The organism is Tenacibaculum amylolyticum, assembly GCF_964511145.1.
Lineage (GTDB): Bacteria > Bacteroidota > Bacteroidia > Flavobacteriales > Flavobacteriaceae > Polaribacter > Polaribacter amylolyticum.
Genome location: NZ_CAZEFZ010000007.1, coordinates 41,629 through 84,582, shown reverse-complemented (window position 1 = coordinate 84,582; position 42,954 = coordinate 41,629). Strand labels below are relative to the sequence as shown.

The 42,954-nt window shown below is 29.5% G+C and carries 34 protein-coding genes (1 of these 34 only partly in view); 18 read left to right on the top strand and 16 right to left on the bottom strand.

Annotated features, from left to right (window positions below):
- The first annotated feature begins 153 nt into the window (after positions 1 to 153).
- The 11 genes from udk (at position 154) to ACKTTC_RS03775 (ending at position 15,136) form a co-directional block, all read left to right on the top strand.
- Positions 154 to 759, top strand: coding sequence for a uridine kinase (gene udk / locus ACKTTC_RS03825; protein WP_408038446.1), 606 nt, complete (start codon positions 154 to 156; stop codon positions 757 to 759).
- Between the two features lie 2 nt (positions 760 to 761).
- A complete protein-coding gene (locus ACKTTC_RS03820; protein WP_408038445.1) occupies positions 762 to 1,079 on the top strand; it encodes an FtsB family cell division protein in 318 nt (105 codons plus the stop codon).
- Entirely contained in the window at positions 1,079 to 2,425 is a 1,347-nt protein-coding gene (locus ACKTTC_RS03815; RefSeq protein ID WP_408038443.1) for a methylmalonyl-CoA mutase subunit beta, read from the top strand. The genes ACKTTC_RS03820 and ACKTTC_RS03815 overlap by 1 nt, the downstream gene beginning before the upstream one ends.
- A complete protein-coding gene (locus tag ACKTTC_RS03810) occupies positions 2,418 to 3,086 on the top strand; it encodes a hypothetical protein (protein ID WP_408038441.1) in 669 nt (222 codons plus the stop codon). Before ACKTTC_RS03815 ends, ACKTTC_RS03810 begins: the two co-directional genes overlap by 8 nt.
- The gene (gene scpA, locus ACKTTC_RS03805; protein ID WP_408038439.1) at positions 3,079 to 5,142 is read left to right on the top strand and encodes a methylmalonyl-CoA mutase; all 2,064 of its coding nucleotides are present in this window, start codon (positions 3,079 to 3,081) and stop codon (positions 5,140 to 5,142) included. Before ACKTTC_RS03810 ends, scpA begins: the two co-directional genes overlap by 8 nt.
- A gap of 2 nt (positions 5,143 to 5,144) precedes the next feature.
- Positions 5,145 to 6,023, top strand: coding sequence for a phosphatidylserine decarboxylase (locus tag ACKTTC_RS03800; RefSeq protein ID WP_408038437.1), 879 nt, complete (start codon positions 5,145 to 5,147; stop codon positions 6,021 to 6,023).
- A 212-nt stretch (positions 6,024 to 6,235) separates the two neighbouring features.
- Positions 6,236 to 9,385 carry a cytochrome c biogenesis protein CcsA gene (ccsA, locus tag ACKTTC_RS03795; RefSeq protein WP_408038435.1) on the top strand — a complete coding sequence of 1,050 codons (3,150 nt, stop codon included), beginning with the start codon at positions 6,236 to 6,238 and terminating at the stop codon, positions 9,383 to 9,385.
- Positions 9,386 to 9,435: 50 nt separating this feature from the next.
- Positions 9,436 to 9,951: a tetratricopeptide repeat protein gene (locus tag ACKTTC_RS03790; protein ID WP_408038433.1), complete on the top strand. Its 516-nt coding sequence runs from the start codon at positions 9,436 to 9,438 to the stop codon at positions 9,949 to 9,951.
- 56 nt (positions 9,952 to 10,007) lie between these two features.
- On the top strand, positions 10,008 to 11,909 hold the full coding sequence (locus ACKTTC_RS03785; protein ID WP_408038431.1) for a polysaccharide biosynthesis protein: 1,902 nt from the start codon (positions 10,008 to 10,010) through the stop codon (positions 11,907 to 11,909).
- A gap of 28 nt (positions 11,910 to 11,937) precedes the next feature.
- Positions 11,938 to 12,711 (top strand): polysaccharide biosynthesis/export family protein, encoded by a 774-nt coding sequence (locus ACKTTC_RS03780; RefSeq protein ID WP_408038429.1) that lies wholly within the window; start codon positions 11,938 to 11,940, stop codon positions 12,709 to 12,711.
- A 7-nt stretch (positions 12,712 to 12,718) separates the two neighbouring features.
- On the top strand, positions 12,719 to 15,136 hold the full coding sequence (locus tag ACKTTC_RS03775) for a GumC family protein (protein ID WP_408038427.1): 2,418 nt from the start codon (positions 12,719 to 12,721) through the stop codon (positions 15,134 to 15,136).
- A gap of 45 nt (positions 15,137 to 15,181) precedes the next feature.
- Here the strand turns inward: ACKTTC_RS03775 and ACKTTC_RS03770 are convergent, their stop codons facing one another.
- Positions 15,182 to 15,919 (bottom strand): tyrosine-protein phosphatase, encoded by a 738-nt coding sequence (locus ACKTTC_RS03770; RefSeq protein ID WP_408038425.1) that lies wholly within the window; start codon positions 15,917 to 15,919, stop codon positions 15,182 to 15,184.
- Positions 15,920 to 16,063: 144 nt separating this feature from the next.
- Between ACKTTC_RS03770 and ACKTTC_RS03765 the strand changes: the two genes are divergently transcribed.
- On the top strand, positions 16,064 to 16,915 hold the full coding sequence (locus ACKTTC_RS03765; protein ID WP_408038423.1) for an N-acetylglucosamine kinase: 852 nt from the start codon (positions 16,064 to 16,066) through the stop codon (positions 16,913 to 16,915).
- On the opposite strand, the gene ACKTTC_RS03760 is transcribed toward ACKTTC_RS03765, so the two are convergent.
- Both ACKTTC_RS03760 and gldJ read right to left on the bottom strand, forming a co-directional pair.
- Complete coding sequence (locus ACKTTC_RS03760) at positions 16,908 to 18,167, bottom strand: UDP-N-acetylmuramoyl-tripeptide--D-alanyl-D-alanine ligase (RefSeq protein ID WP_408038421.1); 1,260 nt, start codon at positions 18,165 to 18,167, stop codon at positions 16,908 to 16,910. The genes ACKTTC_RS03765 and ACKTTC_RS03760 overlap by 8 nt on opposite strands.
- Positions 18,168 to 18,232: 65 nt before the next feature.
- Positions 18,233 to 19,939, bottom strand: a complete 1,707-nt coding sequence (gene gldJ / locus ACKTTC_RS03755; RefSeq protein WP_408038419.1) for a gliding motility lipoprotein GldJ — start codon at positions 19,937 to 19,939, stop codon at positions 18,233 to 18,235.
- A 186-nt stretch (positions 19,940 to 20,125) separates the two neighbouring features.
- Here gldJ and porU point away from each other — a divergent pair, with 186 nt between their 5' ends.
- The 6 genes from porU (at position 20,126) to ACKTTC_RS03725 (ending at position 30,114) form a co-directional block, all read left to right on the top strand.
- Complete coding sequence (gene porU / locus ACKTTC_RS03750) at positions 20,126 to 23,515, top strand: type IX secretion system sortase PorU (protein ID WP_408038417.1); 3,390 nt, start codon at positions 20,126 to 20,128, stop codon at positions 23,513 to 23,515.
- 39 nt (positions 23,516 to 23,554) lie between these two features.
- The gene (porV, locus tag ACKTTC_RS03745; protein ID WP_408038415.1) at positions 23,555 to 24,643 is read left to right on the top strand and encodes a type IX secretion system outer membrane channel protein PorV; all 1,089 of its coding nucleotides are present in this window, start codon (positions 23,555 to 23,557) and stop codon (positions 24,641 to 24,643) included.
- A gap of 75 nt (positions 24,644 to 24,718) precedes the next feature.
- Entirely contained in the window at positions 24,719 to 25,201 is a 483-nt protein-coding gene (cdd, locus tag ACKTTC_RS03740; RefSeq protein WP_408038413.1) for a cytidine deaminase, read from the top strand.
- A gap of 225 nt (positions 25,202 to 25,426) precedes the next feature.
- Positions 25,427 to 26,488, top strand: a complete 1,062-nt coding sequence (locus ACKTTC_RS03735; RefSeq protein ID WP_408038411.1) for a 3-oxoacyl-ACP synthase III family protein — start codon at positions 25,427 to 25,429, stop codon at positions 26,486 to 26,488.
- 168 nt (positions 26,489 to 26,656) lie between these two features.
- A complete protein-coding gene (guaA, locus tag ACKTTC_RS03730) occupies positions 26,657 to 28,192 on the top strand; it encodes a glutamine-hydrolyzing GMP synthase (RefSeq protein ID WP_408038409.1) in 1,536 nt (511 codons plus the stop codon).
- 29 nt (positions 28,193 to 28,221) lie between these two features.
- Positions 28,222 to 30,114, top strand: coding sequence for an amino acid ABC transporter substrate-binding protein (locus ACKTTC_RS03725; protein ID WP_408038407.1), 1,893 nt, complete (start codon positions 28,222 to 28,224; stop codon positions 30,112 to 30,114).
- 41 nt (positions 30,115 to 30,155) lie between these two features.
- Here the strand turns inward: ACKTTC_RS03725 and rfbB are convergent, their stop codons facing one another.
- The 13 genes in view from rfbB to ACKTTC_RS03660 are tightly spaced (at most 27 nt apart) and all read right to left on the bottom strand, a layout consistent with a single transcriptional unit that may run on beyond the window.
- The gene (rfbB, locus tag ACKTTC_RS03720; RefSeq protein ID WP_408038405.1) at positions 30,156 to 31,217 is read right to left on the bottom strand and encodes a dTDP-glucose 4,6-dehydratase; all 1,062 of its coding nucleotides are present in this window, start codon (positions 31,215 to 31,217) and stop codon (positions 30,156 to 30,158) included.
- Between the two features lie 9 nt (positions 31,218 to 31,226).
- Positions 31,227 to 32,102 carry a glucose-1-phosphate thymidylyltransferase RfbA gene (rfbA, locus tag ACKTTC_RS03715; protein WP_408038403.1) on the bottom strand — a complete coding sequence of 292 codons (876 nt, stop codon included), beginning with the start codon at positions 32,100 to 32,102 and terminating at the stop codon, positions 31,227 to 31,229.
- A gap of 4 nt (positions 32,103 to 32,106) precedes the next feature.
- Positions 32,107 to 33,864 carry an asparagine synthase (glutamine-hydrolyzing) gene (asnB, locus tag ACKTTC_RS03710; protein ID WP_408038401.1) on the bottom strand — a complete coding sequence of 586 codons (1,758 nt, stop codon included), beginning with the start codon at positions 33,862 to 33,864 and terminating at the stop codon, positions 32,107 to 32,109.
- 3 nt (positions 33,865 to 33,867) lie between these two features.
- Positions 33,868 to 34,434 carry a sugar transferase gene (locus ACKTTC_RS03705; RefSeq protein WP_408038400.1) on the bottom strand — a complete coding sequence of 189 codons (567 nt, stop codon included), beginning with the start codon at positions 34,432 to 34,434 and terminating at the stop codon, positions 33,868 to 33,870.
- A 9-nt stretch (positions 34,435 to 34,443) separates the two neighbouring features.
- Positions 34,444 to 35,253, bottom strand: a complete 810-nt coding sequence (locus ACKTTC_RS03700) for an aldolase/citrate lyase family protein (protein WP_408038398.1) — start codon at positions 35,251 to 35,253, stop codon at positions 34,444 to 34,446.
- Positions 35,250 to 36,521, bottom strand: a complete 1,272-nt coding sequence (gene murJ, locus ACKTTC_RS03695; RefSeq protein WP_408038396.1) for a murein biosynthesis integral membrane protein MurJ — start codon at positions 36,519 to 36,521, stop codon at positions 35,250 to 35,252. Before murJ ends, ACKTTC_RS03700 begins: the two co-directional genes overlap by 4 nt.
- On the bottom strand, positions 36,499 to 37,479 hold the full coding sequence (locus tag ACKTTC_RS03690; RefSeq protein WP_408038394.1) for a hypothetical protein: 981 nt from the start codon (positions 37,477 to 37,479) through the stop codon (positions 36,499 to 36,501). The genes murJ and ACKTTC_RS03690 overlap by 23 nt, the downstream gene beginning before the upstream one ends.
- The gene (locus tag ACKTTC_RS03685; protein WP_408038392.1) at positions 37,476 to 38,708 is read right to left on the bottom strand and encodes a CDP-glycerol glycerophosphotransferase family protein; all 1,233 of its coding nucleotides are present in this window, start codon (positions 38,706 to 38,708) and stop codon (positions 37,476 to 37,478) included. Before ACKTTC_RS03685 ends, ACKTTC_RS03690 begins: the two co-directional genes overlap by 4 nt.
- A gap of 27 nt (positions 38,709 to 38,735) precedes the next feature.
- Positions 38,736 to 39,899 carry a glycosyltransferase gene (locus ACKTTC_RS03680; protein ID WP_408038391.1) on the bottom strand — a complete coding sequence of 388 codons (1,164 nt, stop codon included), beginning with the start codon at positions 39,897 to 39,899 and terminating at the stop codon, positions 38,736 to 38,738.
- 12 nt (positions 39,900 to 39,911) lie between these two features.
- Positions 39,912 to 40,673, bottom strand: a complete 762-nt coding sequence (locus ACKTTC_RS03675) for an oxidoreductase (protein WP_408038390.1) — start codon at positions 40,671 to 40,673, stop codon at positions 39,912 to 39,914.
- Positions 40,664 to 41,566 (bottom strand): Gfo/Idh/MocA family protein, encoded by a 903-nt coding sequence (locus tag ACKTTC_RS03670; protein WP_408038388.1) that lies wholly within the window; start codon positions 41,564 to 41,566, stop codon positions 40,664 to 40,666. The genes ACKTTC_RS03675 and ACKTTC_RS03670 overlap by 10 nt, the downstream gene beginning before the upstream one ends.
- Positions 41,563 to 42,294 carry an acylneuraminate cytidylyltransferase family protein gene (locus ACKTTC_RS03665; RefSeq protein ID WP_408038386.1) on the bottom strand — a complete coding sequence of 244 codons (732 nt, stop codon included), beginning with the start codon at positions 42,292 to 42,294 and terminating at the stop codon, positions 41,563 to 41,565. Before ACKTTC_RS03665 ends, ACKTTC_RS03670 begins: the two co-directional genes overlap by 4 nt.
- Positions 42,295 to 42,298: 4 nt before the next feature.
- A protein-coding gene (locus ACKTTC_RS03660; RefSeq protein WP_408038384.1) for a nucleotidyltransferase family protein crosses the window boundary here: on the bottom strand, positions 42,299 to 42,954 show its 3' portion. It continues 394 nt past the right edge of the window; the window shows 656 of its 1,050 coding nt (coding positions 395-1,050); the start codon falls outside the window, past its right edge; the stop codon is at positions 42,299 to 42,301.

Below are 42,954 nucleotides of genomic sequence, written 5' to 3'. Positions count from 1 at the left end.
CAGCTGGCTAGAGCAGCTGATTTGTAATCAGCAGGTCGTGGGTTCGAGTCCCTCTATCGGCTCAAAAAAAATAAAAAAGACATCCTTAGTGATGTCTTTTTTTATACCCTATTTTTCCTAAATTTGCGCTCATAAACATCTACAATGAAAAACATTTTTATCATAGGTATCGCAGGAGGAACTGGAAGCGGAAAAACTACAGTAGTAAATCAAATTATTAACGAACTTCCACCAGATGAAGTTTGCGTAATATCACAAGACTCTTATTACAAAGCCACAGACGATCTTACCTATGATCAACGAACCAAAATTAATTTCGACCATCCTCGTGCTATCGACTTTGAATTATTGGTTTCACATTTAAAAGAATTAAAAGACAATAAAATAATTGAACAGCCTGTATACTCTTTTGTTACTCACAATCGCACTAAAGACACTATAAAAACTCACCCAAGAAAAGTAGTTATTGTAGAAGGAATTCTTATATTTAACAATAAGGAATTACGAGATCTATGCGACATTAAAGTTTTTGTACATGCAGATGCAGATGAGCGTTTAATTAGAAGAGTACGTAGAGATATTTCTGAAAGAGGTAGAGATATCAACGAGGTTTTAACACGTTATCAAGACACCTTAAAACCAATGCATCAAGAATTTATTGAACCGACTAAAAACTTCGCAGATATTATTATTCCAAACGATCGTTACAATACAGTAGCCATAGATATTGTTAGAACAGTAATTAGTGAACGCTTATAAGAATGAGTTTAAAATCGATAAAAAACAAAACTGCATTTAAAATTGTAACAAATATTTATTTAGTTATACTTACTGTATTTGTTATTTGGATGCTTTTTTTTGACGAGAACTCCTATTTAAATCATCGAGAATTTGATCAAGAGATAAAAGAACTAGAAACTTGGATTGAATACCATAAAGAAAAAATTGCTGAGGATAAAAAAACAATAGAAAACCTTAAAGATTCTTTGGAACTAGAACGTTTTGCCAGAGAAAAATATTTAATGAAAAAGAAAAACGAAGATATTTACATCATAGAATTTGATACCATAGACAACTAATGGACACGTATTTATTTGAAGAATTTGAAGGAGTTTCAGCAAAAGCATGGAAACAAAAAATACAAGCAGATTTAAAAGGGCTTGACTATAACGATACACTACTTTGGCATTCTATCGAAGGACTTACCGTAAGACCTTTTTACACCAAAGAAGATCAAACAAATCAGCAAATTCCACTTTCAGAGGACAATTTTAATATTTGCCAATCTGTTTTTGTAGACAATGAAGATGTAGCCAACAAACTTGCAGTTAATTCTTTACAAAGAGGCGCTAACGCTATAGAGTTTGTCGCGAATAAAACCTTCGACTTTAAAAAATTACTAGAAAATATAGACAGCGTTAACACACCTATCTATTTTAAATTAAATTTTCTAGATGTAGAATTCACTAAGCAACTTTCCAATTTTACTCAATCAGAAAAAAGTTATTTTAATATTGATATTATTGGAAATCTAGCTAAAACAGGAAATTGGTTTTCTAATCTTAATGAAGATCATGAAAAACTAGCACAAATTTCTTCTCTTAATAACTGCATCGCAGTTAACGCATCATTATATCAAAATGCAGGTGCTAATTGTACGCAACAACTTGCATATGCTTTAGCTCACGCAAATGAATACTTAAATCATTTCGGAAGTAGTATTGCTTCTAAAATCTATTTCAATTTTTCTGTAGGAAGTAATTATTTTTTCGAAATAGCTAAACTAAGAGCGTTCAGGATTTTATGGGAAGCATTACTAAAAGAGTATGGTCTTTTTGAAATCCAAGCAAATATTTTCACACAACCATCATTAAGAAACAAAACATTGTACGACTACAATGTTAATATGCTCCGTACCACTTCTGAATGCATGAGCGCTATTTTAGGAGGTACAAATACAATAGCAAACATCTCTTACGACGAATTATTCCATAAATCTAACGAGTTTGGAGAACGAATTTCTAGAAACCAGTTATTAGTCATTAAAGAAGAAAGCGGTTTTGAAAACGCACAAAACTTTGCAGACGGAAGTTATTATATCGAAACTCTTACAGAACAATTTGCAGAAAAAGCTTTAGATATTTTTAAACAAATAGAACAAGGAGGAGGATTCTTAAAACAACTAAAAGAAGGAATCATTCAACGAAAAATTTCCGAAGCAGCTCAAAAAGAACAAGAGCTTTTTGATACTGGAGAACTTGTATTATTGGGAACGAATAAAATTCAAAACCCAAATGATAAAATGAAGAACGACTTGGAATTATTTCCTTTTGTTAAAAAACGTTCAGAAAAAACATTAATCCAGCCTATAATAGCAAAAAGATTAGCGGAACAACTTGAACAAGAACGATTAGAAAATGAATAAAAGTCTAATTTACATATTATGCTTCATTTTTTATAAAAATGTTACTGCCCAAACAAATACTCATCAGTCAGAATATATTAATGATGTAATAGAAAGTATGGTTTCACATTTTGAAGACACTCTATGTGAATATTACAATATTGATAAAGAAAGCTCACATATTGCTATAGCTAAGTTTGTAGAAGATTCTAGCAAATCTTTTAAAAGATTTGATGGCTTTGACAAACTAATAAATAAAAAAAGTAAAGCATTGTTGGCTAATTCTAAAAAAGAGTTGGATCAATATGTTTGGATAACTCACAAAAAAAGAAGGCACAGAGCAACACCTTACCTTAAAAGTTACTCAGAACTAGAACCTCTAGCTCTAAAGGAATTAGACTCTAACACTGTTAGGTATTTAAAATACCTTGAAACAAAAGATAAATTTATAACTATAAATTATTTCGATAAATTTTCTAAAAACATTATTAGAAACGTTTATAATCAGGATATTGAGGATTTAATTTTAACTTTTAGAGAAACTCCCGATAGCGGTCCTTCACTAGTAGCTACAGCTCTAAAAAATTTAACACCATTAGATTTTCAAAACAAGGCCATAAAAACCTTTATTGCTTTTGAACTATATTATAGTCTCTTAAATCTGCAATCAACTTATGAGTAGAAAAGACATTTCAAATATCAAATTAGATAATAAACTAACATCAAAAACTAACCATTTTAAACATGAAGATTTTGTTGCTGGTTTAGCTCCAAACTTACGTGGACCTTACTCTACCATGTATGTAAGAAGACCTTGGACGATTCGCCAGTATGCTGGTTTCTCTACCGCAGAAGAAAGTAACGCCTTTTACAGACGTAATTTAGCTGCAGGTCAAAAAGGACTTTCTGTTGCTTTTGACTTAGCTACTCACCGTGGATACGATTCCGATCATGAAAGAGTTCAAGGAGATGTTGGTAAAGCAGGAGTAGCTATCGATTCTGTAGAAGACATGAAAGTCTTATTCGATCAAATTCCTTTAGATAAAATGTCTGTTTCTATGACGATGAACGGTGCTGTTTTACCTGTATTGGCATTTTATATCATTGCAGCCGAAGAACAAGGTGTAGCTCCAGCATTATTATCTGGAACAATACAGAATGATATTTTAAAGGAGTTTATGGTACGTAACACATACATTTACCCTCCTACTCCTTCTATGAAAATAATTGCTGATATTTTTGAATATACCAGCAATAACATGCCTAAATTTAACTCTATTTCCATTTCTGGTTATCATATGCAAGAAGCTGGTGCTACACCAGAAATTGAATTAGCATACACATTAGCAGATGGTTTAGAATATATAAAAACTGGATTAGCCGCGGGCATGGACATCGATTCTTTTGCCCCTAGACTTTCCTTTTTCTGGGCAATTGGTATGAATCATTTTACCGAAATAGCAAAAATGCGTGCGGGTAGAATGTTATGGGCCAAACTCGTAAAGCAATTTAATCCTAAAAATACGAAATCGTTAGCGTTAAGAACTCACTGCCAAACAAGTGGGTGGAGTTTAACTGAGCAAGATCCTTTTAATAATGTAGCTAGAACTGCTATTGAAGCTATGGCAGCAGCATTTGGAGGTACACAAAGTTTACATACTAACGCATTAGACGAAGCCATTGCACTACCTACAGATTTCTCTGCTCGCATCGCGAGGAATACGCAAATTTATTTACAGCAAGAAACAAACATTACAAGAACAGTAGATCCTTGGGCTGGTAGCTACCATCTAGAACAATTAACTGAAGAAATAACCAACAAAGCTTGGAAATTAATACAAGAAGTTGAAGAATTAGGTGGAATGACCAAAGCCATTGAAAAAGGAATTCCTAAAATGCGTATTGAAGAAGCTGCAGCAATTAAACAAGCTCGTATTGATAGTGGTCAGGATGTAATTGTTGGTGTTAATAAATACCAACTAAAACAAGAAGATCCATTACATATTCTTGAAGTAGACAACGAAGCAGTTCGAAAATCTCAAATTGAACGCTTAAATGATTTAAAAGCGAAAAGAAATAAGGAAGCTGTAGAAAAATCTTTAGCAGATTTAACGACATGCGCTAAAACAGGTAAAGGAAATTTACTAGATTTAGCAGTAAAAGCTGCCAGAAATAGAGCTACACTTGGAGAAATCTCCGATGCTCTAGAATCAATTTTTGGTAGACACAAAGCAGTACATAAAACCATATCTGGCGTGTATAGTAAAGAAATAAAAGACGACTCATTATTTAAAAAAGCTAGTGAATTAGCTGACACATTTGCTTCTTTAGAAGGAAGAAGACCTCGTATTATGATCGCTAAACTAGGTCAAGACGGACATGATAGAGGTGCAAAAGTAGTTGCAACTGGTTATGCCGATTTAGGTTTTGATGTAGATATAGGTCCGTTATTTCAAACACCAAAAGAAGCTACCAAACAAGCTATAGAAAATGACGTTCATATTTTAGGAATCTCTTCTTTAGCAGCTGGACACAAAACATTGGTTCCGCAAGTAATTGGAGAGTTAAAAGCATACGGACGTGAAGATATCATGGTAATTGTAGGTGGTGTAATCCCTGCACAAGATTATCAATTCTTATTTGATGCAGGTGCTGTAGGAGTTTTTGGCCCAGGAACCAAAATAGCACAAGCAGCCATAGACATGTTAGAGATTTTAATAGATAGCACTGAAGAATAGCCATGCAAATAAAATTCATCGATAGAAAATCAGGAGAAGTACAAATTGAAACACCTCCAGGAGAAGGTTTCTTGAAATTACTATACAATAATCCATTTGGAAAAATGGCTTTATTACCGTTAGTAAAACGTAAATTTTTATCAGCATGGTACGGTAGAAGAATGGATAAACCCTCTTCTACAAAAAAAATTAAACAATTTGTTTCTGATTTGCAAATTGACATGTCTGAAGCCCAAAAGTCTATTGATGAGTTTTCATCTTTCAACGATTTCTTCTATCGTAAATTAAAACCATCAGCAAGACCTATCGAAAATGACTTCGTATCTCCTGGTGATGGAAAATTATTAGCTTTTGAAAATATTGCTGACATCCATAACTTCTTTGTAAAAGGAAGAAAATTCACATTAACTGAATTTCTAAACAACGAAGCTTTAGCTAAAGAGTATGAAAATGCCTCTTTACTTATTTTACGATTAGCACCAAATGATTATCATCGATATCATTTCCCTTACGATGGTATTCCTACTGAAATGTCAAAAATTAAAGGAGATTATCTATCTGTATCTCCTTATGCATTAGCCTCAAATTTCACCAAAGTTTTTTGTGAAAATAAAAGAGAGTATTGCATTTTAAAAACTCAAAATAAAGGAAATGTTATTTTAGCTCCAGTCGGCGCTACCATGGTAGGCGGCATTATTGAAACTTATAATGCAGAAAATGAAATTAAAAAAGGAGATGAAATGGGGTATTTTGCATTTGGAGGTTCTACAATTGTTATTTTAATTGACAAAGAACAAATACAAATAGATCAAGATATTCTTGAAAACACTAAAAACAAAATTGAAACTTTTGTAAAAATGGGAGAGAAAATTGGAAGATAACTCTTAGGTTACTTTCAAATTGTAACAATCTATTTCTGATTATAACATCTTATTTTCACCACCACAAAGATTAAATTTCGAAAAACAAAATTTATTCAATAAAAACCCTATTTCCTTCTACCAATAACAAACTCTAAAAATCAATAGAATTCACAAGTTATTTACTATAACTTTCCGTAAATTTGCAAAGTTTTTATCTACGCATTTTTACAATGAAAAAAATCTTAAATATATTATACTCTACACGCTTAATGGCAGTTTTGTTTTTTGTGTTTGCCATAGCAATGGGAGTTGCCACTTTTATAGAAAATGACTTTGGAACACAAACTGCAAAAAAACTTGTATATAATGCATGGTGGTTTGAGCTAATTATGGTGTTATTCGTAATCAACTTCTTTGGAAACATCTTTCGATATAAATTATTAAGAAAAGAGAAATGGACAGTTTTAATGTTTCACGTTGCTTTTCTTTTTATCATTATTGGTGCGGGAATCACAAGATATATTGGTTATGAAGGGATGATGATTATTGATGAAGGTGAAACAACAAATACCTTTTTATCAGACACTAATTATTTAAACGCAGTAATAGACGATAATGCTTCCCAAAAAACATACAATCATAAACTATTATTCTCTGCTTGGGGAAAGAATTCTTCTAGTTTTTCGTTTAAATTTCAACCTAACAAAAACGTTACCGCTAAAACTATTGACTTTAAATTAGTTGATTATATTCCTTGGTCTGAGAAAAAATTAGTTTTAGATGAAAATGGAACTGAACATTTATTCTTTGTAGAAAGCTCAAGTGGAAGTAGACATGAACACTATATAAAGAAAGGAACTATACAAAACATTCATAATATTTTAGTTGGTTTTGATGCTCCTAATAAAAACGCTAATCTTAACTTCTTCTATGAAGATGGAAATTTAAAAATGACTTCAAAAGCAGATGGAAATTGGTTACGAATGGCCGATCAAAAGCAAGGAAAAGTTGTAAAAGATAGTATTCAGAACTTCCAATTTTTAACCTTACACAATATTGAAGGATTACAATTTGTAATTCCTCGTCCTGCAGAAAAAGGCGAAGTAAGAACAGTAAGAGGTAAAAAAGACAAGAAAAAATTTGACACTGCAATTTTTGATATTTCTTCTGGAGACGAGACTAAACGAGTTGAATTTATTGGAGGACAGTTTAATACCAATGGTCAAAAAGAATTCTCTATAAATGGACTAAACTTTAGAGGTTGGTATGGAGCAAAATTGTTGCAAACTCCTTTTGAAGTTAAACTAAATGATTTTCAATTAGAAAAATACCCTGGTTCAGAAAGTGCTGCTTCTTATGCAAGTGAAGTAACTGTTATTAGTCCAAAAGAAACTTTTGATTATAGAATATTTATGAATCATATTTTAGATTATAAAGGTTATAAATTCTTTCAGGCTAGTTATAAAAATGCAGGACAACCTATAGAACAAACACATCTATCGGTTAATCATGATTTCTGGGGTACATTTGTTACTTATATTGGATACTCTCTGTTATATATTGGATTAATCTCTATGTTATTTGCAAAGCACACTCGTTTTGACGATTTAAAAAAGTCGTTGGTTAAAATAAGAAAGAAAAAGGCTGCTCTATCTATTTCTTTATTCCTAGTATCTATATTGAGTTATGGACAACACAACAACCATAATAATGTAAATAAAATCACAAATCGTCAAATAGATAGTATTCTAAAAGCGAATTTAGTAGACAAAGAACAAGCAGCTAATTTTAGTCGATTAGTAATTCAAGATGCTGGTGGACGTATGAAACCTGCACATACCTTTGCTTCTGAATTAGTTCGTAAAGTAGCACAAACGAACAAGTTTAAAGAAATGACTCCTAGTCAAATTCTACTATCTATTACAGAAAATCCAAGATTGTGGTTTGAGGTTCCTGTAATATACTTAGAAGAAGGAAACAAAAAAATTAGAGAAATATTAGAACTTCCAGATACTACACAATATGCTCGATTGTCAGATTTTATAACTCCTACAGGAGCATACAAAATAAAAGAAGCAGTTTCGGAAGCTCAACAAACTAGGATTCAAGATAAATTCCAAAAAGATTTAATTAAAATTGATAGACGTATTGGTTTATTATATGGTGCTATTGGAGGTGGAATTTTAAAAATTTATCCAATTCCTGCTAACGAAGAAAACAAATGGGTTTCACAACCAGAAACATTGAATGCTGGTTTCAAAGGAACAGATTCTGTTTTTGTAAGACAATCTTTACCTGTATATCTTCAGCTATTACAAGAAGCTAAGAAAACTTCTGATTACACAGAAGCAAACCAAATACTAGAAGGAATTAAGAAATTTCAGAGAAAGTATGGAAGTGAAGTTATTCCTTCTGAAGATAAAATTAATTTAGAAATTGCATACAACAAGATTAATATTTTTAATCAGTTATTCAGATACTATGGATTATTTGGAGCATTATTAATTCTTTTTGTTGTACTTAAAATTTTCAGTCAGCGTAAATTCATAAATTACATAGTAAAAGGACTTTTAGCTATTATTATATTATTATTTGTCTTTCATACTTTAGGATTACTATCCCGCTGGTATATTAGTGGAAATGCTCCTTGGAGTAATGCTTATGAAAGTATTATTTATGTTGCTTGGGCTACCATGTTATTTGGATTATTCCTAGGTAGGAAATCTGCATTAACTATTGGTGCTGCAACTTTTACTGCATGTGTTATCTTAATGATTGCTCGTGGAAATTGGTTAGACCCTGAAATTGCAAACTTACAACCTGTATTGAATTCGTGGTGGTTATTAGTTCATGTATCAATTATTGTAGCTAGTTATGGCCCATTTTCGTTAAGCATGATGTTAGGGGTTGTTTCTTTATTTTTAATAATCTTTACTAATAAAAATAATAAGAAAAAAGTTGAAGCAAACATAAAAGAACTAACTATTATTAATGAAATGTCTTTAGCTGTAGGACTTGTTATGCTTACTATTGGTAACTTCTTAGGAGGGATGTGGGCTAATGAAAGTTGGGGACGTTATTGGGGATGGGATCCAAAAGAAACTTGGGCTTTAATCTCTATAATGATTTATGCCTTTGTTTTGCATATGCGTTTAATCCCTGGCTTAAGAGGTAAGTACACCTTTAATTTATGGTCTATAATTGCCTATGCTTCAATTATGATGACTTATTTTGGAGTTAATTTTTACTTATCAGGATTACACTCATATGCGAGTGGTGATCAAGCAATCACACCAAGTTCAGTTTATTACTCTGTCATTTTCCTTAGTATAATTGGTATTTTTGCTTGGTTTAAAAACAAAAAATTTTACCGTAAGTAAAATTCATTATTCATTTAAAAACGTACATTTGCCAACTAAATTTAGAAAAAATGTTTAATAAAAATATAAAATTAATCTTAGCTGTTTTAATCACTATTTGGTCTGTTTATGAATTTTCTCAAGGTCATATTGGTAACGGAATTGCTATTTTATTACTTGCTGGTATCTTCATTTTATTTTATTTTAAAAATGAATTTATTCTATTAGCATTTTTACAATTAAGAAAACAAAACTTTGAAGGAGCTCAAAAATGGCTCTCATATATTAAGAGTCCAGAAACTGCTTTAACTCTAAAACAACAAGGTTATTACAACTACCTTCATGGGATAATGTTATCGCAAACAAATATTACTCAAGCTGAAAAGTTTTTAAAAAAAGCAGTGAAACTAGGTTTATCTATGGACCATGATTTAGCTATGGCCAAATTACAACTGGCTGGTATTGCTATGACTAAAAGAAGAAAAAGAGAAGCTACTACTTTAATGAACGAAGCTAAGAAATTAGACAAACATGGTATGCTTAAAGAGCAGATCCAAATGTTAAAACAGCAAATGAAGAAGATTTAGTCTTTATTTGGCATTAAACAATTAGTTGTATCTTTACCCCGTTTGATTATAGACAAATGATAAGGAATATTCTTCTTAAAGCTTTAAATAAACACGCATCGCATTGGGTTGTTTTAATAATCGATGTAATACTAGTAAGTTTATCTTTTATTTTAGCTTACACTGTTCGTTTCAACGCTTCTTTAAATTTTAGCACAATACATTTTGCATACCAATTACCTTTTGTAGCTTTAATTTCATTGGTTTCTTTTTGGTTAGTAGGATCCAATAGAGGGATTATTAGACATACAGGAACAAGAGATGCATTTAATGTTTTTATAGGTGTCACACTCTCTTCAATGATAATTATCTTTATTGTTGCTATTAATAATGTTTTTAATTTTTTCCCTTCTTTTACTATACCAAAAACAATAATATTTATCCATTATTTCATTACTGTATTCGTTTTGGTAGTTAGTAGATTTATATTTAAAGCATTTTATGAAGTAATTTCTTCAGAATTAAAAGATATTACTAACGTAATGATTTATGGGGCTGGAGACTCTGGCTTAATAACATATGGAGCATTAAATAGAGACACCCGAAATAACTATGAAGTGATCGGTTTTATTGATGATGATAAAAATAAAGTAGGAAAGAAAATTGACCGTGTAAAAATCTATAATAGATCTGAAGTTAATAAAAACTTTATTGAGAGGAAAGAAATTGATGAAATCATTTTTTCTATTCAAAACATTAAATCCGAAAGATTACTCTATTTAACAGATCGAACACTAGAACTAGGTGTAAAACCCAAAATTGTACCACCTTTTTCCAAATGGATTGGAGGGGATTTTGAAGCTAATCAAATTAAACAAGTAAAAATAGAAGATTTACTAGACCGCAAGCCAATCTCCATAAATAATCCTATTGTAAAAAGGGATGTTAACGACAAAATTGTTTTAGTAACAGGCGCTGCAGGATCAATTGGTAGTGAAATCTCACGTCAGATAAGTAACTACAATCATAAACATTTAATTCTGGTTGATCAAGCTGAGTCTCCATTATATGAACTTCAGCAAGAATTAATTCGAAAAGATATTAAAAACGTTTCTTGTATTGTTGCAGACGTTAGAGATTATACTAGAATGGAATCTATATTCCAAGAGCTTTCTCCTAATAAAGTATACCATGCTGCTGCATACAAACATGTTCCTTTAATGGAAGAAAGTCCTTATGAAGCTATAAAGATTAATGTTGCTGGAACAAAAAACATTGCAGATTTAGCTGTAAAGTATAATGTTGAACGTTTTGTAATGGTATCAACTGATAAAGCTGTAAATCCAACAAATGTAATGGGAGCGACTAAACGTGTTGCTGAAATGTATATTAGTTGTTTAAGTAAATCTACCAGTACAACAAAATTTACAACAACACGTTTTGGTAATGTCTTAGGCTCAAATGGTTCTGTAATTCCATTATTCAAGAAGCAAATTGAAGCTGGTGGTCCTTTGACAGTGACGCATAAGGAAATAACTAGGTATTTTATGACTATTCCAGAAGCTTGTCAATTAGTTTTAGAAGCAGGTACAATGGGAGAAGGAGGGGAAATATACATATTTGATATGGGTAAATCAGTAAAAATATATGATATAGCCAAACGAATGATTCATCTATCTGGTTTAAAATACCCAGACGACATCAATATTCATATTACTGGCTTAAGACCAGGTGAAAAGTTATACGAAGAATTGCTAGCTAATGGTGAAAATACTACACCTACATATCATGAAAAAATAATGATTGCTAAAAATCAAAAAATTAAAGCTGACGAAATTAAAACGAAAATTGAGTTTTTATGTATTGAAAACAATAAAAATAACAACTCTCTTTCCGTTAAACTTATTAAAGGAATTGTTCCTGAGTATATATCTAATAATTCAATTTATGAGGAATTAGATGTAAAAACTTTAAATTAATTTATTACTTTCGCGAAAAATTTAAACCATGCAAAAAGCTAAAAAAATTGTTCTGTTAACATTGCTTTTAGTTCAATTAACTTCATGTGTATCAAAAAAAGAAATCACATATTTCCAAAATGATACAATAGAACAAGCTAAAGTCTCAAACTCTTATAAAACTATTTTTAAACCTGATGATTTATTACAAATAACTGTTTCTGCAATTGACTTTGAAACTGTTAAGCCTTTTAATCTTCCTGCTGTTAGTTTTGCAACTACAACAGACAGAGCAATTGGAACGCCTCAACAGCAGACCTATTTAATTAATAATGATGGGTATATAGACTTTCCTGTAATTGGAAAAATAAAACTAGGAGGATTGACTAGAGAACAAGCTATAAAACTTTTGAAAAGTAAACTAGATCCTGACTATGTTAAAAACCCTACCATCAATATACGAATTGCAAACTTTTCTATCACCGTTCTTGGGGATGTCAAAAACCCTGGCACCTATACTATTCCTAATGAAAGGATTACCATACTTGAAGCATTAGGTTTAGCTGGTGATTTAAATATTACTGGTAAAAGAAATACTATAAAAGTGTTTCGAGAAATTAACGGGCAGAAAATTGAATATAATGTTGATTTAAGGTCGAATAAGGTTTTTACTTCTCCAGTATATTACTTACAACAGAACGATCTAGTGTATGTTGATCAAAATAAATCTTCTTCTCAAGATGCTGCATTCAATAGGAATACAGGCTTATTTGTTTCTATTGGTTCTATTTTGGTTTCTTTAATTGCTGTTTTAACAAGATAATTTTTTTATGAATACTATAAATTCCCCACAAATAGAAGAGAATGATACTATTAATATTAGGGCTGAGTTAGAAAAATATTTAATTCACTGGAAATGGTTTGCTATTGGTTCCCTAATTAGTTTTATTCTAGCCTTCTTATACTTAAGATATAGTACACCTAAGTACACAGCTACTTCTACTATAATGATAAAAGACAATAAAAAGTCTGGAATTTCAGCTGAATTAGAAGCTTTCAAAGATTTAGGAATAATAGGAGCTGGTTCTAGTAATAATCCAGACAATGAAATAGAGATTCTTAAATCTAGAAAAATAATTGGTCAGGTAGTCAAAAACCTAAAACTTAATATTAAATATATCTCTGTAGGCCGTGTAAAAAACTCTGAGATCTATAAACTGACTCCTATATCTTTCAACATCAAAGATTCCTTAGCTCTAAAAGAAATTAAGGATCCTTTGTCATTTTCTATAATACTTAATAATGAAAATAATTTTGATATTTTTAATGAAGAAGATGAACTAATTCATCAAGGAATATCATTTGGAGGTAAATTTAATTTAATATCAAATAAGTTAACCCCATACGAACTTAAAGATCTCAGTATAACTAAAACCTCTTTTTTCTCATCTCAACATTTTAGAAAAAAAATCATTCTATTCATTTATCCTGAAGACCTCATTATAAATGGATTAACTAAAGCTGTTTATATATCTCCTATTAATAAAAATTCTAGTGTTTTAAAGTTATCTTTACAGTCTTCTGTATTAGAAAAAGCTGAAAATGTTTTAGATGAAATTGTCGAACAGTATAATTCAGATGCCAAAAGAGATAAAAGTGAAATCTCTAGAAAAACAGTTGAATTTATTAATGACCGTTTAGAAAATGTAGGTAAAGAGTTAGCTATTGTTGACGATAATGTACAAGATTTTAAAAAAAGAAACAATGTTACGGATATACAATCTGAAGCTGAATTAGTATTACAAACAAGTACTCTAAATAGACAAAAGTTAATAGACGCTAATATTAAATTAAGTATAATTAAATCTTTAAGACAAGAATTAAATAAGTCTGAAGATATCTTACCAGTAAATTTAGGGTTAGAAGATCCCAATATTGCTAATTATATTTCACAATACAATGAGTTATTAAATAAAAAAAACAGGTTACTTAAAAGTGCTGGTGAAAAGAATACAGTTATAGTTGAATTGCAAGAGAATATAAATGGTTTGAGAAAGTCTCTAGGAAACAGTTTATTTAACCAAGAAAAAGCTATACAGTTAAATGTTTCAAATTTAAATAGAGAAGCCAATAGATTTAATAATAAAATCTCTTCTATTCCTACAAAGGAAAGAGAATTCTTAGATATAGCTCGTCAACAAGAAATTAGAGCTGGTTTATATACATATTTATTGAAGAAAAAAGAGGAAACAGAAATCTCATTAGCTGTTACAGTTCCAAATGCAAAAATTATAGATAAAGCATATGGTTCCGACATTCCTGTTTCTCCTAAAAAGACAATAATTTTCTTAGTTGCATTAATATTTGGTATTGTTATACCTTTTGTAATTATTTATATTCGTGATTTACTTGATACTAAAGTCCATACTAAAAAAGATATTCTAGATTTAACATCTGTTCCTTTCTTAGGTGACATCCCACATTCTGAAACTAAAGAAAAGATCGTTGTTGGAGCAGACGCAAGATCAAGTACTGCAGAAGCATTTAGATTAATCAGGACTAATTTAGACTTTATGTTGTCTAGTAGTAATAATTCTAAAACGGATTTTGGAAATACTATTTTTATTACTTCTACAACAAGTGGAGAAGGAAAATCATTTATATCTATTAACTTAGCTGCTACTCTCGCTCTTTCTGGAAAGAAAGTCATATTAGTAGGAATGGATTTACGTGCTCCTAAAGTAACTGAATATTTAAACATTCCTGAGCGTAAAGGAATTACGAACTATATCACAAATGAAAGTATTACGATTGACTCTTTAAAGTTTAGAGTTCCTGAATTAAAAGATTTAGATATTATTGCTTCAGGTGTTATTCCACCTAACCCTGCTGAACTTTTAATGTCAGATAGAGTTAATTCAATGTTTGATGAGTTAAGAGCAGAATATGACTATGTTTTAGTTGATACTGCTCCTGTCAACCTTGTAACTGACACACTTTTAATAGCTAAACATGCTGATGTTTTCTTATACGTAAGTAGAGCAAATTATTTAGATAAGAGAATGCTTGTTGTTCCTGATACACTTTACAGAGATAAAAAATTACCTAATATGGCATTAATCCTTAATGATACAGATATGACTAGAGGTTATGGGTATGGTTATGGATACGGATACGGCTATGGATATGGAAATGTTAAAGATGAAAATAAAGCTCCTTGGTATAAAAGACTTATAGGAAGGTCTTAATTAATAAAATTAAAAAAGAGATGTTTAAAACATCTCTTTTTTAATTTATAAGAACTTACTATTATTTAAAACTAAATCAATAATGTTCTTTTTAATTTTCTTAGTCCCTATAGTTTCTAATAACTTTAAATGCCTTTTATGATGTGTATCTGTACCTACAAAATCATATAGATTTTCTTTCATTAACTTCTCTCCTGTTTTCTTAACCCCTAAACCATATTGTTCAGTTAAAGACAGTAAATTCAATTGAAATAAACAACCAGCTTTTTTCAATTTATAAAAGTTTTCAAAATCGTTATGATAAAAATTGTATCGCTCAGGATGTGCAAGAATAGGTTTATATCCTTTTAACTGAATTTCAAATAATATATCATAGAGATTATAAGGAGCATTGAAATAAGACATTTCAACCAATATTAAATTATCTTTCAACGGTAAGATATCATTCTTCTCTAATCTAGCTACAAATTGCTCATCCATCATGTATTCCGCAGATGCATTTATTCTAATATCCTCATACCCTCTATTGATCAATTCTTTTTGTACTTCTTTCAATTTAGAAAGTATTAATTCTGAAGAATTCGGATATACATCTCCTAAAACATGAGGTGTTGTAATGAAGTTTTGAATTCCAAAAGATCGCATTTTAGTTATTAAAGCTATAGAATCTTCTATATCTTTTGCTCCATCATCTATTCCTGGTAACAGATGAGAATGGATATCTACAAATGTTTCATTAAAAATCTCTGTTAACGGAATTCTTTTTTCTTTTAAAAAAAACATAGTCTATTATCTTTATTTACACAAAATTAATGTTTTTCACATAAAATTTTGTCTTTATTTAAAACGAAATCGTTTGAGTTTCTCTGAGCTGTTGTATAAGCAAATTTGAAAATATATATTTGAACAAAACAACGACTAATAGATATGATTTTAATAGCAGATGGTGGCTCTACAAAAGCAGATTGGATTGCATTAGACAATAATAGAAATGAAATTTTTAGGGCTAGAACTTTAGGGTTAAATCCTGCCGTAGTTCCTGAAGAAGAACTAAGAAATAGAATTGTTAATATGTATCAACTTTTCAGTATAAAAGAAGAAGTTGACGAAATTCATTTTTATGGTGCTGGTTGTGGTACTCCAAAACCTATTGAAATCTTACATAATGTTATGAAAGATATCTTTATCAATGCTAAAATTAGTATTGCTGAAGATATGTTAGCAGCTGTGTACGCTTCTTCAGGTAATTCACCTGCAATTGTTTGTATTTTAGGAACTGGCTCTAATAGCTGTTATTTTGACGGGAGCGATTTAACAATGTTAGCCGCATCCTTAGGATATTCAATTATGGATGAAGCTAGCGGGAATTATTTTGGCCGCTTATTAATAAGAGATTATTACTATAACAAAATGCCTAAAAAAGTAGCTAAGAGCTTCGAAAGCCAATTTAATCTAGATGCCGATTTTATTAAATTAAACCTTTATAGAAAGCCTAATCCAAATATGTATTTAGCATCATTTGCAAAATTTATGTTTGACTTTAAGGATGAAAAGTATGTAAAGAAAATGATTAAAAAAGGGTTTGAAGAATTTTTTAAATATCGAATATTACCTTATGAAAAAGATAATACAACGCCTATATATTTTATAGGTTCTATAGCTTTTTACTTTAAAGAAATTTTAGAAAAAGTTGCCAATAAGCATAATTTACATGTAACAGACATTATACAAAGACCTATTGACAACTTATTAGAGTTTCATAAATCTAATATTAATTAAAGAAATCTAAAGATCGCTCTAGAGCCATTCCTCTAGAGCCCTTTATTAATATTGTCATATTTACTATTTTGTCCGGTTCAATATAGTCCTCAAAATCTTTAAATTGCTTAAATTTTAAAGCTCTTTCTACCTTAGATTTATAAAAGTTCTCTCCAATTAAAATAACTTTAGAAAAACTAGCTTTCTCGGCTAAGGAAGCAATAAACTGATGTTCTTTCTCACTATCACCTCCTAGCTCAAACATATCTCCAAGAATTACCATTTTATTATTAGTTTCATAATCATTAAAATTATCCAATGCTGCTTTCATACTAGTAGGATTCGCATTATAAGCATCTAATATAATTTCATTAGTTCCTTTTTTTAGTATTTGAGACCTATTATTATCGGAAACATAATGCTCTATAGCTTCTTTTATTTCTCTTATGTCCACATTAAAATAACTTCCAAGAGTTATAGCAGCAGCAATATTTGGATAATTGTATGATCCAATTAAATTACTTTGTATAATTATATTCTCATAACTTAATTTAACAAATGGTTCAGCATTGATGAATTCTAATGTATTATTTAAAAAGATTCTATCTGCATTTTCAGTTTTAGCTACTTGAATTTTATCTTTTTGATTTACTAATATTTGTTTATTGTTTGCAATCAAAAAATCATATAATTCAGACTTTGCTTCTATAACTCCCTCTACAGAACCAAATCCTTCTAAATGTGCTTTTCCAAAATTAGTTATATACCCAATGCTAGGAGCAGCTATATTAGACAATAACTTTATTTCTCCATGATGATTAGCCCCCATTTCTACAATTCCAATTTCAGTATCTGGGTTCATAGATAATAAAGTTAACGGTACACCAATATGATTATTTAAGTTTCCAGAAGTAGCATTGGTTTTATATTTTTTACTTAAAACAGCATTGATAAGCTCTTTTGTTGTAGTTTTTCCGTTACTTCCTGTTAAACCAATAACAGGAATAGCTAATTGTTTTCTATGGTAGTTTGCAAGTTTTTGTAGTGTTTCTAGAACATTATCAACTAGAATAATATGTTCATTAGTTCTATATTTTTCTTCATCTACAACACAACAAAAAGCTCCTTTATTAAGTGCCTCTTCAGCAAATTTATTCCCATTAAAATTATCTCCTTTTAAAGCAAAGAAGATAGTATTTTTTCTAATTTTTCTAGTATCAGTATCTACCAAAAAATGCTTTTGATACAGCTTATATAAGTCTTCAATTTTCATAATATAAAAATAAAAAACCTCGTTGAAATCAACGAGGTTTTAATATATTTTAAATCTTTTACTCACTATCTATTAGAGTAACTATATCTAGGAGTAGCAGTTTTCTTTTGATTTCTTACCATTGGCCCTACTTTATCTGTAGCACATCTAAACCCAATATAGTTTGTAGAGATATATTCTGGGAAATATCTTCTTTGTGCTGGATCTAACCAGTATTCTCTATCTGCCCAAGAACCACCTTTATAAACTCTTGTTTTATTACTAATTAAAGTTCTTCTAGTCTTCTTGTCGTATTCTAACTTTGGAACTACATTTCCTAATGAATCTCTTTCACTTTCTGGTCTTACAGGTGAATTATACATTCTTGGTGTACCAGATAATTGCTCTTCATCTAAACTAAAGAACTGAGAAGATTTTTGATCACCATCATTTAAATCTGAGTTATCAGCAAAAGAATAGTTTCTTCTCATATAAGTATCATCCTTAGTAATTGGAATATATTTGAATGATCCAGGCAATGCTTTCGGTACTATACTTCCATTAACTAAAGTATCTAATTCAACTTCTCCATCTTCAACTATCACTACTTTACCTTCAGCATCAATCATTTTCTTAGTAAAAATATTACCTCTAAAATAATTAAAATCATTAGCTTCAGCATCTACTATAGGTCTATATACATCTGAAACCCATTCTGCTACGTTTCCTGACATATCATATAATCCAAATGCATTAGGTGGATAACTTCTTACAGCATTTGGAATATCTGCACCATCACTACTCCATCCTGCAATACCACTATAGTTACCTTTACCTTGTTTAAAGTTAGCTAATTGATCACCTCTCTTAGATCTACTTCTATTTCTAGTATATTTTCCAGACCAAGCGTATTTCTTACGACCTCTAATATTGTTGTACTCTCTATTTTCGAAAACAGCTTTTGCAGCATATTCCCATTCTACTTCTGTAGGTAATCTGAATTTTTGAGATAAGATACCATCAGAAGACGTTACTTGTCTTCCTGTAAAAGAACCTTTAGCAGGTTTTGGCTCTCCTTTCTTTCTAGGAACTGGGATTCCTTTTTTATAAATTGTAGAATCTCCATCAAATAACGCATAAGGATCAGTTAAATAAACATCTGTGTTGAAGTTATTCTTTCCTCTATACTTTAATGAATCATCTTTAAAGATATTTGTAATTACTCCTTTATCCATTAAAATTTTCAAGTTTACTGCATTGGTTCTCCATTTACAGTATTCGTTAGCTTGAATCCACGTAACACCAACTACAGGATAGTCAGCATAAGCTGGATGTCTTAAGTAAGACTCTGAAAGTAAATTTGTATTTCCTAATCCTTTTCTCCAAACTAAAGTATCTGGAAGAATAGAAGGATAAATGTATTTAAATTGTGGATCTTCTGGAGGGAATACATCTTTAGTATATTGCATGAATAAACCATATTCTGCATTAGTAACTTCCGTTTCATCCATGTAGAAAGAACGTACGTGCATTTGCTTTGGAGTCGTATTCCAGTCAAACATTACGTCGTCTTGCACTAATCCCATAGTGAAAGTTCCTCCTTCAATGTGTACCATTCCTGGTGGTACTTTACCATCTTTAAAATCTCCTTTTAGATAATTTCCATAACTAGGGTCATTAAAATTCCAGCCTGTCAAAGTAGATTTACTTGAACTTCTTCTAGAGCTCTGACATGACGAGAACACTATAATGGAGATAACGAGTAAACTAAATAGTTTCGATGTACTTTTCATGTATTTACTTATTATTTTAGGGTCTGCCAATTTACAACATTTATAATTATATCTATTATATAAATATAAGAATTTTACGTTACGACAGAAATACTATTTCTTAACGATTGTTTTTTCATTTTATTATAACTAATCTTGTAAAAGATATACTAATAGAGAAACCATATCGTTATCATTGATGAATTTATGAGAAGACATCTACTCCTTATATTATTAATATTATCACTATTAAGTTATAATTCCTTCGCACAAAGTAGAAATTCAGTTCTTTCTAGTGGAACTTGGTATAAATTTTCTATTGATACAACCGGTGTTTTCAGAATAGATGCCAACTTCTTACGTGATTTAGGTGTAAACATTAATAATATAGATCCTCGTAATATTAAAATTTATGGTAATGGTGGTAATTTATTACCTGAACTGGCTTCTACCTTCAGATATGATGGTCTGCAAGAAAATGCAATATTTGTTGCAGGAGAAAATGATGGTACATTTAATAGTGACGATTATATTCTTTTTTATGGTATTGGTCCGCATGGCTGGCAAGTAGATACTGTGAATGAAACAGCAGATCATATTCAAAATATTTATTCAGATGCTGCTTTTTATTTTTTAACTATTGGGAATACTCCTGGTAAAAGAATAACCAATGCTCCTATTATTAATGGTACTCCTGCTGCTACTATAGATAATTATGATGATTTTGTTTTTTACGAAAAAGAAGAAGTCAATCTTTTAGCTGTGGGTAGGTTATGGTTTGGCGAAAATTTCACAGTAAATAATGTTCAAACTTTCGATATTCCTTTTGATAATGCATTAGCTGGGTCTAATTTTGATGTAAAGGTTACAGCTGCTGCTCAGTCGAGTACTTCATCTAATATGAATGTTACGGCTAACGGTGTAAATATTCCTACATTAAGTTTCCCTCCTGTGTCAAGTTCTACCTCATCTGGTTTAGCTAGATATGCTGAAAGTGAAGCAACAATTAATTCCTCTAACTCTGTAAATATTCAAATAACCTATAATAATAATGGTAATCCTTCTGCAAGGGCGTTTTTAGATTACATTGAAGTTATTGGTAAAAAAAGATTAATCGCAACAGATAAACAATTTTCTTTTAGAAGTTTTAATGAGGTTAATGGTACCGGACTTCTTCGTTATAGTATTGAAAATACTTCTAATATTTTTAATGTATGGAATGTTACCGATCCAACAAATGTTCAAAATATTGAAAATGAAAATACTGGTGGAACTAGTTTTCAATTTAATACTAACTCAGGAAACTTTAAGGAATATATTGTTTTAAATGAAAATGATTTTTTTACTCCACAACAAATTCCCGATAGACAAATAAGAAATCAAAATTTACATGCGCTAACAGACCTTGATTACATTGTTATTACTAACGATTTATTACAAAATGAAGCGCAAAGATTAGCAGACTACCATAGTGCGAATTCTAACTTTACAACTAGAGTGGTATTACTTTCTGAAATTTACAATGAATTTTCATCTGGTAGCCCAGATATTGTTGGAGTTAGAGATTTCATTAAGTTTTTACATGACAATTCAAATACAAGACCTTTAAAATATGTGTGTTTTTTTGGTGATTCATCTTATGATTATAAAGATCGTATTACTGGAAATAACAACCTTGTCCCTACTTTTCATGCAGAACAAAGTTTCGATTTAGTTTCTTCTTATGTAACGGATGATTTCTTTGTTATGATAGATGCAACTGATGGTAGAATGTTAAGTAACGATGATATTGATATAAACTCAGGAAGAATTCCTGTTTCTACTACGCAACAAGCAAATACTACTATTAATAAAATATTAAGTTATTATAATGTAAACTCTTTAGGAGATTGGAGAAATACAGTTACTTTGGTTGCAGATGATATTGATGCGGCATCTGATGCTACGTTACAGTCTGGACTTGAAGAAGTAGCGGATAGTATTAAAAAGCATAAGCCAATTTTTAATATTAATAAAATTTATGCGGATGCTTTTCAACAAGAAAATTCTTCTGGAGGTGAACGTTATCCTGAAGTAAAAAACACAATTACAAACACTATAGAAAAAGGAACGTTAGTTTTCGATTATTTTGGTCATGGTGGTGAAGATGGATTGGCTACAGAAAGAATACTTGAAATTCCACAAATACAAAACTTCAGTAACCAAAACTTACCTTTATTCATTACTGTTACTTGTGAATTTTCAAGGTTTGATAATCCACTAAGAGATACCGCTGGAGAACAATTATTTTTAAATTCAGATGGCGGGGCTGTAAGCATGATTACTACAACCAGAGATGTTTTTATTTCTTTAGGAGAAGCTTTTAACAAAGAGCTTATTAAATATGTATTAGATTTTGATAATTCAGATGTAACTATTTCTGAGAATCTAATCAGAGCTAAAAATGAAACTACTAGTAGCCAACGTTTTTTCATTTACTTCTTCGGAGATCCTGCCATGAAATTAGCAATTCCTAAACCTGATGTAAGAATCAATAGAATTAATGGTACAGATATTAGTCAGCCCATAGATACTTTGAAAGCTTTATCAAGAATTAGACTAGAAGGTTCTGTTACAGATAATAGTGGTGCTGTTTTAAATAACTTTAATGGAACTGTATTTACCACTATTTTTGATAAACCTATCGATAAAACTACCTTAGATAATGACGGTTTTGGTATTGTAAATACATTCGATTCTCAAGAAAGTACCATTTTTAGAGGTAAATCCTCAGTAGCAAATGGACAATTTGATTTTGAGTTTATTGTTCCTAAAGATATTAAAATAGCTTACGGGAATGGAAAAATTAGTCTGTATGCAGAAAATCAACAAATAGATAAATCTGGAATTAATGCAGATATTATTGTTGGAGGTATTAATAATAATGCTCCAGATGATACTGTTGGACCAGAAATTCAGCTTTTTATGAATGATGAATCTTTTGTTGATGGTGGAACAACTAATACTTCTCCAAATTTAATTATCAAACTATCTGATATTAGTGGTATTAATACTTCAGTTACAGCCGTAGACCATGATATTGTTGCTATTCTAGATGACAATCAATCTGAACCCATTGTTTTAAATGATTTTTACGAAACCGAATTAGACGATTTTACCAATGGAACAGTTAATTATCAGCTAAGAGATTTAGCTGTAGGAATGCACACGATTAAAATAAAAGCTTGGGATACATATAATAATTCCTCAGAAGCAACGTTAAACTTTGAGGTTGTGAGCGATACTACGTTAAACTTAGAAAATGTATTAAATTATCCTAATCCATTTACTAGCTACACTGAATTTTGGTTCAATCACAACAAACCAAACGAACCCCTCGAAGTCCAAGTACAAATTTTTACAATTTCTGGTAAATTGGTAAAAACAATTAATGAAACAGTACAAACTTCTGGAGGTTTGTCAAGATCAATTAACTGGAATGGGTTGGATGATTTTGGTAATAAAATTGGTAAAGGTGTTTATTTGTATAAGCTAAAAGTTACTTCTACAGTAAGCAATTTATCATCTGAAAAATATGAGAAACTCGTTATACTATAATAAAATTATATATTTGCCAAAACAATGTTAAAATTCACAATGAAAAAATTAATACTACTAACACTACTTACTGCTTTAAGCTTAAAGACAGTAGCTCAGACTGATTCTAGAGCTATTACTACATCATTACCATTCTTATTAATTACTCCAGACGCAAGAGCTGGTGGTATGGGAGATATTGGAGTTGCAACCTCTTCAGATGCATTTGCATTATTCCATAACCCTGCTAAAATTGCTTTCAATGGAAGTAAATTAAGCATTGGAGCAAACTATGTACCTTGGTTACGTAACTTAACTGATGATATTTTTGCTGGTAATTTATCTGTTGTTAATAGATTTAGTGAGAACAGTGCTTGGGGTGTTGATTTAAAATACTTCTCTCTTGGTAGAATTGAACTTACAGATGATATAGGATTACCTACTGGTTTTAAAAATCCAACTGAATTTGCCATTTCTGGATACTACTCTTTAAAATTGAGTGAGCGTTTCTCTATGGGAGTTGGTTTAAAATATATCAACTCTAATTTAGATGTTGATGATTCTTTAGAAGCTGTAAACTCTTTTGCAGTAGATATTTCTGCTTACTATCAATCAGATGAAGAGAACTATGGAACATTTAATGGACGTTATCGTATTGGGGTTAACGTAGCAAATATTGGTCCTAAAGTAGAATATACACCAGGAGAAGAAAACTTTATTCCTACAATTGGTAAATTAGGTGGAGGATTTGACTTCATTTTTGACGATTATAACACCTTAGGATTAAATGTTGAATTTAGAAAGTTATTAGTTCCTTCTAGCGGTACTAGATCTTCTAGAGGATGGTTTGAAGGAATGTTTACTTCATTAGGAGATAGAGATTTTAGTGAAGAATTAAAAGAGGTAAACTGGTCTTTTGGAGCAGAATATTTATACAATAATGCTTTTGCTGTTAGAGCTGGATACTTTAATGAAAGTGAAATTAAAGGAAATCGTAAGTTTTTCACTTTAGGAGCTGGGTTTACAGCACAAGCCTTTTCTGTTGATTTATCATACTTAATTAATACATCTGATGTAAACAACCCATTAGAAAATACTTTACGTTTTTCGTTAGCATTTGATATTGGTGAAATTTATGACGACTATTAATAGTGTTTTTTTAGTATATTAGTAAAAAATTTAAAGCAGTCCTAGTTGACTGCTTTTTTTGACCAATTATTTTATATGAAAGAAACTAATTTTTCTACGAAAGCTACTGTATATAATGATGTATCTGAGCTTACTAAAGAAGAACAACGTTTGTTTGAAAATGCAATTATTGCAAGAAATAAAGCTTACGCACCCTATTCAAAATTTAGTGTTGGAGCAGCTATACTTTTAGACAATGGAACTATTGTTACTGGAAATAACCAAGAAAATGCAGCGTATCCTTCTGGAATGTGTGCTGAACGTGTAGCTATTTGGAAAGCTGGCTCTGAGTTTCCTAACATGGTTGTTAAAAAGGTTGCGATTACGGCTTCGTCTACAGAAATAAAAGTAGATAAACCTGTTGGACCTTGTGGTGCTTGTAGACAAACACTGTACGAATATGAATTCAACCAAAAGGAACCTATAGAGGTAATTTTTATGGGAGAAACAGGAAAAATAATCAAAGTACAATCTTTGGCTTCTTTACTTCCTTTTTCATTTGACAGTTCTCATTTATAATTGAACTATTTTAAAAAACATTAATAAATAGTTTTAAAAAACAATATTTTTCAAAAAGAACAGATTAACATATTCGTAATTTTATTTATTAAAAATTAAATATTTCAAAATTGAAAAGCCTCAAAATCAGAATTTAATAAAAATAAAATTTCCTCTCTGCATTTTATAGGTTTCCTATACTAAAACTTGTTTATTTGCTGTTATTGTAAGCCCAAAATATAAGAAATGTCAGTAGTAATAGCAGGAACGGGAAGTTACATTCCTACCATTAAAAAAGAAAATTCAAAATTTAATGGTAATCGATTTTTAAATGCAGATGGATCTTCATTTGAATCTAACAACACAGTAATTATTGAAAAATTCAAAACAATTACTGGAATTGAAGAAAGAAGATATGCAGAAAATCATTTTAATGCTTCTGATTTAGGGTACTTTGCTGCAGAAAAAGCAATTGAAGATGCTAATATTAATCCTGAAGAATTAGACTATATCATCTTTGCTCATAATTTTGGTGATGTAAAAAATGCTGCTATTCAAAGCGACATTCTTCCAAGTTTAGCAACTAGGGTTAAGCATTTACTTCGTATTAATAATCCAAACTGTATTGCTTATGATATCTTATTTGGTTGTCCTGGCTGGATAGAAGGCGTAATTCAAGCTAAAGCATTTATTACGGCTAATATTGCAAAGAATGTATTAGTAATTGGTTCAGAAACATTATCTAGAGTTATAGACAAACACGATAGAGATTCTATGATTTATAGTGATGGTGCTGGTGCTTGCGTGGTATCTGCTTCTGATAATGAAGAAAGCGGTATTTTAAGTCATGCATCGCAAACGTTTGCGAAAGATGAGGCTTATCATTTATTTTTTGGTAACTCATATGATAAAAACGAAGATCCCAATGTTCGTTATATCAAAATGTATGGGCGTAAAATCTATGAATTTGCATTAACAAACGTACCCAATGCTATGAAAATAGCATTAGACAAAAGCAACATTCCTATCGATGATGTTAAAAAGGTTCTTATTCATCAAGCTAATGAAAAAATGGATGAGGCAATTATAAAACGTTTTTACAGGTTGTATAAAAAGCCAGTTCCTGAAGGAATCATGCCAATGAGTATCCATAAATTAGGAAATAGTTCCGTAGCTACCGTGCCTACTCTACTCGATCTAATTTTAAAAAATAAAATTGACAATCATAATGTTGAAAAAGGTGATGTTATCATTTTAGCTTCTGTAGGTGCTGGAATGAATATTAATGCAATTGTTTATCGTTATTAATACCCTTTTGTAAAGATTGATTTAAATAAATTCAATTTAAACAATCAAAAAAATATAATTTTAAATACACACAACAATCTTTAATCTAGCTTTTCATAAGCTAGATTTTATATATATTAAATTCTCAAAAAAAACGGCAAAAATAAAATCAAACTATTATTTTTGCGGATGCAACAAGACAACGTACTCATATTAGATTTCGGCTCGCAATACACACAGTTAATTGCACGCCGTGTAAGGGAATTAAACATTTATTGTGAAATTCATCCTTTCAACAAAATTCCACAAAACCTAAACAATTTTAAAGCAGTAATTCTTTCAGGAAGTCCTTATTCTGTAAGATCAGAAGAAGCTCCACATCCTGATTTATCAGAAATCAGAGGTAAAAAACCTTTACTTGCTGTTTGTTATGGTGCGCAATATTTATCGCACTTTTCTGGAGGATTAGTAGCACCATCTAATACCCGTGAGTACGGACGTGCTAATTTATCTTTTATACAAGAAGATGAAACGTTCTTTAAAAACATTTCTGAAGGTAGCCAAGTATGGATGAGTCATTCTGATACAATTAAGGAACTACCTGAAAATGGAGTTCTTTTAGCTAGCACGCACGATGTTACAAATGCTGCTTACAAAATAGAAGGAGAAACAACATTTGCAATTCAATTTCATCCAGAGGTATATCACTCTACAGATGGAACTCAATTACTGAAAAACTTTTTAGTAGATATTGCTGGTTTACAACAACAATGGACACCTAATTCTTTTGTTGACTCTACTGTTGAAGATTTAAAAAGTAAGATAGGTGATGATAAAGTAATTCTAGGATTATCTGGAGGTGTAGATTCTACCGTCGCTGGTGTTTTACTACATAAAGCTATTGGAAAAAACTTACATTGTATTTTCGTTAATAATGGATTATTACGAAAAAATGAATACGAAAATGTGTTAAAGCAATACGAAGGAATGGGATTAAACGTTAAAGGTGTAGATGCCTCTGAACGTTTTCTTTCAGCCTTAGAAGGATTAAGTGATCCTGAAGCTAAAAGAAAAACTATTGGTAGAGTTTTTATTGAGGTATTTGACGATGAAGCTGCCAAGGTTGAAAATGCAAAATGGTTAGCACAAGGGACAATTTATCCAGATGTTATAGAATCAGTTTCTGTTAATGGAGGACCTTCAGCAACAATAAAAAGTCATCATAACGTAGGAGGATTACCTGACTTTATGAAATTAAAAGTAGTAGAACCACTACGTATGATTTTTAAAGACGAAGTACGTCGTGTTGGAGCATCGATGGGAATAGATAAAGAATTATTAGGAAGACATCCGTTCCCAGGGCCAGGATTAGCAATACGAATCTTAGGAGATATTACTTCCGAAAAAGTTCGTATTTTGCAAGAGGTTGATGCCATTTTTATAGATGGTTTAAAAGAAAGTGGATTGTACAATGACGTTTGGCAAGCTGGAGCTATTTTATTACCTGTAAATTCAGTTGGTGTTATGGGAGATGAAAGAACTTACGAGAAAGTAGTTGCATTAAGAGCTGTTGAAAGTACAGATGGTATGACCGCAGATTGGGTTAATTTACCTTATGAATTTTTACAGAAAACATCCAATAAGATAATTAATAATGTTAAAGGAGTAAATAGAGTTGTTTATGATATTAGCTCTAAACCTCCAGCGACTATAGAGTGGGAATAGTACTTGCTTATAGTCTTAAATAATTTTTTATGAATAAACTAAAATTTTTGGCTTTTACTCTAGTAATAGCCTTAATTGTATCTTGTAGTCAACAAAAAAGATATATCTCTTATCGAGTTCAGGAAGGAGAAACAATGCAAGATATTGCTAAAAGAATCAATGTTCCTGCTGAAGACTTAGTAAGGTTAAATCCAGATGTTGGGGAAACACTTTCATCTAATAGTGTTATTATTATACCCAACCCTGAGTTTAAAAAAACGATTCCTTTAATTCAAAATCCAACTAAAGGAACTAATACTACAGATACCTCTTCTGAAGGAAATGAGACTAATGAAACCTCAACTCCTTCTACTAACGACGATAGTACAGAAGTAAAAGCAGATTCAATGCAAGTTGTTCGAACTGTATATGAATATAAAACACATGTCGTTCAACCTGGAGAGACAGTTTATCGCTTAACAAAAATGTATAACATTTCTAAAGATGAACTTTTAAAATTAAATCCTGAATTCCCTAAACTTAGAGATAATCTTTTAAGTGTTGGACAAGAATTGAAAGTAAAAGTTGAGGAGAAAAAAATCGTTTACATTTCTAGAGAAGAAGATCTTAAAAATCATGTGACGCATATTGTAAAACCTAAAGAAACGGTTTATAGCTTAACACGTTTTTACAATATTTCTAAAGATGATTTATTAAAACTAAACCCAGAGTATCCTGATTTAGTAGATGATAAGTTGAGCATTGGTCAAATATTAAGAATACGTCCAATAGAAGAAAAACTAGCATCTGATGATGTTACTTTTTATATTGATACCATAGCTGAAGTTTCTGAACCTATAAAGTTAGCTTTATTACTACCTTTTAAAGCAGCTGCATATGATAGTATTCCCGCAGAAAAGATTTTTAACAAGGTAAAAAGTAAATCAGCAGGTAGTGCTAATTTAGCCAATATAATCACTGACTTTTACTTCGGAGCTGAAATGGCTATTGATTCTATTTCTAAAAATGGAGTAAACGTAGATGTTGCTGTTTTTGATACTGGTAGTAGAGGGAAATTAGTGCAACAAATTTTAGATGAAGATAAATTAGATGATGTAGATGTAATTATAGGTCCTTTTTACTCAGATAAAGTTGAATTAGTTGCAGATGATGTAAACGCTCCTGTTGTTTTTCCTCACTTTTCTAAAGCACAAGGCGAATTCTCATCTTCAAAAATTGTAAAATCTGCACCAGATAAGGAAACTCATAGTAATGCACTTGTTTCTTACTTAAATGAGATTTATAATGGTGAAACGATCTTTGTTGTTGGTGATGGCAAAAAACAGTCGGATGAGCAAGTAGAGTTTATTGCTTCTAATCTGAAAAAAAACGATTCTATTCAGGATATCCATATTTTAAAACCAGAAAAAGGTTATATTAAAAAAGAACGTTTTACTGAAAAAATGAAGCCGAATTCTCATAGCTGGATAATTCTAACTTCTGATGATAAATCTGCTATTGCAAATGCTATTAACAGTATGGTTGTTTTACCAGAGGATGTAACTGCTCATGTTTTTGCTATTGACAAAAATAAAGCATATGATGAAGTTAATAATAATACATTAGCTCGTGTAGATTTTACTTATGTTACAGATCATTTTTCTCAAGAAAAGGATGAAAATGTAAAACGTTTTGTAAAGCAATACCGTGCTAGGAATAAAGATATTCCATCTGAATATGCTATCAGAGGATTTGATTTAACCTATGATATTTTAATGCGATTAGCTTCAGGAGAGAAACTTTCTCAAACTTTTAAGCAAGGAATTTCTATGCGATTGAAAAACAAATTCGATTATAATAAAAAGTTATTCGGATCAACAAGAAATAGAGGTTTATTTATCGTAAAATATAATAAAGACTTAAGCTTGGAAAGGTTAAAATAAATAACTTTTAAATCATAAAAATAAAACCCGATATAAATTAGTTATATCGGGTTTTTATTTGCGTACATATCTTTATAATAATCTTGATACTTTCCTGTGGTAATTTCCTCTACCCATTCTTTATTTTCTAAATACCATTGAACTGTTTTTTCAATTCCTTCTTCAAACTGTAAAGATGGACTCCAACCTAATTCATTTTTTAATTTAGACGCATCTATAGCATATCTATAATCATGTCCTGCTCTATCTTCTATATAGCTTATTAAATGCTCCGAAGTCCCTTCTTTTCTTTCCAAAAACCGATCTACAGTCTTAATTAGTACTTTAATTAAATCTATGTTCTTCCACTCATTAAAACCTCCAACATTATATGTTTCTCCTATTTCTCCTTTATGAAATATAACATCAATAGCACTTGCATGATCTTCAACATATAGCCAATCACGAACGTTTTCTCCCGTTCCATAGACTGGTAATGGTTTATTATTACATATGTTATTGATAAATAAAGGAATTAATTTCTCAGGAAATTGATATGCTCCATAATTATTGGAACAATTAGAAATTATTGCTGGTAATTTATATGTGTCTTTAAAAGCTCTTACAAAATGGTCTGAAGAAGCTTTGGAAGCTGAATACGGCGAATGAGGATCATAGGCTGTTTGCTCAGTAAACAAACCTGTATCTGTTAAACTTCCGTACACCTCATCTGTAGAAATATGATAAAAAAGTTTGTCCTTTATGTTATTGCTCCAATACTCTTTTGCTGCTTGTAATAAGTTTAAAGTTCCTAATACATTCGTTTTAGCAAATGAAAATGGGTCTTTAATTGATCGATCTACATGTGATTCTGCAGCTAAGTGAATGACTGCATCTATATCATATTTTAAAAATATAGAACGTATTTGTTCTGTATCACAAATATCTCCCTTAATAAAAGTATAGTTTGATCGCTCTTCAATATCTTTTAAATTTTTCAGATTTCCAGCATACGTTAATGCATCTAAATTTATGATATTATAATTAGGATATTTGTTCACAAATAAACGAACTACATGTGAACCTATAAAACCTGCACCTCCTGTAATTAAAATGTTTTTCATCCTTCTATCCTATCTCTTAACCAAATCCATTAAATATTCTCCATACTTACTTTTCATAAGCGGTTGTGCTAACTTTTTAAGTTGTTCTTGATCAATAAACCCCATGTGGTAAGCAATTTCTTCTATACAAGCTATTTTTAACCCTTGACGTTTTTCTATAGTTTGTATAAATTGACCTGCCTCCATAAAAGACTCATGAGTTCCTGTATCTAACCAAGCAAAACCTCTTCCCATTAACTCAACTTTGAGTCTTTTTTTTTCTAAATACTCTTGATTTACAGAAGTAATTTCTAACTCACCTCTATTAGAAGGCTTTACTTTTTTAGCCATTTGTACTACATTATTAGGATAAAAATACAATCCTACTACTGCATAATTTGATTTTGGTGTAACAGGCTTCTCTTCTATAGAAATAGCATTTCCACTTTTATCAAACTCAACCACTCCATAACGCTCTGGATCTTTTACAAAATATCCAAAAACCGTAGCTTTTTGCTCATTCTCTACATTTTGAATTGCATTTCCTAACATTTCTGGAAGTCCATGACCATAAAAAATATTATCGCCTAAAATCATACACACATCATCTTCCCCTATAAATTCTTCTCCTATGATAAAAGCTTGTGCTAATCCATCTGGACTGGGTTGCTCTGCATAGTTTAAGTTAATTCCTAATTCACGACCATTACCTAACAGTTTTTTAAAACTTGGCAAATCATCTGGAGTTGAAATGATAAGTATCTCTTTTATGCCTGCTAACATTAAAACTGACAACGGATAATATATCATAGGCTTGTCATAAACAGGTAATAACTGCTTAGATACTCCTTTTGTAATTGGATATAATCGTGTTCCTGAACCTCCTGCTAAGATGATGCCTTTCATAAGTTTAATCAATAAAACATCTAAACCAAAGTTCTAGATTTACTATAGCTCTTAACTCTCTAGTATAATCTTTTTTACCTTCTATATGTTCTTTTAAAATTTCTTTTAAATAACTACTATTAAATATATTTCGTTTAGATAAAGAATCGCTATTTATTATTTCTGTTACGTAATCTTTTAAATGAGTTTTAAACCATTCTCCAACTGGTACAGTAAACATTTGTTTATCTCTATACACTACATCTTTTGGTAAGTACTTTAATGCATATTTTTTTAAAATATATTTAGTTTCGTTTTCTCTTAACTTAAAGTTTCCTTTCAACTTCTGTGTATATTCAAAAAGTCTATAATCAAGAAGAGGACTTCTAGTTTCAAGAGAATTAGCCATAGCCATCTTATCAGGTTTTACTAAATTATTACCAGGTAATAAATGTATCATATCAAAATATAGAATCTTATTAGTAAAATCTTTATTGCTTACTTTATCTATCGTTTCTCTAAAAATTTTGAAAGGGACAGAATAATCGACACTTTCCTTAAAATTAGAAGTATATAAGTTATCAAAATCCTCATCTTTTTTTATTAGAGAAATGCTATCAAAGTAGTTTTTTTCATCACTATCAAAAGATGAAAAATATTTTGTATAACCAGCAAAAGCTTCATCACCTCCATCTCCTGTAAAAACAAGCTTATAGTCTTTAGCTGCAAATTCAGACAATATATAAGTTGGAATAAATGAAATATCACCATGAGGTTGATCATTATGCCAAGTGGTTAAGTTCCACATTTTCACAATATCACTTTCTAAAATATGGACCTTATTTTCTATATCGCAATGATTCGCTACAGTTTTAGCCCAGTAAGACTCATCAAATCTTTTCTCCTTAAAGCCAATAGAATAGGAATCAAGACTAATACCAAATTTCTCTTTCGTTGCAGCACACACCAAACTAGAATCTAAGCCTCCACTCAAAAAAGCTCCTATTCCTACATCACTTCTAAGCCTAATTCTGATAGCGTCAGTAAATATTTCGTCAATTTGTTCAAAAGCTTCTTCTTCTGTTACATCTACTAATTCTTCTTGATTAGTTATATCCCAATACTTAGTAACTTTCTTTGATAAAGATTCCGTGTCTATTTCTATAAAAGATCCAGGAATAACATGAGTAACATATTTAAAGATTGTTCTAGGGATAGGTATATAATTAAATTTTAAATAATTATGTATTGATTGATTATCTAATGATCCATCAAAATCTTGTATTGCTTTCTTAAAAGCTTTTATTTCTGAAGCAAAATATAACCCATTGTCCTTCTCATATAGATATAAAGGTTTAACTCCTAATCGATCTCTACCTAATATTACCTTTTTTAACTTCTTATCATAGATAGCTATAGCAAACATACCGTTAAACTTACTAAAACACTCTGTTCCATAAGATTCGTATGCTTTTAAAATAACCTCAGTATCACTACTTGTCTCAAAAGTACAACCTAGCTTAATTAATTCATTTTTAACCTCTACAAAATTATAAATCTCTCCATTCTGAACAACTACTATCTCCTTGTTATTGTTATAAAATGGTTGCTTTCCATTTTCTATATCAATAATACTAAGCCTAGTATTTAGCAAACATACATTCTCTGAATGATGATACCCATGTTCATCTGGTCCTCTATGATTAATCGATTCTACAGTATTAGAAACGTAACCATCTATTTGATTTTCATTATTAGAAATAAACCCTGCAATTCCACACATAATTTAATAACTTCCTTTAAGTAATGTTTTAATTGTCCAAAAAATTATTTTTATATCTAAAAAGAATGATACTTTTTCATTATAAAATATATCATACTTTTTTCTACTCTTATTATTCAAGTTATGCCTATTTCTACTTTGAGCTAAACCTGATATTCCTGGTAAGACATTATGTCTTTTTTTGAATTCTTCCTCAGTATAATTACTCTTTTGTGCAGGAACATCTGGTCTAGGTCCGATTAAACTCATATCTCCTAAAAATATATTAAATACTTGAGGTATTTCGTCTAAGCTTGTTTTACGTAAAAAAGCTCCAACTTTTGTAATTCTATTATCATTTTTCTTTGTACTATATCCTCCAATTTGATCAGCGTTGGATACCATAGTTCTAAATTTAAATATTTTAAAAACTTTTCCTCCTTTTCCAATTCTATTTTGACGATAAAAAATACTTCCTTTTGAATCTATTCTTATTAATATTCCAATAATAACCATTGGAATAAAAAAAATAAAACCAATGAATAAGGCAGAAATTAAATCTAAAAACCTTTTAAATACTAACTTATACATTATATTCTATTAATTTAGTTTTTGTTTAACAATTTTAATTGTACTCTCCTTCAATAATTTCTTATTATTTTCCAATTCTTCCTCTGTTAAACTTTTATTATATTCATGAAAAGTAGTTTTTAAAGCTAAAAACTCAGTTTCAAACTTCTCAATGCTTTCATTAGCTATTTTTTTAAATGTTCTAGATAAAATAACGGCTGAAGATTTAAGTCTAACATGTTCTTTGAGTATCATATTTCCAGAAATTAGGCCATCATTTAATGTAGCTACTCCTCCAAAGCCAAAATCAATATTTTTACTATGTATTTTTTTAGCTAGATATTCTACCAATCCTCCTGATAAAACCTCAAACATAAAATCTAGACCTAGAGATAAATGTAAATCATTAAGACCAACATGTACTTCATCTATACCTTTCACTTCCAAAATTTCATCTACTCTAGCTAAGGCTTCAGAAGTCTCTAATAATAAACATGTTTTAACTCTTCCTTTTACAAGTTTCACAAACTTTTCTACTTCTAATCTAGTTTTAAACATTGGTAGCATAATAATATCAGCCCCATCATTTATACATTTTTCAATTTCATTTTTAGAACTTGAGTGTATTGGGTTTATTCTAACTAACAAGTCAGATTTATGTAGAACTGAAGATATTTTTCTAACATCTTCAATACTATGAGTAACGCTTATTACAGTATCTAAGTGCCCTTGTCTTTCTTTCTTTCCTAAGATTTCTAAATCTAAAAAAATTCTATCTACACCTATCGAATCATATTTTTTTATGAGTTCAATATCATTTTCTATTATTGAATATTTCATACCTCCGCTATTTTTATTTTTTTAATTTTTGATTTATATGTCAAATATAAGCCTATAACAGAGATTAGCATTAATAAAGAAGTTCCTAAAGGAATAAATCTCACTTCAAAATCGTAATACTTGATCATGAAGTTTAATATTAACTTTAAGCTTAAAATTGAAACCGAATAATATATTAATACTTTATACCATTTATTTGCAAAAACTAAATTCAATAATATACTATTTGTTCCTGCAAAAATAATCGCTATTGTAAATGATTTTAAAACTTCAGAAACTAAAATAATATTCGACTCTTTAACTTTTGAAATTCCATAAAACAACTTAACTATATCATAACTAAAAAAATAAAAAACAACTGCAATAGTTAATGATAAAATAAGATTAAAAAATATTACTCTATTTAGAAGTTTATTTGCTTCTAAAAATTTATTATCAGCTATCATTTTTGATAAATCTGGGAACATAGCGACTGCATATGTCGTTAGAAATACTGAAACTGGTAAAAAATAAATTTTCTCTGCATAAGATAATAAAGCTATAGATCCTTCATTCAGAAAAGATGCAAAAATTTTATCAATCATAGGTAAGACAAAAACCACTCCATTAGCAAAAATCATAAATACCATTAACCTGTATGAGATCGTGTTTTTTTTATTTTTCTTTTCTAAAGAAAGTACTAACCTAGTATTAATTTTATTTTTCTTTAAGTTATAATACATCCATAACATTCTAAATATTGCAGCTAAAATTACTCCTACTGCAAAAAAATAGTTTTTAAACCCTAATAATAAAAACAAAATTAGAATACTATTAAAAAATAAAGTATTCAAAGACAATTCTTTAAATTTTTTCTTGAATTGTAAAAATGAAACTGAAATAAACGTTAAAACATTAGGAAAGACGGATAATAATGAAATTATGATTAGAACATATAAATGGAGTTCATAAAGAAAGAGGAATGATAATACAACTAATAGATACAACATTAAAGTTATTTTAAATAACTTTAGTGTAAATTCTTGTAATATACCTTCTATAGGATTTTTATCTTTTGATAATATAGGAATTAACAACCCTGAAATAGCACCTGAAGACAATAGATTATTTAGTAAATCAGGAACAGTTAGCATTAAAATAATAGTATCCGAATCAGCACTAACATCGAACTTATATGCTATAACCAACTCTCTTATATAGCCACTTAACCTTCCCAATAAAATCCCTATACTAAGTATAAAACTATTAATAAATATTTCTCGTTTCATATTTAGTTCTCTTAACAGATTTATAAAGGAAATCATAAAATAATACTATAATAGAAAATAGTAATGAATAAGTCATTAACCCCTCAAACAATAAGCTTACTAGTAACAATATAAAAATTGTTTTTATTACTTTTTGCTTAGAATATAAAGTCAAAAAGATAATTAATAATAATTCTATAACAACAATTGAGACTCTTAAATAATCTTCGTTCATTATTGCTTCAAATAATAAACTCCTCTCAACCATAACATAGAAAATCTTAACTATATCCTCAATCGAAATTTTTTTAATGGCTTCTATAGTTATATCATCAGCACTTCCGTATTCATAAGGGTTTAAAAAAAACAATAACTTATGGAAAATAGATCCTGCTAACACAGAAACTAACATAATAACAACTATGTTTAAATATTTTCTTTTACTTTTACTTTTTATATATTTTTTCTTAAAAAAGAATACTAAGAAAAAGCATAGTAAAAAAGACCCTGAGCTCAATAAGGAATACCCAAAAGAAATCAGGAATACTCTTTTCTTTACTCCTCCATATCCATATCTTATGTTCATAATTAACATATATACTGCAATCATAACTAGTACACTTCTGTAACTAAAAATTAATGATAAGTATAATATCAAAACTGAAATATTTCTAATACGATAAGGGGCTTTTGTAAAAAATACAGGTAAGCAGTATATTACAAATAAAATATGTTCTAAAGTATTCGACATATTATTTTCTTTAATAAAGAAAAATGGGTAAGCTATAATGTACCTTACTCTATGCATATATGACAAGCTATTACTCTGATTGTTTCCTGCATCAAAACTTGAAACTTGAGAATAAAAACCATCTATCTCTACACTAAACATACTTCTATCTAGAAAGCTACTCAGAAATAAAAAAATAATAACATTAAAAAATATCCAGAATAAAAACTTTAATCTTGATTTATTCATATACTATTAATAAATTTTTCTAATTTTTCGGCAAAATTAAATGTTAGGAATTCAATAGAAGAATTTAATTCATTTATTATTTTTTTATTTCTTAAATTATCACGTAACTCATTAAATGAATTGCTATATATAAAAGGTAATTCTTTAAAAAAACTAATAGGATAGAATTCATTATAATCAGGCTTGTAAGTAAAAACTTTTTTATTACTACTTACTGCCTCAATAGCTACAGTAGAGTATGGAGTAACTATAATATCTCCAATACAAATCACCTCAAACAAGTTTAATTCATTATTAGTATATCTTATATCAGGATATTGAGTGAAACTTTCTTCGTAATCTGTAATATCTTCATTTGGATGTAATCTAAAAAGTACATTATATTCATTGGTCATCGAATGCAACATTTTAAATATATGAGGATTGATCTCTTTATAATCAACTCTTGAATAAGAATTATCTATTTTATTAAACTTTAAAGGAGGTTGAGATAAGTATACTAATACCTTCTTTTTTCTATCTAATTTTACCTTATCTAGAATAAGGTTTTCATCCATTCCAAATATACTATTAACACTTCTTTCTATAGCTGGTTGACCAAATATTAATACTTGATTACTTTTAAAACCTTTTTCTAAAAGATTATTTTTAACCTTTTCATTCATAACAATTGTGTAATCTGCTATCGGTTTATTTATATCATCATCAAAAAGGTCTAAAATCTGAATAGATTTTATATTTCTTTTTTTTGAAGCTAATAATGAGGCTTTTTCAAATCTTGGTGAAGTGGTTGAAATTAATAAATCTGTATTTTCATGCTCTAATATTTTACCAATTGTATCAACTGGTAAAAAAGATTTTCTTCCTTTTTCTTGATAGTTAGAATAGGCAGTATCATAACTAGTTTTATTTATTTCTTCAGTAAGAGATAAACCTATATAGAACAATACTTCTAGTTTACTAAGACCACTAGAAGCATTATAGTTATCCTCGAATATTTTTAATCCATTTTTTAATATTTCATCTAAATTCTCATCAAATAAAAATAAATAGTCTTTAATGTTTTTCAATACATCTTTAGTGTATTTATTTTTAACTTTATTGTAAGCTGTTGTTAGAGCTAACAGTTTAACATTATAGTTTTCATTTAGTATTAGTTTATCTACTATTGGCTCAATCAAATTAATATGACCAGCGCCATAACAAACTAAAAAAATATTTTTTTTCATTTTAAAAATGTGATAATAATTTTCTTTTTAAATTAAAGATTTAAAAAGTTTATAATATTTTTCGCAAATAATTTCTCTCTTGAACCTCTTAGATGATTCTATCCCATTCATACTCATCTCTTTTCTTTTATCTTTACTTTTCATTAAATATGACATTTTCTTTTTAAAGGTATGTATATTATTTTTATCAACTACAATCCCATTTTTTCCATTATCAATAATGTCTTTGAGACTATCAAATGAATTCATAACTATAGGTACACATCCTAATTGTAAGGTTTCATTTAATGTCATAGGCCATCCTTCATAATCAGAGGTCATTAGAAAAATAGATGCTTTTTTATAAAACTCATATGTATCTCGTTTTTCATCTTTAATAAAAAAATTTTTCATTTTATATTTTTTGGCTAGCATTTTATAAAATGGAAAAGATCTTCCAAATCCAACTACATTTAATGTCCAGTCTGGAAATTCATCTTGAATTTCACTCCATACTTTGAAAACAATTGATAAACGTTTTTGCATTTCACTAAATCTAGAAACTACTAAAACTTTTTTTTCTTTCTTATCAACGTCATCATAAGAAATACTTTTATTAAAGGAAAGTGCATTTTCTATAACCTCAAGTTTATCATCGTTATCTATCCGATAAACCTTTTTAAAGGAGGCAACGTAATGTTTTGATAATAAGACAAATTTATCTGAATATTTATACCCTTTTCTAATTCCTTGTATTGTTTTTTGTGTAATATATAGATAAGCTATTGGATACAATACTATTGCACAAAAAGCTCTAAACCGTTTAAATCTTGATTCATTAAAAAATAATGATTCAAGTATCCCAACCCATACTCTTCTTTTTTCATAACCTGGCTTATTATGCATTGCTCCAACCAATTTACATTTGGTTCCTAAACGAGCTTTATGAGCTATTTTTGACAATAAATAACCTTCAGGCACAAAAATTATATCTATATCATTATCTATGATAAATCTATTAATCTTTCCTATATTGATTCCTATATTGTCTACATATTTAATTTTATCAACTCCTCTACAAACTATTTTAAAATTTGTATAACAGTAGACGTCATTTTTATTTACTAAATAATTAAGTAACTGTATTGTAGTCCTAGAAGCTCCTGAATCATTAATATCTATATTTCTTCTATAAATTACTAAAATATTCATGCTGAATACCTCTTATAAAGTAAAGCCGTCATCAACCACAAGATTCTGCCCATTTACATATTCTGATAAATCAGATAATAAATACAATAATGTTCCCGAAATATCATTAGCGTTTAACATTCCTTTATTTAAACAAAATTCTTTATAGGCAGACAAAAAGCTTTGAGGTTGATTATCTTTTAAACCTCCAAGAGATATTGCATTTACTCTAATTTTTTTTCCTTTTAAATATTTTGCCATATATTTAGTTAGATGTATTAGTCCTGATTTTATAGCTGCATATTCAACTGGGGTAGTCATATCTGTGTTTTCATATATTTGAAATCGAGGGGCAATGACACCATAAATTGAAGATATATTAACAATATTACCAAAACCTTGTTTATAAAAGTATTTAGCAAATAACTGTGATGTTAAAAAATATCCTCCAAGATTCATACCTAAATTCTCACAAAAATCTTCGTATTCGACATCAAAGAAATGTTTTCCGTAATTTTTATTTCTTGGATAAGCACTATTAACTATAGCATCAATTTTATTAAACTTTAGATGTAATCTATCTATTAAATCTTCAATAGATTTTTTAGATATTATATTTAATTCCTCTACAAATAAATTTTTACTATTAATTTTATTTCTAACCTCTTCTGCAGAAGAAGTGTTATATTCAGCAATAATAGCTGTGCCTCCATTATTTATGATCATTTCACAAAATCTTCTCCCTAATAACCCAGCTCCTCCGGTTACTACTATCACTTTATTCTTTAAAAACATAAATTTAAAATTTTATACCCTTCTTTAACCGTATTAAATGTATTCTTTTTACCTAAAGCATTTTTAATAAAATATCTCATTTGGTCCTCATACGTTTCCAATAAATCTTGTTTTTCAGAATAAACATTCTCCTCATCAAACCATATTTTATTCTCTATTAAATCTAATAAATACGTTCCTTCTGTCGTTAAAACTTCAAAAGTCCTTTTTGAATTCTTTCTATAATAATTTAAAATTATGTTAGCATTAAACTCTTTATATAACCATAAATAATTAGCATAATCGTATGCAGAAATATTTAAACTAGAAAGGTTAGTAAAAGTTTTTTTTACTTTTAGAGGTTCACCAAAAAACCAATATAAATAATCTAATTCATGAATTAAATCTATATGAACTCCCCCTCCTTCTTCTTTATTTGCACTATAAATTTTTCTAAAATCTTTATTTGGTCTCCAGTTTGGCAAATAAGATCCACAGTAAATATTTACCTCTTCAACACGCTTATCTTTTAATAAGTCTTTCATTTTGAGTAAACCTTTGTGAAATCTTAGATTACATGCAATATAAGTTGAGTTACTCTTATCTAAACTCTCTACCAAGTTCAATTCTTTTTCACCAATTGAATTAAACAATGGTTTTTCTATAAAAAGAGGAATCTCTAACCTAGAAATCTCATTTAAAGTCTTATAATGTACATTTGTTGGGTTAGAAACAATAATAAAATCTGGCTTCAAGCTCTCTATTTCCTCATATGAATATATATGGTGAATATTATCTTCTTCTGCCTTAATTTTATGTCTTAAAGCATAAATTTTCACCAATGGATTTATTCTTCTTAAAGCTAAAACATGTTTTTTTGCAATAGAGCCTAAACCTATTATTAAAACTTTCATAATTTAAATCCTAATTTATCATTTTCAATTAGATACTCCATAAAATCAAAATCAATTGGATGATCTAAATCAAAGCAAATATGATTCATCTTATATACAATAGTTTTATCAGTTATAACAGTTTTATAATTCTCTCTGAAAAACTTTCTTTTGTAAAAATAAAATGAAGCATTCATATCATATACCTTAGGGGTAGTTTGCCTACTTAAAAAAACACCACCATCTTTAACTAAACCAAAAAAATTATCTTTTTTTTCTTCAACCATATTAAAATAGGGGTTTCTATTTGCATCATTAACTGAAAAAATGTTATTCGCTTCTTCATTATTTTCTAATAGTTCTAGAGCATCTTTAAGATCTTGAACTGTTCTTAGTGGTGAAGTAACATCTAAATCTAAAACATAATCATACTCTTTTTCATTTTTATCTTCAGCATATTTTTTCACGTCAACAATGGCATCTAATTTTCCCGCAGCATCTGTAGCTAAAAAGTCTGGCCTTATATACGAAACATCTACTTCACCTCTAAATTTCATCACTGTACTTTTTATAGCTTCTGAATCTGTAGACAAAATAATATCAACGTTTCCTGTTTTTATTTCTTCTTTAAATTTATTTGCAGTTTTTAAAGTATAAAAAATTAAAGGAGATCCTTTAATTTCTTTAATATTTTTACCTTTTATACCTTTAGATCCTCCTCTTGCACATACAGTTAAAAGTATATCCATATTATTAAAACTTTATTTTATATATATCTTCTTGAGCTTGCTTAAAATCTTCGTGTTTTCCTACATCTAACCAATAACCTGCTAAAGGATATGAAATAACTTTATTACCTTTTTTTATTAGCTCTTCCATTAAATCAGTAGCATTAAAAAACTCTTCTTTAGGTATAAAATCTAAAACTTCTTTTTTCATCAAATAAATTCCACCATTGGAATAGTATGTATAAGTAGGCTTTTCTTTAAAACTTTTAATACATCCATTTTCATTTTCTAAAACAGCGTATGGAATATTTACTTGATAAGGAATTGATACAACAGAAAAATCAGCATCCTTCGATATAAAATCTAAATAAAAATCCTCATAATCTAAATTCGTTAAAATATCAGAATTCGTTAATAATATATAATCATGTTTGAAATTATTTATTTTAGAAACAGCTCCAACTGTCCCTAATGGTTTGTCCTCCCATACATAATCAATATCTAAATTTTTCGATTCTCCTTTTCCAAAATATGCTTCAATTTGTTCTCCTAAATACTTTACAGAAAACCAATAATCATCAATACCATATAAAGCTAATCTATCTACATTGTGCTCCATAATAGGCTTATTTCCTACTTTAAGTAATGGCTTTGGTGTATCATTTGTTAGAGGCTGTAATC

Bases quoted from the DNA above. Each gene is read 5' to 3' on its own strand.
- ACKTTC_RS03800 (WP_408038437.1), top strand. From the start codon at position 5,145: ATGCAAATAAAATTCATCGATAGAAAATCAGGAGAAGTACAAATTGAA.
- porU (WP_408038417.1), top strand. From the start codon at position 20,126: ATGAGAAGACATCTACTCCTTATATTATTAATATTATCACTATTAAGT.
- ACKTTC_RS03685 (WP_408038392.1), bottom strand. From the start codon at position 38,708: ATGAAAAAAAATATTTTTTTAGTTTGTTATGGCGCTGGTCATATTAAT.
- scpA (WP_408038439.1), top strand. From the start codon at position 3,079: ATGAGTAGAAAAGACATTTCAAATATCAAATTAGATAATAAACTAACA.
- ACKTTC_RS03680 (WP_408038391.1), bottom strand. From the start codon at position 39,899: ATGAATATTTTAGTAATTTATAGAAGAAATATAGATATTAATGATTCA.
- ACKTTC_RS03665 (WP_408038386.1), bottom strand. From the start codon at position 42,294: ATGGATATACTTTTAACTGTATGTGCAAGAGGAGGATCTAAAGGTATA.
- ACKTTC_RS03735 (WP_408038411.1), top strand. From the start codon at position 25,427: ATGTCAGTAGTAATAGCAGGAACGGGAAGTTACATTCCTACCATTAAA.
- ACKTTC_RS03785 (WP_408038431.1), top strand. From the start codon at position 10,008: ATGATAAGGAATATTCTTCTTAAAGCTTTAAATAAACACGCATCGCAT.
- cdd (WP_408038413.1), top strand. From the start codon at position 24,719: ATGAAAGAAACTAATTTTTCTACGAAAGCTACTGTATATAATGATGTA.
- ACKTTC_RS03725 (WP_408038407.1), top strand. From the start codon at position 28,222: ATGAATAAACTAAAATTTTTGGCTTTTACTCTAGTAATAGCCTTAATT.
- ACKTTC_RS03770 (WP_408038425.1), bottom strand. From the start codon at position 15,919: ATGTTTTTTTTAAAAGAAAAAAGAATTCCGTTAACAGAGATTTTTAAT.
- ACKTTC_RS03780 (WP_408038429.1), top strand. From the start codon at position 11,938: ATGCAAAAAGCTAAAAAAATTGTTCTGTTAACATTGCTTTTAGTTCAA.
- ACKTTC_RS03700 (WP_408038398.1), bottom strand. From the start codon at position 35,253: ATGAAATATTCAATAATAGAAAATGATATTGAACTCATAAAAAAATAT.
- ACKTTC_RS03760 (WP_408038421.1), bottom strand. From the start codon at position 18,167: ATGAAAATTGAAGACTTATATAAGCTGTATCAAAAGCATTTTTTGGTA.
- ACKTTC_RS03765 (WP_408038423.1), top strand. From the start codon at position 16,064: ATGATTTTAATAGCAGATGGTGGCTCTACAAAAGCAGATTGGATTGCA.
- rfbA (WP_408038403.1), bottom strand. From the start codon at position 32,102: ATGAAAGGCATCATCTTAGCAGGAGGTTCAGGAACACGATTATATCCA.
- ACKTTC_RS03670 (WP_408038388.1), bottom strand. From the start codon at position 41,566: ATGAAAGTTTTAATAATAGGTTTAGGCTCTATTGCAAAAAAACATGTT.
- ACKTTC_RS03705 (WP_408038400.1), bottom strand. From the start codon at position 34,434: ATGTATAAGTTAGTATTTAAAAGGTTTTTAGATTTAATTTCTGCCTTA.
- asnB (WP_408038401.1), bottom strand. From the start codon at position 33,864: ATGTGTGGAATTGCAGGGTTTATTTCTAATAATGAAAATCAAATAGAT.
- ACKTTC_RS03820 (WP_408038445.1), top strand. From the start codon at position 762: ATGAGTTTAAAATCGATAAAAAACAAAACTGCATTTAAAATTGTAACA.
- porV (WP_408038415.1), top strand. From the start codon at position 23,555: ATGAAAAAATTAATACTACTAACACTACTTACTGCTTTAAGCTTAAAG.
- ACKTTC_RS03675 (WP_408038390.1), bottom strand. From the start codon at position 40,673: ATGTTTTTAAAGAATAAAGTGATAGTAGTAACCGGAGGAGCTGGGTTA.
- ACKTTC_RS03815 (WP_408038443.1), top strand. From the start codon at position 1,079: ATGGACACGTATTTATTTGAAGAATTTGAAGGAGTTTCAGCAAAAGCA.
- ccsA (WP_408038435.1), top strand. From the start codon at position 6,236: ATGAAAAAAATCTTAAATATATTATACTCTACACGCTTAATGGCAGTT.
- gldJ (WP_408038419.1), bottom strand. From the start codon at position 19,939: ATGAAAAGTACATCGAAACTATTTAGTTTACTCGTTATCTCCATTATA.
- guaA (WP_408038409.1), top strand. From the start codon at position 26,657: ATGCAACAAGACAACGTACTCATATTAGATTTCGGCTCGCAATACACA.
- ACKTTC_RS03775 (WP_408038427.1), top strand. From the start codon at position 12,719: ATGAATACTATAAATTCCCCACAAATAGAAGAGAATGATACTATTAAT.
- murJ (WP_408038396.1), bottom strand. From the start codon at position 36,521: ATGAAACGAGAAATATTTATTAATAGTTTTATACTTAGTATAGGGATT.
- rfbB (WP_408038405.1), bottom strand. From the start codon at position 31,217: ATGAAAAACATTTTAATTACAGGAGGTGCAGGTTTTATAGGTTCACAT.
- ACKTTC_RS03790 (WP_408038433.1), top strand. From the start codon at position 9,436: ATGTTTAATAAAAATATAAAATTAATCTTAGCTGTTTTAATCACTATT.
- ACKTTC_RS03690 (WP_408038394.1), bottom strand. From the start codon at position 37,479: ATGAATAAATCAAGATTAAAGTTTTTATTCTGGATATTTTTTAATGTT.
- ACKTTC_RS03810 (WP_408038441.1), top strand. From the start codon at position 2,418: ATGAATAAAAGTCTAATTTACATATTATGCTTCATTTTTTATAAAAAT.